General features: G+C 70.7%; 48 protein-coding genes and 2 pseudogenes (1 of these 50 running past the window's edge). 34 read left to right on the top strand and 16 right to left on the bottom strand.

Annotation, left to right across the window (positions count from 1 at the left end; all coding sequences use genetic code 11):
* Positions 1-175: 175 nt before the first annotated feature.
* Positions 176-1,018, bottom strand: a complete 843-nt coding sequence (locus EAT51_RS05860; RefSeq protein ID WP_130561396.1) for a class I SAM-dependent methyltransferase — start codon at positions 1,016-1,018, stop codon at positions 176-178.
* A gap of 55 nt (positions 1,019-1,073) precedes the next feature.
* Positions 1,074-1,850, bottom strand: a complete 777-nt coding sequence (locus EAT51_RS05865; RefSeq protein WP_130561397.1) for an NAD(P)H-dependent oxidoreductase — start codon at positions 1,848-1,850, stop codon at positions 1,074-1,076.
* A gap of 85 nt (positions 1,851-1,935) precedes the next feature.
* Between EAT51_RS05865 and EAT51_RS05870 the strand changes: the two genes are divergently transcribed.
* From EAT51_RS05870 to EAT51_RS05880, 3 genes are all read left to right on the top strand, one after another.
* The gene (locus EAT51_RS05870; protein WP_130514974.1) at positions 1,936-2,838 is read left to right on the top strand and encodes a LysR family transcriptional regulator; all 903 of its coding nucleotides are present in this window, start codon (positions 1,936-1,938) and stop codon (positions 2,836-2,838) included.
* A 384-nt stretch (positions 2,839-3,222) separates the two neighbouring features.
* Positions 3,223-5,436: a M1 family metallopeptidase gene (locus tag EAT51_RS05875; RefSeq protein WP_130561398.1), complete on the top strand. Its 2,214-nt coding sequence runs from the start codon at positions 3,223-3,225 to the stop codon at positions 5,434-5,436.
* 8 nt (positions 5,437-5,444) lie between these two features.
* On the top strand, positions 5,445-6,359 hold the full coding sequence (locus EAT51_RS05880) for a hypothetical protein (RefSeq protein WP_130514979.1): 915 nt from the start codon (positions 5,445-5,447) through the stop codon (positions 6,357-6,359).
* Between the two features lie 86 nt (positions 6,360-6,445).
* Here EAT51_RS05880 and EAT51_RS05885 read toward each other — a convergent pair whose 3' ends face one another.
* Positions 6,446-6,613, bottom strand: coding sequence for an oxidoreductase-like domain-containing protein (locus tag EAT51_RS05885; protein ID WP_130514981.1), 168 nt, complete (start codon positions 6,611-6,613; stop codon positions 6,446-6,448).
* A 232-nt stretch (positions 6,614-6,845) separates the two neighbouring features.
* Between EAT51_RS05885 and EAT51_RS05890 the strand changes: the two genes are divergently transcribed.
* Positions 6,846-8,321, top strand: coding sequence for a SulP family inorganic anion transporter (locus EAT51_RS05890; RefSeq protein WP_130514983.1), 1,476 nt, complete (start codon positions 6,846-6,848; stop codon positions 8,319-8,321).
* A gap of 40 nt (positions 8,322-8,361) precedes the next feature.
* On the opposite strand, the gene EAT51_RS05895 is transcribed toward EAT51_RS05890, so the two are convergent.
* On the bottom strand, positions 8,362-8,892 hold the full coding sequence (locus tag EAT51_RS05895) for a M48 family metallopeptidase (protein ID WP_130514985.1): 531 nt from the start codon (positions 8,890-8,892) through the stop codon (positions 8,362-8,364).
* A 40-nt stretch (positions 8,893-8,932) separates the two neighbouring features.
* Between EAT51_RS05895 and treA the strand changes: the two are divergent.
* Together treA and EAT51_RS05905 are read left to right on the top strand one after the other, a co-directional pair.
* Positions 8,933-10,604 (top strand): annotated as a pseudogene (treA, locus tag EAT51_RS05900) (alpha,alpha-trehalase TreA).
* A 125-nt stretch (positions 10,605-10,729) separates the two neighbouring features.
* Positions 10,730-11,092, top strand: coding sequence for a response regulator (locus tag EAT51_RS05905; protein WP_205956125.1), 363 nt, complete (start codon positions 10,730-10,732; stop codon positions 11,090-11,092).
* Here EAT51_RS05905 and EAT51_RS05910 read toward each other — a convergent pair.
* Positions 11,089-13,944 (bottom strand): hybrid sensor histidine kinase/response regulator, encoded by a 2,856-nt coding sequence (locus EAT51_RS05910; RefSeq protein ID WP_228257830.1) that lies wholly within the window; start codon positions 13,942-13,944, stop codon positions 11,089-11,091. The genes EAT51_RS05905 and EAT51_RS05910 overlap by 4 nt on opposite strands.
* A 241-nt stretch (positions 13,945-14,185) precedes the next feature.
* On the opposite strand from EAT51_RS05910, the gene EAT51_RS05915 reads away from it, so the two are divergent.
* The 3 genes from EAT51_RS05915 (at position 14,186) to EAT51_RS05925 (ending at position 17,408) form a co-directional block, all read left to right on the top strand.
* A complete protein-coding gene (locus EAT51_RS05915) occupies positions 14,186-15,061 on the top strand; it encodes a DMT family transporter (RefSeq protein WP_130514989.1) in 876 nt (291 codons plus the stop codon).
* Between the two features lie 75 nt (positions 15,062-15,136).
* Positions 15,137-16,039 carry a DNA ligase gene (locus EAT51_RS05920; RefSeq protein WP_228257831.1) on the top strand — a complete coding sequence of 301 codons (903 nt, stop codon included), beginning with the start codon at positions 15,137-15,139 and terminating at the stop codon, positions 16,037-16,039.
* 148 nt (positions 16,040-16,187) lie between these two features.
* Positions 16,188-17,408 carry an aldose epimerase family protein gene (locus EAT51_RS05925; RefSeq protein ID WP_130523842.1) on the top strand — a complete coding sequence of 407 codons (1,221 nt, stop codon included), beginning with the start codon at positions 16,188-16,190 and terminating at the stop codon, positions 17,406-17,408.
* 45 nt (positions 17,409-17,453) lie between these two features.
* Here the strand turns inward: EAT51_RS05925 and EAT51_RS05930 are convergent, their stop codons facing one another.
* On the bottom strand, positions 17,454-17,909 hold the full coding sequence (locus tag EAT51_RS05930; RefSeq protein ID WP_130514993.1) for a MarR family winged helix-turn-helix transcriptional regulator: 456 nt from the start codon (positions 17,907-17,909) through the stop codon (positions 17,454-17,456).
* 50 nt (positions 17,910-17,959) lie between these two features.
* Between EAT51_RS05930 and EAT51_RS05935 the strand changes: the two genes are divergently transcribed.
* Complete coding sequence (locus EAT51_RS05935) at positions 17,960-19,108, top strand: FAD-dependent oxidoreductase (protein ID WP_130561399.1); 1,149 nt, start codon at positions 17,960-17,962, stop codon at positions 19,106-19,108.
* 81 nt (positions 19,109-19,189) lie between these two features.
* Entirely contained in the window at positions 19,190-20,206 is a 1,017-nt protein-coding gene (locus tag EAT51_RS05940; RefSeq protein WP_130561400.1) for an MBL fold metallo-hydrolase, read from the top strand.
* Between the two features lie 30 nt (positions 20,207-20,236).
* Here the strand turns inward: EAT51_RS05940 and EAT51_RS05945 are convergent, their stop codons facing one another.
* Positions 20,237-21,019, bottom strand: coding sequence for an alpha/beta fold hydrolase (locus tag EAT51_RS05945; RefSeq protein WP_130561401.1), 783 nt, complete (start codon positions 21,017-21,019; stop codon positions 20,237-20,239).
* Positions 21,020-21,205: 186 nt separating this feature from the next.
* Here EAT51_RS05945 and EAT51_RS05950 point away from each other — a divergent pair, with 186 nt between their 5' ends.
* From EAT51_RS05950 to glpK, 4 genes are all read left to right on the top strand, one after another.
* A complete protein-coding gene (locus tag EAT51_RS05950) occupies positions 21,206-21,979 on the top strand; it encodes a DeoR/GlpR family DNA-binding transcription regulator (RefSeq protein ID WP_130561402.1) in 774 nt (257 codons plus the stop codon).
* A 334-nt stretch (positions 21,980-22,313) separates the two neighbouring features.
* On the top strand, positions 22,314-23,819 hold the full coding sequence (glpD, locus tag EAT51_RS05955) for a glycerol-3-phosphate dehydrogenase (protein WP_130561403.1): 1,506 nt from the start codon (positions 22,314-22,316) through the stop codon (positions 23,817-23,819).
* Positions 23,820-23,929: 110 nt separating this feature from the next.
* Positions 23,930-24,730 (top strand): MIP/aquaporin family protein, encoded by an 801-nt coding sequence (locus tag EAT51_RS05960; RefSeq protein WP_130561404.1) that lies wholly within the window; start codon positions 23,930-23,932, stop codon positions 24,728-24,730.
* Positions 24,731-24,812: 82 nt separating this feature from the next.
* The gene (glpK, locus tag EAT51_RS05965; RefSeq protein WP_130561405.1) at positions 24,813-26,312 is read left to right on the top strand and encodes a glycerol kinase GlpK; all 1,500 of its coding nucleotides are present in this window, start codon (positions 24,813-24,815) and stop codon (positions 26,310-26,312) included.
* A gap of 43 nt (positions 26,313-26,355) precedes the next feature.
* On the opposite strand, the gene EAT51_RS05970 is transcribed toward glpK, so the two are convergent.
* Positions 26,356-29,442 (bottom strand): discoidin domain-containing protein, encoded by a 3,087-nt coding sequence (locus tag EAT51_RS05970; RefSeq protein WP_228257838.1) that lies wholly within the window; start codon positions 29,440-29,442, stop codon positions 26,356-26,358.
* A gap of 266 nt (positions 29,443-29,708) precedes the next feature.
* Here EAT51_RS05970 and EAT51_RS05975 point away from each other — a divergent pair, with 266 nt between their 5' ends.
* Both EAT51_RS05975 and EAT51_RS05980 read left to right on the top strand, forming a co-directional pair.
* Entirely contained in the window at positions 29,709-30,716 is a 1,008-nt protein-coding gene (locus EAT51_RS05975; protein WP_228257832.1) for a hypothetical protein, read from the top strand.
* A 72-nt stretch (positions 30,717-30,788) separates the two neighbouring features.
* Complete coding sequence (locus EAT51_RS05980) at positions 30,789-31,547, top strand: AAA family ATPase (protein ID WP_130561406.1); 759 nt, start codon at positions 30,789-30,791, stop codon at positions 31,545-31,547.
* Positions 31,548-31,553: 6 nt separating this feature from the next.
* Here the strand turns inward: EAT51_RS05980 and EAT51_RS05985 are convergent, their stop codons facing one another.
* The 3 genes from EAT51_RS05985 to EAT51_RS05995 form a co-directional block, all read right to left on the bottom strand.
* Complete coding sequence (locus tag EAT51_RS05985) at positions 31,554-33,176, bottom strand: EAL domain-containing protein (RefSeq protein ID WP_205965160.1); 1,623 nt, start codon at positions 33,174-33,176, stop codon at positions 31,554-31,556.
* Positions 33,177-33,426: 250 nt separating this feature from the next.
* The gene (locus tag EAT51_RS05990) at positions 33,427-34,128 is read right to left on the bottom strand and encodes a glycosyltransferase (protein ID WP_130561408.1); all 702 of its coding nucleotides are present in this window, start codon (positions 34,126-34,128) and stop codon (positions 33,427-33,429) included.
* 173 nt (positions 34,129-34,301) lie between these two features.
* A complete protein-coding gene (locus EAT51_RS05995; RefSeq protein WP_130515013.1) occupies positions 34,302-34,880 on the bottom strand; it encodes a hypothetical protein in 579 nt (192 codons plus the stop codon).
* Positions 34,881-35,091: 211 nt separating this feature from the next.
* On the opposite strand from EAT51_RS05995, the gene EAT51_RS06000 reads away from it, so the two are divergent.
* The 4 genes from EAT51_RS06000 to EAT51_RS06015 all read left to right on the top strand — a co-directional run bounded on the left by EAT51_RS06000 (position 35,092) and on the right by EAT51_RS06015 (position 40,075).
* On the top strand, positions 35,092-35,430 hold the full coding sequence (locus EAT51_RS06000; protein WP_130530405.1) for a hypothetical protein: 339 nt from the start codon (positions 35,092-35,094) through the stop codon (positions 35,428-35,430).
* 199 nt (positions 35,431-35,629) lie between these two features.
* Positions 35,630-35,923 (top strand): hypothetical protein, encoded by a 294-nt coding sequence (locus tag EAT51_RS06005; RefSeq protein WP_130515017.1) that lies wholly within the window; start codon positions 35,630-35,632, stop codon positions 35,921-35,923.
* A 99-nt stretch (positions 35,924-36,022) separates the two neighbouring features.
* On the top strand, positions 36,023-36,946 hold the full coding sequence (locus EAT51_RS06010; RefSeq protein WP_130523831.1) for an oxygenase MpaB family protein: 924 nt from the start codon (positions 36,023-36,025) through the stop codon (positions 36,944-36,946).
* A 138-nt stretch (positions 36,947-37,084) separates the two neighbouring features.
* Positions 37,085-40,075, top strand: a complete 2,991-nt coding sequence (locus EAT51_RS06015; protein WP_130561409.1) for a bifunctional diguanylate cyclase/phosphodiesterase — start codon at positions 37,085-37,087, stop codon at positions 40,073-40,075.
* 21 nt (positions 40,076-40,096) lie between these two features.
* Here the strand turns inward: EAT51_RS06015 and EAT51_RS06020 are convergent, their stop codons facing one another.
* Positions 40,097-40,495, bottom strand: coding sequence for an XVIPCD domain-containing protein (locus tag EAT51_RS06020; RefSeq protein WP_130530413.1), 399 nt, complete (start codon positions 40,493-40,495; stop codon positions 40,097-40,099).
* A 142-nt stretch (positions 40,496-40,637) separates the two neighbouring features.
* On the opposite strand from EAT51_RS06020, the gene EAT51_RS06025 reads away from it, so the two are divergent.
* Positions 40,638-41,882 carry a putative DNA modification/repair radical SAM protein gene (locus EAT51_RS06025; RefSeq protein WP_130515025.1) on the top strand — a complete coding sequence of 415 codons (1,245 nt, stop codon included), beginning with the start codon at positions 40,638-40,640 and terminating at the stop codon, positions 41,880-41,882.
* A 503-nt stretch (positions 41,883-42,385) separates the two neighbouring features.
* A complete protein-coding gene (locus tag EAT51_RS06030; RefSeq protein ID WP_130515027.1) occupies positions 42,386-43,807 on the top strand; it encodes a UdgX family uracil-DNA binding protein in 1,422 nt (473 codons plus the stop codon).
* A 14-nt stretch (positions 43,808-43,821) separates the two neighbouring features.
* Here EAT51_RS06030 and EAT51_RS06035 read toward each other — a convergent pair whose 3' ends face one another.
* Positions 43,822-44,133 carry a hypothetical protein gene (locus tag EAT51_RS06035; protein ID WP_130515029.1) on the bottom strand — a complete coding sequence of 104 codons (312 nt, stop codon included), beginning with the start codon at positions 44,131-44,133 and terminating at the stop codon, positions 43,822-43,824.
* A gap of 67 nt (positions 44,134-44,200) precedes the next feature.
* Positions 44,201-44,605, bottom strand: coding sequence for a YciI family protein (locus EAT51_RS06040; RefSeq protein ID WP_130515031.1), 405 nt, complete (start codon positions 44,603-44,605; stop codon positions 44,201-44,203).
* Between the two features lie 185 nt (positions 44,606-44,790).
* On the opposite strand from EAT51_RS06040, the gene EAT51_RS06045 reads away from it, so the two are divergent.
* The 4 genes and pseudogenes from EAT51_RS06045 to EAT51_RS06060 all read left to right on the top strand — a co-directional run bounded on the left by EAT51_RS06045 (position 44,791) and on the right by EAT51_RS06060 (position 47,481).
* Positions 44,791-45,210, top strand: a complete 420-nt coding sequence (locus EAT51_RS06045; protein WP_130515033.1) for a YciI family protein — start codon at positions 44,791-44,793, stop codon at positions 45,208-45,210.
* A 24-nt stretch (positions 45,211-45,234) separates the two neighbouring features.
* Positions 45,235-45,663 (top strand): VOC family protein, encoded by a 429-nt coding sequence (locus EAT51_RS06050; RefSeq protein WP_130515035.1) that lies wholly within the window; start codon positions 45,235-45,237, stop codon positions 45,661-45,663.
* 48 nt (positions 45,664-45,711) lie between these two features.
* Positions 45,712-46,068 (top strand): DUF1428 domain-containing protein, encoded by a 357-nt coding sequence (locus EAT51_RS06055; RefSeq protein ID WP_130515037.1) that lies wholly within the window; start codon positions 45,712-45,714, stop codon positions 46,066-46,068.
* 151 nt (positions 46,069-46,219) lie between these two features.
* Positions 46,220-47,481: pseudogene (locus EAT51_RS06060) on the top strand (RNA polymerase sigma factor).
* A 107-nt stretch (positions 47,482-47,588) separates the two neighbouring features.
* Here EAT51_RS06060 and EAT51_RS06065 read toward each other — a convergent pair.
* Complete coding sequence (locus EAT51_RS06065) at positions 47,589-48,068, bottom strand: Lrp/AsnC family transcriptional regulator (RefSeq protein WP_130515039.1); 480 nt, start codon at positions 48,066-48,068, stop codon at positions 47,589-47,591.
* A 116-nt stretch (positions 48,069-48,184) separates the two neighbouring features.
* Here EAT51_RS06065 and EAT51_RS06070 point away from each other — a divergent pair, with 116 nt between their 5' ends.
* The 6 genes from EAT51_RS06070 (at position 48,185) to EAT51_RS20850 (ending at position 54,797) form a co-directional block, all read left to right on the top strand.
* The gene (locus EAT51_RS06070; protein WP_130515041.1) at positions 48,185-49,114 is read left to right on the top strand and encodes a DMT family transporter; all 930 of its coding nucleotides are present in this window, start codon (positions 48,185-48,187) and stop codon (positions 49,112-49,114) included.
* A gap of 234 nt (positions 49,115-49,348) precedes the next feature.
* Positions 49,349-50,278 carry an ABC transporter ATP-binding protein gene (locus EAT51_RS06075; protein ID WP_130515043.1) on the top strand — a complete coding sequence of 310 codons (930 nt, stop codon included), beginning with the start codon at positions 49,349-49,351 and terminating at the stop codon, positions 50,276-50,278.
* 8 nt (positions 50,279-50,286) lie between these two features.
* Entirely contained in the window at positions 50,287-51,048 is a 762-nt protein-coding gene (locus EAT51_RS06080) for an ABC transporter permease (RefSeq protein ID WP_130516158.1), read from the top strand.
* 57 nt (positions 51,049-51,105) lie between these two features.
* Complete coding sequence (locus tag EAT51_RS06085; RefSeq protein WP_130515045.1) at positions 51,106-52,749, top strand: Na+/H+ antiporter; 1,644 nt, start codon at positions 51,106-51,108, stop codon at positions 52,747-52,749.
* A gap of 89 nt (positions 52,750-52,838) precedes the next feature.
* Positions 52,839-53,993 (top strand): hypothetical protein, encoded by a 1,155-nt coding sequence (locus tag EAT51_RS20845; protein ID WP_323052884.1) that lies wholly within the window; start codon positions 52,839-52,841, stop codon positions 53,991-53,993.
* Between the two features lie 33 nt (positions 53,994-54,026).
* Positions 54,027-54,797: an alpha/beta hydrolase family protein gene (locus EAT51_RS20850; protein WP_425479875.1), complete on the top strand. Its 771-nt coding sequence runs from the start codon at positions 54,027-54,029 to the stop codon at positions 54,795-54,797.
* A 40-nt stretch (positions 54,798-54,837) separates the two neighbouring features.
* On the opposite strand, the gene EAT51_RS06095 is transcribed toward EAT51_RS20850, so the two are convergent.
* Positions 54,838-55,083, bottom strand: a complete 246-nt coding sequence (locus tag EAT51_RS06095) for a DUF3297 family protein (RefSeq protein ID WP_130515047.1) — start codon at positions 55,081-55,083, stop codon at positions 54,838-54,840.
* Between the two features lie 106 nt (positions 55,084-55,189).
* Here EAT51_RS06095 and EAT51_RS06100 point away from each other — a divergent pair, with 106 nt between their 5' ends.
* Positions 55,190-55,631, top strand: the 5' portion of a protein-coding gene (locus tag EAT51_RS06100; RefSeq protein ID WP_130515049.1) for a DUF6630 family protein. Its footprint extends 89 nt past the window's final position; 442 of the gene's 531 nt are visible here — the first part of the coding sequence; its start codon is at positions 55,190-55,192; its stop codon lies off the right edge, out of view.

A 55,631-nucleotide genomic window follows, 5' to 3' on the forward strand; every position in this document is an offset into this window, starting at 1 on the left:
GACGAGCATGAACAGGCGGGTGCCTGGGCGGTCCTGCCGCCAGCCCCGCGGCGCGGTCCGCTGCCTGTGGGCTGCTTTGCCGGCAAGGGAGCTTGTGCAGCGAGACGGAGGACCGAAGGCGCGCTGGATCCAGGCCAGCCCTGCCACGCCGTCGGCGCGACCGAAGGTGTGCCGCCTAGCGCCGCACCGCCAACACACCGTCCAGCGCCAGCTGCGCCTGGAAGCCGGCCTTCTCCAGGCGCCGGGCCACTTCCCGCGGCACGTCGCGGCCGCTGGTCAGCTTGTTGGGGCTGCCGGTGTAGTGGAACAGCCGGCCGCCGCGCCTGAGCACGCGCGCCAGCTGATCGTAGAAGGTCTGCGCGTACAGCTCGCCGGCGATGCCGAAGCGGGGCGGGTCGTGCAGCGCCGCGTCGAAGGCCGCATCGGGCAGCGCGGCGATCTCGCGCGAGACATCGCCCTGCTGCAACTGCAGGCGGCCGCCGGCCTCGGCCGAGTCCGGGTCGGGCGACCACGGGTTGAGCGTGCGCAGCCACAGCACGCTGTCGTTCTTCTCGAACGAGACGATGCGCGCCACGCCGTCGGCCAGGCAGCACGCGGCGAAGTAGCCCAGCCCGCCGCAGGTATCCAGTACCGTCTTGCCGCGCGGGGCGACCAGGGCCACCTTGCGACGCGCATCGTCCAGCGGCGACGCCTTGGCCGTCGGCAGCATCTTGATGCCATCGATCTCGAAGGTCGGCACGTCCCACGGCGTGGGCACCAGCTTGATCAGCGCGCCGGCGAAGCGCGACACGGGCACGAACTCCTCGCCGTCGAAGTGGTACAGCGTGCGATCGCGCGTCTTGCCCGGATACGGATAGCGCACGCCGCGCCACTCCCAGTCGGACGCGCCGAGGCGCGCGCTGCCGGTGGAGCGGCCCAGGTCGAGCGAGCCCTGCCATTCGGACAGGCCGGCATCGCGCGCGGCGATCAAGGCCGTGGCGGTGGTCTGGGTGAGCAGCGGTGCGGTGGAGTGGGGCACGTCACGGCGCGACAGCGGGAGCGGGCCGGCATCGTACCCGACAGGCGGCGAGGGCTCAGGCCGGATCGGCGTCCAGGTGCACGGTCAATCCGCTGCGTCCGGGCGCGAGGTGATCGGCCAGCACGTGGCGGTCCGGGTAGTCGCCGCCGTTCTGCGGGCGAAAGGGAAGGGGGGCGTCATCGAACAGGCGCTCGACTCTGGTTTGCCAGGCCGCCGTCGCTTCGGCCACGCGGGTCGCGTCGAGCCGGCCGGTGTCGTAGACCGCGAAGCTGGGAAGCACCTGCATGCCCGGGAAGAACAGCGTCCCATGCGTGATCGGGAACAGCAGTTCCTCGAGCGGCCCGTTAATGCCGCGCGGCCCGTAGTCCGCTTCCGGCCCGCCGACGCAGACGCCCAGCAGCGCGCGCTTGCCCGCCAGTCCCCCTTCGCCATAGCGATACGCGTTGCCGGCGCCGCGATAGCCGTAGGCGAGGCCGAAGGCCCAGACCCGTTCGATCCAGCCCTTCATGATGGCCGGCATGCCGAACCACCACAGCGGGAAGACCAGGATCAGCGCATCGGCCGCCATCAGCTTGCGCTGCTCGGCCTCGACATCCGGCGACTGGCGCCCGTTGGCGAAGGCGTGGCCCGATTCCTGGACGAAGGACAGGCGCGCCGCGTCCAGGCGATCCGGAAAGTCGTCGGCATCGAACACCGCCTTCCAGCGCATGGCGTAGAGATCCGACTGCTGCACGGTGTGGCCCTGGGCCAGGAGCGTTGCCGTTGCGGTGTCGGCCAGGTGCCGGGTCAGCGAGGTCGGTTCGGGGTGGGCGTGGACGATCAGCAAGTTCATGGCGGTGGGTACGGCAAGCGAGAAGCTCACCGTAGGCCTGGCCCCGCTATAGTGGAAATGAATCCTGCCAATGCCAGCTATAGTCATGCACGATCTGCGGCGCCTGGACCTCAACCTGCTGGTCACGCTGGATGCGCTGCTGGCCGAGCACAACGTCACCCGCGCCGCGCAACGCCTGCATCTGTCGCAGCCTTCGGTCAGCGTGCAGCTGGCGCGGCTGCGCGAACTGCTCGGCGATCCACTGCTGCTGCCTGGTCCGCGCGGCATGCGCCCGACCGCGCGCGCCGACGCCCTACGTGAGCCGCTGAGGGCAGCATTGGAAGCCCTGGGCCAGGCGGTGGCGCCGCCGGCGCCGTTCGACCCGGCCACCGCGACGCGCACCTGGCAGCTGGCCGCGAGCGACTACGCCGCCTCGACCATCGTGCTGCCGACACTGGCCGGCCTGCGCACCGCCGCGCCCGGCACGCGACTGGCGGTGCGTGGGCTGGTGCCGCAGCAGATCGTGCAGCAGGCCGAGGCGGGGCAGATCGATCTGGCGTTTCACACCGTCGAAGGCGCGCCGGAAGGGATGCGTCAGCGCATCCTGTTCGACGAGCGCTATGTGCTGGTCGGCCGCGCCGGCCATCCGGGGCTGAAGCGGCGGCCGACACTGGCGCAGTTCTGCAGGCTGGATCAGGTGATCGTCTCGCCCGACGGCGGCGGCTTCCACGGGCCGACCGACGCGGCGCTGGCGGCACTGGGCCTGAAACGCCACGTGGCCTTGTCGGTGCCGCATTTCCTGTTCGTGCTGTCCGCGCTGGTGCGCACCGACCTGGTGGCGATGCTGCCCGAGCGGCTGGTGCGCGGACATCCTGCCCTGCGCGTGGTGCCCGCGCCGCTGGCCGTGCCCGGCTACCAGATGGCGATGCTGTGGCACGAACGCGTGCACCGCGACCCGGCTCATCAATGGCTGCGCGCACAGGTCGTGGCGGCGGTCGTAAAGCCTTAGCGCGTGCCGTGTGCCGTTGAGCGAAGACGCCCAGCGAAGCCTCACCGTTCTCCCAATAGCCGGCACCCACTGCCCCTCCCCTTTCGCGAAGCGAAGGGGGAGGCAGGGAGGGGGTGCTTTTGCTTTTGTTTTGCCTTTGGTTTTGCCTTTGGCTTTGGCTTTGGCTTTGCTTGCGCTCTTGCCTCCCCGCGAAGAGCACCCCTCCCCCTCAGTCGCTAGCCGCGACTTCGAGCTCCCCTTGGCCTCCGGCCAAAGGGAGGGGGCTAAGAGCTGCCAGTCGCACTCCCCGCGCTCGCGCGCCTCCGCCGGGTTGCCAGGATCGGGCCAAGCCTTACCATCGTGTCATTAAATCGGCCCGTCTCGAGGCCGGCTGGGGACGTGGGGATGCACAAGCGCGGATGGGCCAGCGGGTTCGGGCTGGCGCTGGCAGGGTGTGCGGCCTGGGCGCTGGCCCAGGCCATGCCGATGCCCACGGCCGTCGCGCCGCAGCCGGTCGCGGTCGCCGCCGATGGCATTGCCCTGGCCGGCGCCGACGCCGGCGCGGTCAGCACCCCCAGTGCGCCCGACGCCTGGGGCGGGCCGCGCACCGGCCGCGAACCGACTCTGTCCGACCGCGTGGTCGACTACCGCATCAAGGTGCGGCTGGACGCGATCACCCACACCCTCGACGGCCAGGAGCGGCTGACCTGGCGCAACCGCAGCGCGGTGCCGGTGCGCGCGGTCTATCTGCATCTGTATCTCAACGCCTTCCGCAACACCGGCAGCACCTTCTTCCACGAGAAGAACGACCTGGGCCTGAGCTTTCGCAGCGACGTGCCGGTGCGCAAGGACGGCTGGGGCTGGATCGACATGACCAGCGTGCGCCAGGACGGGGCGGCGGTGCGGCAGACCTTCGTCCAGCCCGATGGCGGGCCGGCCACCGACATGACCGTGGTCCGCCTGGACCTGCCCCAGGCGGTGGCGCCGGGACAGAGCACGACGTTGGACATCGACTTCGCCGCGCAGCTGCCACGGGTGATCGCACGCACCGGCTGGTTCGGCAGCTTCCATCTGGTGGGGCAGTGGTTCCCCAAGATCGCGGTGCTGGAGCTGCCCGGCGAACGGGGCGCCACCGCGCCGCGCTGGAACGCGCACGAGTTCCATCTGGACAGCGAGTTCTATGCCGACTTCGGCAGCTACGACGTCACCCTGGACGTGCCCTCGGACTATCGCGTCGGCGCCACCGGCGTGCTGCAGGGCGCGCCGGAGACCTTTCACCAGCGCACGCGCTACCGCTACGTGCAGGACGATGTGCACGACTTCGCCTGGACCGCCGACAAGCGCTTCGCCACGCCGCTGCGCGGCACCTGGACCGGGCCGGGCAGTCCGAAGGTCGCGGTGCAGGTGCTGTATGCGCCCGAGTACGTGGCCAGCGCCGGGCCGGCGCTCAAGGCCACGCAGGACGCGCTGACGTATTTCTCGCGCACGCTGGGGCCTTATCCGTATCGCTCGGTGACGGTGGTGATCCCGCCGTACAACGCCGACGAGGCCGGGGGCATGGAGTACCCGACCTTCTTCACCGCCGAAGGCTACGCCAAGGTGCCGCCGGGCTCGTCCACCGCCGCCTCGCTGGACTTCGTCAGCATCCATGAGTTCGGCCACGGGTATTTCTACGGGATCCTGGCCTCCAACGAGTTCGAGGAGCCCATGCTGGACGAGGGCCTGAACGAGTTCTGGGACCAGCGCATGCTGCGCGATGGCCATCGCCGCTACGACCTGCTGCCGCCGTGGTTGAACCGGCTGGGTGTGCATCTGCCGGTGACAGATCCGTTCGAGTTCGAGCGCCTGGGCGCGCAGGTGGACGACCCCAGCGATCCCACCGGCGCCAGTTCCTGGAACCGGCTGGACACCAGCGGCTATGTCTCGGTGTATTCGCGCACCGCCACGCTGATGCGCGACCTGGAGGCGGAACTGGGCCGGCCGGCGCTGGAGCGGGCGTTCAAGGACTACTACGCCACCTGGAAGTTCCGCCATCCCTCCATCGCCGACCTGCGTGAGTCGCTGGCCGTCTCCACCGGCAGGCGCGCCCTGATCGAGCGTGCGTTCGCCCAGCAGGTCTACGCGGTGAACAAGCTCGACGACAGTCTGGCCGATTTCACCAGCGAGCCGGTCGCGCCGCTGGCCGGGCGCGTGGTCGAGGGCGGCAAGGCGGTCACGCGTGGCGAAGAGGAGACCAACGCGCTGGCCGATGCGCGCACGGCCGCCTGGCACAAGGCGCATCCGGATGCGGCGTCCGAGGCCGGCCCGTTCGCCTGGCGCACCACGGTGAGCGTGCGCCGGCGCGGGGCGGCGGTACCGCAGACGCTGGTGGTGACCTTCGCCGATGGCAGCACGCGCCGCTTCGACTGGGACGATGCGCTGCCGTGGAAGCGCTGGAGCTTCGTCGACCCGCGGCGCGCGGTCTCGGCGCAGCTGGATCCGCAGCAGCGCCACTTCCTGGATGCGGGCAAGCTCGACGACGGCCGGCGCATCGACGGCGACCACGCCGCGGCGCGGCGCTGGAGCGCCGATGTCCTGGCCTTGCTGCAGGCGCTGCAGGCCGCGCTGGTGAACCTGTGAGGCGCGCGATGACCGATTTCCATGGCCTCTCGGTGCTTGCGCGCGGCGCGGTTCGCGCACTGCACTGGCGCGCGCTGCTGCTGTGGTGGGCCAGCCTGTCGCTGGTCGCCCTGGTCGCGGCGCTGCCGCTGTATGCGCTGCTGGATGCGCAGCTCAGCCATGCCATCGACGCGCCGCGCTATGCCCACGCGCTGAGCCTGCTGGTGCTGGGCGAGGTGGTCGGTGGCGCGGCCAAGGACAGCGGGACGGTCTGGGGCGTGCTGGCCGCACTGTGGGGCACGGCGCTGCTGTGGCCGTGGCTGACCGGGGTCATGGTGGCGGCGGTACGGCTGGGCCGCGGCGTGCGGCTGTTCGCGCTGGCCGCCGAGGGCATGCGCGAGTACGGACGCCAGCTGCGCCTGATGCTGTGGTCGCTGCTGCCGCTGGCGCCGTTCGTGGCCGCCGGCGTGTGGCTGGTGCACGTGGCGCGCGAGCGCCGGTTCGACGCCGTGCTCGAGTCCACCGTCCACTGGACCGAGCGCGGCGCGCTGCTGGCCGCGGTGCTGCTGTGCCTGATGCCGTACCTGCTGACCGAGCTGACCCGCGCGCGCATCGCCGCGCGCGACGACAGCCGCTCGGTGGTGGTGCACTGGTGGCGCGCGCTGAAGCTGTACCTGCGCCGGCCGCTGGCGACCTGGGCGTTGAGCCTGGCGATCCTGGTGCTGGGCGCGCTGCTGATCGCCGCGCTGGGCTGGCTGCGCATCGCCGCCTCCGGTGCCGGCTGGGGCGACTGGTGGCTGGCGCTGGGCGTGACCCAGCTCATCACCCTGGCCGGCGGCTGGCTGCGCCTGGCGCGCCTGCAGGTGCTGGCGCAGCTGGTCGACGACGACGCGACGCGGCGTGCCATCGAGGCCGAGGCCTGGCGTTACGACGAGGCGGCCTGATCGGCATGCCACGCGCGCGCGGCGACGCTGCGGTCGTCGCGCAGCTGATCGCGCGTCGGTAAGGCCAGCGTCGCGCCTGGTCTCGCTTAGCTATCGGCCTCGGGATGGCGCGCGCGCCAGGCGGCGAGCAGTTCGCGGTAGCGCGTCATCTCCTCGGCGTGCAGGTCGTACACGCAAGGGTCGCAGCCGCTGTCGCAGCAGTCGCTGGGCAGCGGCGGTTCGGGCGGAACGGGGCGGGGATCGTCTTCAGGCATGTGCCGATTATCCCGCACCCGCTGTGCCGGGGCGGCGATCAGGCACCTGCGCCCCCGGCGCGGCCACGATGCAGCGGGGCAGCTCGCAAGGCGCGCGCGATCCGGCGCTCCGCGTGCGGTCTGCGGGACGCGCGATCGTGCGCCGGCTATGCGCGCTTGGCACAATGGGGCGCCCCGTCCCCTGTCCGACCGCGCTGAATCCGCGCGCGGCGCGACCGCTTCCAGGTTCTTCATGTCGCTGCTCTCCTCTGAACTGGCGCAATGGCGCCGCAGGCCCCTGCGCGAGCTGCTCGCCGGCGCGGTCGCCACCTTCGCGCTGATCCCCGAAGTGATCGCGTTCTCCTTCGTCGCCGGGGTCGATCCGCAGGTGGGGCTGTACGCCTCGTTCGTGATCTCCATCGTGATCGCCTTCGCCGGCGGGCGCCCGGCGATGATCTCGGCGGCGGCCGGCTCGGTGGCGCTGGTCGCCGCGCCGCTGGTGGCCGCTCACGGCCTGCCCTACCTGCTGGCGGCCGGCGTGCTGGCCGGGCTGATCCAGGTCGTTTTCGGCCTGCTGCGCCTGGGCGTGATGCTGCGCTTCGTCAGCTCCTCGGTGCGCACGGGCTTCGTCAACGCATTGGCGATCCTGATCTTCAGCGCGCAGCTGCCTCAGCTGGCCGGCGCCGGCGTGGCCACCTGGGCGATGCTGGCGCTGGGCCTGGCGATCATCTACGGCCTGCCGCGGCTGCCGCTGCCGGGACTGCAGGCGATTCCCTCGCCGTTGATCTGCATCGTGGCGCTGACCGTGCTGGCCGCGGGGCTGGGGCTGCCGCTGAAGACCGTGGCCGACCTGGGCCAGCTGCCCACCCGCCTGCCGTCCTGGCATGGCATCGGCGTGCCGCTGGATCTGCACACGCTGCGCATCATCGCCGGCCCGGCGCTGGCCATCGCCATGGTCGGTCTGCTCGAGTCCATGCTGACCGCGCGCGTCGTCGACGAGCTTACCGACACGCCCAGCAGCAAGAGCCGCGAATGCGCGGGGCTGGGCCTGGCCAACATCGGCGCCAGCCTGTTCGGCGGCATCGCCGGCTGCGGCATGATCGGCCAGACCGTGGGCAACGTGCGCTACGGCGGGCGTGGCCGGCTCTCCACGCTGTTCGCCGGCGTGTTCCTGCTGGTGCTGATGGTGCTGCTGAAGGACTGGGTCTCGCGGGTGCCGGTGGTGGCGCTGGTGGCGATCATGGTGATGGTCTCGGCCTCGACCTTCGACTGGGGCTCGCTGCGCACGCTGTCCACCCATCCCCGGCTGTCCAGCGGGGTGATGGTGGCGGTGGTGGTGGCCACCCTGGCCTCGCACGATCTGTCCATAGGCGTGGGCGTGGGCGTGCTGTTGAGCGCGCTGTTCTTCGCGTGGAAGACCTCCAGCGCGCTGCAGGTGCGCCATGCCGAGCAGCGCGGCCGCGACGGCGCGCCGGAACATCGCTACATCGTGCAGGGGCCGGTGTTCTTCGCTTCGGCCGATGCGTTCGTCGAGGCCTTCGATCCGCGTCAGGCGGAAGGGCAGGCAGTGGTGATCGACGTGCAGGGTGCGCGCTTCTGGGACGTCACCGCGCTGGCCGCGCTGGACAAGGTGCGTGCGCGCTTCGAGCACCACGGCTGCAGCGTCCAGGTCCGTGGACTGCGGGACCGCCCACTGCTGGCCGACGGCATCGAGGACGTGGCGGGGTAGGGTGCGGCCCAGGCCCGGACCGGATCGCCAGGGAGACGGATCAGGCCTGGCCCAGCTCCAGCTGCGTCAGGTACAGGCGCAGGTCGAACTCCAGCTGGTGGTAGTCGGCGCTCATGTGGGTGCACAGCTGGTAGAAGGCCTTGTTGTGGTCGGCTTCCTTCAGATGCGCCAGTTCGTGGGCGACGATCATCTCCAGGAACGGCGCCGGCGCGTCGCGGAACACGGTGGCGATGCGGATCTCGCGGCTGGCCTTCAGCCGGCCGCCCTGCACGCGCGAGACCTGGGTGTGCGTGCCCAGTGCATGCTTGACCACCTGCAGCTTGGGGTCGTAGACGACCTTGTGCAGCGGCGTGCTCTGGCGCAGGTAGCGCTCCTTCATCGCCTGGGTGTAGTCGTAGAGCTGGCGGTCGGTGCGCACGGCGTGGGCGGTGTCATAGCGGCGGGCCAGCACCTCGCCCAGCTTGCCGGCGTCGATCAGGGCGCGGACCTGTTGCTGGAGGGGCTCGGGATAGCCGGCGAGGTACTTGAGCGGCGTCATGGCGCACACGATACCGCCGCGGCGCGCGGCCATGCGGCAGCGCGGCGTGACCGCCACGCGGGGCTGCGGTCCGATTGGCTATCTTTCGTCGTCTTCATCCTCAAACCCAGGAGCCGCGCATGGCGCCGCGCCACCGTGTCACCGCCTGCCTGCTGACCGTCGCCATCGCCTTTGGGCTCGCCGCCTGTGCCACGCCCTCGGCGCCGGTGGCGCAGGCCCCCGCCGCGGCCAGGACGGCCGCGCCGGCCACGCCGGACCAGCTGTATCCGCAACTGTTCGAGGCGGTGCAGATGGGCCGGGTGTTCGAGGACCAGAAGCACTTCGTGGACATGACCGTGCGCGGGGAGCCGGCGCGGGTCGAGGCCGAGTACCTGGCCGCGCGCGGTCAGCCGGGTTTCGATCTGAAGGCCTTCGTCGCGGCGCACTTCGACGAGGATCCGCCGCTGCAGGTGCCGAAGCTGGCCCAGGACACCGATCTGCGCGGCCATATCGACGCGCTGTGGCCGGTGCTCACGCGCAGCTTCCGCCAGGTGCCGCCGTACAGCAGCGCGCTGGCGCTGCCAGAGCCGACGGTGGTGCCGGGCGGGCGCTTCCGCGAGGTGTACTACTGGGATTCGTACTTCACCATGCTGGGGCTGTTCGAGAGCGGCCGCGGCGCGCTGGCGCGGCAGATGCTGGACAACTTCGCCTATCAGGTCGACACCTACGGGCATATTCCCAACGGGACGCGCAGCTACTACCTCAGCCGCTCGCAGCCGCCGTTCTTCGCCTTCATGGTCAGCGAGGCGGCCGCGCAGCAGGGCGATGAGGTCCGGCGCCGCTACCTGCCGCAGCTGCAGGCCGAGTACGCCTACTGGATGCGCGACAGCGAGGCGCTCAAGCCCGGCCAGGCCTCGGCGCGCGTGGTGCGCCTGGCCGACGGCAGCCTGCTCAACCGCTACTGGGACGACCGCGACATCCCGCGCCAGGAGGCCTGGGCGCACGATGTGGCCACCGCCGCGCAGGTGCGCGATACGCGGCCGGCCGGCGAGGTCTATCGCGACCTGCGCGCGGCGGCCGAATCGGGCTGGGACTTCTCCAGCCGCTGGTTCGACGATCCGCAGCAGCTGGGCAGCATCCACACCACGCGGATCGTGCCGGTGGATCTCAACAGCCTGATGTACCACCTGGAGGCCACGCTGGCCGCGGCCTGTGCCCAGCAGCCCGGCGCATGCCGCATCGACTACGCCACACGCGCCGCGCAGCGCCAGGCCGCCATCGAGCGGCATCTGTGGAATCCGGCCGGCTACTACGCCGACTACGACCTGCGCACGCGCGCCCCGCGCGACCGGGTGACCGCGGCGATGCTGTTCCCGCTGTTCGCCGGACTGGCCTCGCCCGAGCACGCCCAGCGCACCGCGGCCACCGTGCAGGCGCAGCTGGTCGGCCCGGGCGGGCTGGCGACCACGCCGGTGCGCAGCGGTCAGCAGTGGGACGCGCCCAACGGCTGGGCGCCGTTGCAGTGGGTGGCGGTCGATGGCCTGCGCCGCTACGGCCAGGACGCGCTGGCCGAGCGCATCGGGCGCGCGTTCCTGGCGCGGGTGTCCGGCGTGTTCGACGCCGAGCACAAGCTCACCGAGAAGTACGACGTGCTGGTCACCGGCCAGCGCGCCGGCGGCGGCGAGTATCCCAACCAGGACGGCTTCGGCTGGACCAACGGGGTGACCCTGCGCCTGCTGGACCTGTACCCGCCGTCGGCGCGCTGACAGCCCCGCCACGCGTCTGCGCTTATGATCGGGCCCCTTCATGCGGGGCCGGCGCGGGAGCGGAGCCGGTCCTGCGACGCCACATGTGCCTCGGACCCATGACCCAGCTGCAGGAACGACGGGTGCTGCTCGTCGACGACAACGAACTCATCCGCGAGATGGCCGCCGACGTGCTGGCCGACGAAGGCCTGCTCATCGTGCAGGCCGGCGATGCCGAGCAGGCGCTGGACCAGCTGCGCACGCAGCCGGCCTTCGACCTGCTGCTGACCGATGTGCGCCTGCCGGGCATGAGCGGGCGCGAACTGGCCGACGCGGCGCGCGCGCTGGCGCCGGCGCTGCCGGTGATCTTCATGACCGGCTACGCCGAGGAAGCGCTGGAGCGCCCGGATTTCCTCGGGCCCTGCATGCAGCTGCTGCGCAAGCCGTTCTCGCTAGTCGACCTGCTGGCGATGGTGCGCGGCAGCCTGCCGCAGGCCGAGGCGAGCTAACTCGACGGGGCCAGGATCGCCTGCACGCGGCGCGCCAGCTCGGCCGCCTGGAAGGGCTTGGTCATCACCTCCATGCCGGCCTCCAGCTGGCCGGCGCCGACCGCGGCGTTGGCCGCGTAGCCGGTCACGAACAGCACGCGCAAGCCGGGCCGCAGCTGGCGGCCGGCGTCGGCGACCTGGCGGCCGTTGAGGCCGCCAGGCAGGCCGACGTCGGTCAGCAGCAGGTCGATGGGCGCGGCGCCGCGCAGGTATTCGAGCGCGGCGTGGCCGTCGGCCACCGCGGTGACGCGACAGCCGGCCTCGCCCAGCACCTCGGCGATCAGCGCGCGCACCGGCGCCTCGTCCTCGACCAGCAGCACCTCGCCGCGGGTGTGCGGGTCCAGCGCGGCCGGTTCGACGCCGTCCGCCGCGATGGCGTCCTCGGCACCGTCCAGGCGCGGCAGCAGCAGCTGCATCGTGGTGCCGTGGCCCAGCCGCGAGGCCATGCGCACCTGGCCGCCGGACTGGCGCATGAAGCCGTAGATCATCGACAGCCCTAGCCCGGTGCCCTGGCCGATGGGCTTGGTGGTGAAGAAGGGCTCGAACACGCGCTCCATCACCTCGGCGCTCATGCCGGTGCCGGTGTCCTGCACGCCCAGGCGCACGTACGGGCCTGGCGCGAGTTCCAGCGACGCGGCGGCCTCGGCGTCCAGCTCGACGTTGTGGGTCTCGATGATCAGCTGGCCGCCTTCGGGCATCGCATCGCGCGCGTTGATGCAAAGGTTGAGCAGCGCGTTCTCCAGCTGCGGCGCATCCACCAGCACGCGCCACAGCGGGCTGGCCAGCTGGAAATGCGTCTGGATCGAGGGCCCCAGCGTGCGCCGCAGGATGTCGCCCATCCCATCGACCAACTGGTTGACGTCCACCGCCGTGGGCGCCAGCGTCTGCCGGCGCGAGAACGCCAGCAGGCGCTGGGTCAGGGAGGCGGCGCGCGAGGCGCCGGAGCGGGCCATCTCCAGGTAGCGCTCCAGCCGGTCGTAGCGACCGGCCTCGATGCGCTGCTGCAGCAGGTCCAGCCCCATGGTGACGGCGGTGAGCAGGTTGTTGAAGTCGTGCGCCAGCCCGCCGGTGAGCTGGCCGACGGCCTCCATCTTCTGGCTCTGGCGCAGCTTCTCCTCGGCCAGCAGCAGCTCGTCGGTGCGCTCGCGCACGCGCTCCTCCAGCGAGGCGGTCAGCTCGCGCAGGCGGTTCTCCGCATCGCGGCGCGCGGTGATGTCGGTGGCCGCGCCGAACCAGCCGTGCAGCTTGCCCTCGGCATCGAACAGCGGCACCGCGCGCGACAGCGACCAGCCCAGGCTGCCGTCGTTGCGGCGCACCGGATGTTCCAGTGTCAGCGGCTGTCGGCTGGTCACCGCCTCGTGGACCGCGGCGACGACCCGGTGCTGATCCGAATCGGGGATGTGCCGCGCCATCCAGCGCTCGATCGGCGCGAAGCTGTCGCGGGCCGCGCCGGTGCCGGTCAGCTGGCGCATCTGCGTCCAGTGCGCGTCGATCATGAACAAGGCGTCCGACGAGGCGCTGACCAGCGCCGTCAGGCGCGCCTCGCTGTCGCGCAGCGCGTCGATGGCCATGCGTTCGGCGGTGCGGTCGCCGAGCACCTTGACGAAGCCGATCGCCGTGCCGTCCGCGTTGCGCAGCACGGTGGTGGCGCTGCTGGCCCAGAAACGCTCGCCGGAGCGGCGCACCTGCCAGCGCTCGCGCACCACGCGCCCGGTCTCCAGCGCGTCCAGCAGCTCGCGCTCGGCCACGCCGTTGGCGATGTCCTGCTCGGTGAACAGCCGCTCGGTCGTATGTCCGCGCATCTGCCGCTCGCTCCAGCCCAGGATCAGCTGCGCGCCAGCGTTCCAGTGGGTGATGCGCCCCTGCAGGTCGGTGGCCAGGATGGCGTAGTCGGTGGCGCTGTCGATGACCTGGCGACTGTGCGCGTCCAGCGCGCGCATCGCGGCCTCGCCCTCGATGCGCGCGGTCACGTCCACGCCCTGCACGAACACGCCGGTGATCTGCCCACGCTCGTCGCGGATCGGCTGGAAGACGATGTCCACGAAGCGCGGATGCACCGGCCCGCCCGGCTCGGCCCGCACCGCGTAGGCGGCGCTGTTGGCCGCATAGACCTCGCCGGTGCGGTAGACCCCGTCCAGCAGGTCCAGATAGCCCTGTTCGACCGCGTCGGGCAGGGCCTCGGCCACGGTCTTGCCGACCACGTCGCGGTGGTCGATCAGGCGCAGGTAGCCGGGGTTGACCACCTCGATGCGATGCTCGGGCCCGCTGAGGAAGGCCATGAACATCGGCGCCTGCTCGAACAGCTGCGCCAGGCGCTCGTGCTCGCGCGCCAGGCGCCGCTCTGCCTGGATCTTCTCGGTGACCTCGTTGGTCAGGCAGAAGGCGCCGCCGACGCGGCCATCGTCCAGGTAGATCGGGGTGAAGGAGAACGTCCACCAGGTGTCCTCCGGCACGCCGTAGCGGTGCATCTGGATGTACATCTCCACATGGCGCTCAGACTGCCCGCGGTAGGCGCTCTCGATCGGGCCGCGCACTGAGTCCCACACATCGCCCCACAGCACGCGCATCGAGGCGCCCAGCGCGCCGGGCGCGCGCGGCCCCAGGATCGGGGCGTAGACGTCGTTGTAGAGGAAGGTCACCTCCTCGCCCCAGACCATGAACATGCACTCGGGCGCATTGACCATCAGGTTGACCGCCGCACGCAGCGGCGCCGGCCAGGTCTCCACCGGGCCCAGCGGGGTGGCGGCCCAGTCGTGCGCGCGGATCTTGGCGGCCATGGCGCTGCCGCCGGCGGGGAACCAGGGCTGGCTCATGCCGCGTTCCCGTGTGCCAATCGCGGGCGCTGTCGGCATGAAGCGGGGGCGGGCCGGCAGCGGGGCGGGAGGAGCGGACGAAGCATGCAGGTGAAGACCAGCGGCGGGCGTGCGCCATTTCAGCACGGCCGGGCTCGGCCTGGCATGAAGTTTCGCAACGCCGATGCGCGGCGCTTGCCCGCGCTGCCCGTAGACTGTGGTGCCGGCGCGACGCGCCCGACGAGCTTGCGGAACCGACACGATGTTCAAGGGTGTGCTGCTGGGTTTCGCCTGCTATGCGGCCTATGCGATCAGCGATGCGTTCGTGAAGCTGCTCGACGGCAGCCTGCCGTCCTACGAGGTGGTGTTCTTCGGTGCCCTGCTCATGCTGGTGGCCGTGCCCTTCCTGAAGAAGCCGCAGGACCGCTGGCGCGAGGTGGTGGTGGCGCGCAAGCCGACGATCTGGCTGCTGCGCGCGTTCTGCGGCGCGGCCGGCAACCTGACCTCGGTGATCGCCTTCACCCATCTGCCGATGGCCGAGGCCTTCGCCCTGATCTTCCTGATGCCGATCTTCGTCACCGTGCTGTCGGTGCTGCTGCTGCGCGAGGAGGTGCACTGGCGCCGCTGGACGGCGGTGGCGGTGGGCTTCATCGGCGTGCTGGTGGTGCTGCGGCCCGGCTTCCGCCAGCTCAGCCAGGGCCACGTGGCGGCGATCCTGTGCGGGCTGACCGGCGCGGTGTCGGTGATCAGCCTGCGCATGGCCGGGCCGGAGGAGAAGCGCGTCACCCTGTACGGCGCCGGCGTGATCGGCCCCCTGGTGGCCGGCGGCATCCTGATGCTGCCGCACTTCGTCTGGCCCAGCGCCGCGCAGTGGGGCCTGATCGCCGGCTACGGACTGCTGGCCGGGCTGGCGGCGATCCTGATGATGTATTCCACGCGGCTGGCGCCGGTCAGCGCGGTCGCGCCGACCCAGTACAGCCAGATGCTGTGGGCGATCGGTTTCGGCGCCTGGCTGTTCCACAGCCGCGTCGATGCGATCACCTGGGTCGGCATCGCCCTAATCCTGGCCTCGGGCCTGGTCACCTTCATCCGCTGGAATCAGATCGCCAGCTGGCGACGGCGGATGCGGATCGTGTAGGAGCATCGTCCGACGCGGCGTCGGGATGTTTGCCGACGGACGCAGCGGCCGCGCAGGGCCACGCTGGAGCCCGGAATGGACTTCGTGGAGCAGACGATGCGCGTCGTGGCGGGAATGGTGCTGGCGGCCTGTCTGGCCGGGCCGGGCATGGTGGACGCAGCGGCGCTGCAGGCGCCGCCGATGCTGGCCACCGCGTATCGCGGGCAGGGCGAGGTCGCCGCGTATCTGGTCAGCGAGAAGCTCGATGGCGTGCGCGGGCGCTGGGACGGCCGGGCGCTGTGGACGCGCGGCGGCGAGCCGATCGCGGTGCCGGCCTGGTTCACCCAGGGCTGGCCGCCGGTGCCGATGGAGGGCGAGCTGTGGATCGGGCGCGGCCAGTTCGACGTGGCCAGTGCGCTGGTGCGCGCGGGCGATCCGCACGACCCACGCTGGCGCGCGCTGCGCTTCATGGTGTTCGACCTGCCCGCCGCGGGCGGCGCGTTCGCCGCGCGCGTGGCGCGGATGCAAGCGCTGCTGGGCACCGGGGCGCATCCGCAGCTGCGGATGCTCGAGCAGCGCCGCTTCGAGAGCCGGGCCGCGCTGGATGCCGAGCTGGACCGCGTGGTGCAGGCCGGCGGCGAAGGCCTGATGCTGCAGCACCGCGCGGCGCGCTACCTGCCCGGGCGCAGCGACACGCTGCTCAAGTACAAGCGCCTGGACGATGCCGAGGCGCGCGTGATCGGGCATGTGCCGGGGCAGGGCCGGCACGCCGGCCGGCTGGGTGCCTTGCTGGTGGAGACGCCGGACGGGCGCCGCTTCCGCATCGGCAGCGGCTTGCGCGACGCCGAGCGCGATGCGCCTCCGCCGCTGGGCACGTGGGTGACGTATCAGTACAACGGCCTGACCGGGCGCGGCCTGCCACGCTTCGCCCGCTTTCTGCGGGTGCGGGAGGAAAGCAGGGACCAGGGGCCAGGGATCAGAGGCAAGGGAAAGTGGTAGCCGGCGATGCGGCACTCAGCGCGCGCGCCAATGCACTGCTTCATCCCCTGTCCTCTGATCCCTGGCCTCTGGCACCACTGCCCGCGTCGCCTGCGCCCGCATGCGGCTTGAGGCACACTGGCGCCCTCACCTGGGAGGGAGACATCGAATGCGTATCGCACTTCTGGCCGCCGTGACGGCGATGGGACTGGGCGCCTGCTCGCAACCGCCGGAAGATCCGGCCACGCGCGCCCAGCCCGATGCTTCCGGCGCCGCCGCGCCTGCGGCCTCGTCCGCGCCGGCCGCGGCCCCCGCGCATGTGGTCGCCAGCGACTTCGGCACGCTGCCCGATGGGCGCAAGGTGCAGAAGTTCGTGCTGGACAATGGTCACGGCATGACCGCCTCGATCATCACCTACGGCGGCATCCTGCAGGCGCTGACCGTGCCCGACCGCAACGGCAAGGCCGACGACGTGGTGCTGGGTTACGACACGCTGGACGGCTACCTCAAGGACGCCGCCACCGTGCAGACCAACTTCGGCGCGCTGATCGGGCGGTACGCCAACCGCCTGGCCAAGGGACGCTTTACCCTGGACGGCAAGACCTACCAGATCCCGACCAACAACAACGGCAACACCTTGCACGGCGGTCCGGAAGGCTTCGCCACCAAGCTGTGGGAGGCCAGCCCCGCCAGCGACGGGACCCCGTCGGTGACCCTGCGCTACCGCTCGCCCGATGGCGAGATGGGCTTCCCCGGCACGCTCGACGTCAGCGTGGTCTACACCCTGCAGGACGATGGCCTGAAGCTGGACTACCGCGCCACCACCGACAAGCCGACCGTGCTCAATCTCACCAGCCACGGCTACTTCAACCTGGCCGGCGCCGGGGCCGCCTCGGTGCTGGATCACCGCGTGCAGATCAACGCCGCGCGCTATACCCAGACCGATGCGCAGCTGATCCCCACCGGCAAGCTGCTGCCCGTGGCCGGCACGCCGCTGGATTTCCGCACGCCGCATGCCCTGGGCGAGCGCATCCACGAAGACAACGCCGACCTGCGCCATGCCGAGCCCAAGCAGGGCGGCTACGACTTCAACTGGGTGCTCGATGCGCCGGGCCTGGAGACGCCGGCGGTCATCGTCGAGGAGCCCACCACCGGGCGCACGCTGACCGTGTTCACCACCGAGCCCGGCATGCAGCTATACACCTCCAATGCCATCGACCGCATCGAAGGCGGCAAGGGCGGCAAGCCCTATCTGCACTGGGGCGCGCTGGCGCTGGAAGCCCAGCACTTCCCCGACAGCCCCAACCACGCCGACTTCCCGAGCACGCGCCTGGACCCGGGCCAGACCTACACGCAGACCACGATCTATCGCTTCGGCGTAGCCAAGTAGGCCTCCGCCTTGCCGCGCCGGCCCACACGCGGGCCGGCGCGGTGCCTACTCCAACGCGTCCAGGTTGCGGTTGATCCGCAGCATCAGCGTGGCGAACTGGGCCAGGTCCTGCGCGTCGAAGCCGGCCAGAGCCTGTTCGCCAGTGGCGTCCATTACCGCCTTGGCCTTGGGCAGGCGCCTGCGCGCCAGCGGTGTCAGCGAGATCAGCTTGCTGCGGCCATCGGCCGGATCGGGCGTGCGCTGGATCAGCCCGTCGCGCTCCATCCGGTTGAGCAACTGGGCCATGCTCGGTTGCTCGACCCGCGCGCGCCGCGCCAGTTCGCCCTGCGACAGCGCATCGCCGTGCTTGAGCGCCACCAGCACCGGCAGCTGGCCCATGGCGAAGCCATGCTCGCGCAGCTGCGCGTCGACCAGCCGCGAGAACGTGCGATAGGCGATGCCGAGCAGCTTGAGCGGATCGTGGCGGGCGGCGTGCTCGAGTTCGCTGGTTTGACTTTCCATAGGTGGCTATGTTTTAAATATAGGCACCTATCATATCCGAAGCAGCAGGCATGGCCAACCTTCCGCGTATCGCCATCGTCGGGGGCGGCCCGGCCGGCCTGACGCTGGCCCGCCTGCTGCAGCTGCAGGGGCTCGCGCCGGAGGTGTTCGAGCGCGAGGCGCATCCGCTGGAGCGCCCCCAGGGCGGCTCGCTCGACCTGCATCAGGGCTCGGGCCTGCTGGCGATCGAACGCGCCGGGTTGCAGGACGCCTTCGCGCGCATCGCCCGCTACGAAGACCAGGGCGAGCGCCTGCTCAACCACCGCGGCGAGGTGCTGTTCGAGGACCGGGAGGGCTTCGACCGCAGTCGACCCGAGGTCGACCGCACCGCGCTGCGCGCGATGCTGCTCGATGCGCTCGCCCCCGGCACCGTGCGCTGGGGCGCGCCGCTGCAGGCCCTGCACGCGCTGGACGAAGGCCGCTGGCAGCTGGAACTGGCCAGCGGTCTGGCCGGCCCGTTCGACCTGGTGGTCGGCGCGGACGGCGCCTGGTCCAGGGTGCGCCCGCTGCTGTCGTCCTACCGTCCGCAGTACAGCGGCCTGACCTTCGTCGAGTTCGGCATCGACCAGGTCGATCGCGACCATCCGGCGCTGTCCGCGCTGGTCGGGCCGGGCAAGCTCGACATCGAAGGCGAGGGCAGGATGCTCATCGCCCAGCGTAACGGGCATGCGCATGTGCGCGGCTACGCCATCTTCCGCGTGCCGGCGGACTGGGCGCAGCAGCGCTTCGACTTCAGCGATCCGCAGGCCGTGCGGGCCGGGCTGCTCGAGGAGTTCGCCGGGTTCGCGCCGGAGATCCTGGACCTGTTCCGCGCGGCCAACGACCACTTCGTCGCGCGGCCGATCCACGCGCTGCCGGTGGGGCACTGCTGGAACCACCGTCCCGGCCTGACCCTGATCGGCGACGCGGCGCATCTGATGTCGCCCTTCGCCGGCGAAGGCGTCAACGCGGCCATGCTCGATGCCGCCGAACTGGCCGAGCCGCTGGCGCAAGGTGCGCTGCATGACGCGGTGTGTCGCTACGAGGCGTGCATGTTCGAGCGCGTGGCCGAAGTGGCACAGGAATCGGCCGAGGCCGCGGCCACCCAGCTCTCGCATGTCGGGCTGGAACTGACCGCGGCGATGTACCGTCAGCATCAACAGGCCCATCGGGCGGGCTGATGGCGGGCGCGCGCCGCGTCGCACGCAGGATCGGCAGTGCCTGGGCTTGTCAGGCGAGGTGGTTGTCCCCATGGTGCTGCCATGGCCGACTCCAACGAACCCGGATCCCGCGCTGCGTCGCTGCAGTCCAGCGCAGGGCGCTTCCGCAACGCGATCGCGATCCCACGCACCGGGCTGCTGGAATCGCTGCGGCTGTTCCGCAGCGTGCTGTTCGACAAGCCGCGCACCAGCGTGCCGGACCGCCCGATTCCAGTCCGCCCGCTGACCCGTGCCGAACTGCTGGCCGCGCCGGATTTCAGCCTGTACCGGCTCGGCCATTCGACCGTGCTGCTCAAGCTGCGCGGCCAGTTCTGGATCACCGATCCGGTCTTCGCCCAGCGCGCCTCGCCGCTGCCGTGGATGGGGCCCAAGCGCTTCCATGCGCCGCCGATCGCGCTGAAGGATCTGCCGCCGCTGAAGGGCGTGATCCTCTCGCACAACCACTACGACCATCTGGACAAGGCGGCCGTGCGCGCGCTGGCCGCCTCGGCCGAGCACTTCGTCGCGCCGCTGGGCGTGGGCGACACGCTGGTGCGCTGGGGCGTGCCGGCGGCCAAGGTGCAACAGCTGGACTGGTGGCAGTCCACCGTCATCGACGGGCTGCGCCTGGTCGCCACGCCCGCCCAGCATTTCTCCGGGCGCGGGCTGCGCGACGGCAACGCCACGCTGTGGTGCTCGTGGGTGCTGATCGACGACGGGCTGCGCGTGTTCTTCAGCGGCGACAGCGGTTACTTCGATGGCTTCAGACAGATCGGTGAGCGCTTCGGGCCGTTCGACCTGACCCTGGTGGAGACCGGCGCCTACGATCGCCAGTGGCCGCACGTGCACATGCGGCCCGAGGAATCCCTGCAGGCGCATCTGGACCTGCAGGGGCGCTGGATGCTGCCGATCCACAACGGCACCTTCGACCTGGCGCTGCATCCGTGGTTCGAGCCGTTCGAGCGCATCAGCGCCTTGGCCGCCGAGCGCGGCGTCGCGCTGTCCACGCCGGTGATCGGCGAGCGCGTCGACCTGCGGCAGCCGACCGCGGGTTCGGCGTGGTGGCGCCTGCCCAAGTAGGCGCATCAAGCCCGCGGGTGCCTGGCGCGCCTACCGCTGGGCGAGAAAGTCGCGCAGCAAGGCGTTGAACGCGTCCGGATGCTCCAGCGGCGGAAAGTGCCCGCACGCAGGCACGACCGCCAGCCGCGCGTGCGCCATGCGATCCACGATCAGCTGACCGGCCGCCGGCGGCGCACTGGCATCGTCCGCGCCGGCGACGACCAGGGTCGGGTGGGGCAGGGAGGCAATCGCCTCCTCCAGCGACAGGCCGGCGACCATGTCCCAGAGCTGGGCGTGAAAGGCCGGGTCGTTGCGCAACAGAAGTTTGCCCAGCCGGTCGGCGATTTCAGGGCGCGCCGCGAGAAACTCCGCCGGGAACCAGCGCGCAAGGTGCAGCGGCGCGATGCCTTCCATGCCGATCGCGCGCACGGTCTCCGCGCGCTGCCGCAGCAGCTGCCTGACCGCATCGGAGAAGGTGCAGGAGGTGGCGACGAGCGTGAGCGAGCGCACCTGCGTCGGCGAGGTCACCGCCAGGGTCTGCGCGATCATGCCGCCGACGGAGATGCCGACGACATCGACCGGGCCGGTGCGCAGTGCGCCAAGCAGCGCGACCAGCGCCTCGGCGAAGCCGGCGAAGCTCGGCGCGTCCTGCCCATGCGGCGAGCGTCCGTGGCCGGGCAGGTCGATCGCGATCACATCGCGGTCGTGTGCGAAGGCGTGGATCTGCTGTTCCCATACCGAAAGATCCAGCCCGAGCGCATGCAGGAACAGCAGCGGCACGCCGCCGCGCGGGCCGGTCCGGATCATGTTGAGGCCTGGTGTGGCGTCGCTCATCGGGGATCCTCTCCGCAGGCGCTCAGCCTAGTGGAGTCGCCCGCGCCGGGCAGCGCGATCGCGCGGACGCAGTGTGTTGTTCTTGCGTCGCAGGCGCGTGCGGGATGCAGGCCTTGCGCGCTGCGGTGTTGCATTGCGCGCCGCATCGACGATCATGCGGGCACCTCGCAGGCACAGGCGGTACGCATGGAACATCCGGTCCTCAACCGGCGCCAGGAGCAACTGGTGGCGCTGGTGCGCCAGCTCGGCTATGCCGAGGTGGACGGGCTGGCCACGCAGTTCGACGTGACCCAGCAGACCATCCGCCGCGACCTGATGCTGCTGTGCGAGGCCGGCCTGCTGCGCCGCTACCACGGCGGGGTGAGCCTGCCCTCCAGCGTGGAGAACACCGCCTACGCCACGCGCAAGTCCCTGCAGGCCGAGCAGAAGCGTCGCATCGCCCGGGAGGTGGCCACGCATGTCCCCGACCATTCCTCGCTGTTCATCAACCTGGGCACCACCAACGAGGACGTGGCCGCGGCGCTGATGCACAAGCAGGGGCTGCGGGTGATCACCAACAACCTCAACGTGGCGGTGCTGATGAGCACCAATCCCAGCTTCGAGGTGATCGTGGCCGGCGGCATGGTGCGCGCGCGCGACCAGGGGGTGACCGGCCAGCCGACCATCGATCTGGTGCGCCAGTTCACCGTGGACTTCGGGATCATCGGCATCTCCGGCATCGAGCTGGACGGCACGCTGCTGGACTTCGACTTCCAGGAGGTGCGCGTGGCCCAGGCCATCGTCGAGCATTCGCGGCAGGTGCTGCTGGCCGCCGACGCCAGCAAGATCGGCCGCAACGCGCTGTGCCGGCTGGGGCCCATCGCCCTGGTGGACGACTGGTTCACCGACCGCGCGCCGCCGGACGTGCTGGCCGAGGTGCTGGCCGAGGGCAAGACCCGGGTCCACGTCGTCGGCGACTGACGGCGGGTTCGGGGCGTCTGGCGCTGGCCCCAGGCCGGGTGCAAGCCAGGCCGGCGCCGCCGTCGGCAGGAGGCGGCTCACCGGACATGCATTGCCACTGGAGGCTGCCCCCGAACAGGCGGCCTGGGGCGCGCCGTTGGCGGTGTCGAAACGAACTCCAGATCGGCAGCGCCTTCGACCATCGTCTAACCCCGCGAGCTCGAACGGGCATGCCGCGCTCACGAAATTTTCGTAAATGTTCGTTTAAGATCGTTGTTGTCCGTGTTTGTCCAGACGCGAACGGCGCCATGCGGCCGCCGCCGCGCGGGCGGCGGCCCGGTCGAGGAGCGGTGAGATGGTCGAACGCGTCGATGTGCTGGTGGTGGGCGGCGGGATCAACGGAGTGGGCATCGCCCGCGACGCGATCGGCCGCGGGCTGAGCGTGTGCCTGTGCGAGGCCGACGATCTGGCCGCGCATACCTCCAGCGCCAGCACCAAGCTGATCCATGGCGGCCTGCGCTATCTGGAGCAGTACGAGTTCCGCCTGGTCGGCAAGGCGCTGGCCGAGCGCGAGGTGCTGCTGCGCCTGGCCCCGCACATCGCCTGGCCGCTGCGCTTCCTGCTTCCGCACCAGCCGCACCTGCGGCCGGCCTGGATGATCCGCATCGGCATGTTCCTCTACGACCGCCTGGGCGGGAAGCGAACGCTGGAAGGCTCGCGCCGGGTCGACCTGTGCCGCTCGCCGGTGGGCGTACCGCTGAAGGAGGAGTTCACCACCGGCTTCGCCTACTCCGATGGCTGGGTGCAGGACGCCAGGCTGGTGGTGCTCAATGCGATGGACGCGGCCGAGCGCGGCGCCTCCGTCCACACCCGCACCCGCTGCGTCAGCGCACGCCGCGATGGCGCGCATTGGCTGGCCGAACTGGAGACCGCGCAGGGCCAGCGCATCACGGTCGAGGCCCGGGCCCTGGTCAACGTCGCCGGTCCCTGGGCGGTGCAGTTCCTGGACCAGGTCGCGCATCTGCAGCACGACTATGCGCTGCGTCTGGTCAAGGGCAGCCACATCGTGGTGCCGCGCATGTTCGCGCACGACCATGCCTACATCTTCCAGCAACCCGACCGCCGTATCGTCTTCGCCATTCCCTACGAGCGCGACTTCACCCTGATCGGCACCACCGACATGGAGTACAAGGCCGATCCAGGGCATCCGCGTATCGACGCGGACGAGGTCGACTACCTGTGCGCGGCGGCCAACCGCTACTTCCGCAAGGCCATCGCCCCCGGCGATGTGGTGTGGACCTACAGCGGCGTGCGCCCGCTGCTGGAGGACGAGGAGGACAACGCCTCCGAGGTCACCCGCGACTACCGGCTGGAAGTCGATGCGGACGGGCCGCCGCTGCTGAGCGTATTCGGCGGCAAGCTCACCACCTATCGCAAGCTGGCCGAGCAGGCCGTGGACAAGCTCGAGTCGCAGTTGGGCCGCAAGCCGCAGCCCTGGACCGCGGACGGGGCGCCGCTGCCGGGCGGGGACATGCTGCCCTTCGATCAGGCCCTGGCGCTGCTGCGCACGGCGCGGCCCTGGCTGCCCAAGGAGCTGGCCTGGCGACTGGTGCGCAACTATGGTTCGCGCACCGAGCGCATCCTGGGCGAGGCGACGACGCTGGCCGACCTGGGCGAGCACTTCGGCGCCGATCTCTATCGGGCCGAGGTCGACTACCTGCGGCACCACGAATGGGTCGTCGATGCCGAAGACCTGCTCTGGCGCCGCAGCAAGCTGGGCCTGCGCCTGACGCCGGCCCAGCAGCGCCGCCTGGCCGAGGTGCTGCGCGCACCCGCCGCGACGATGGCCACGCGCGCCTGATCCATCCGACATCCTTGGCCGCGTCGCGCGGCCGCACGTCATCACTGGGAGGTTGCTGACATGTCCACCAAGCCCCGCACCATCGTCGCTGGTCCGACAGGAGGTCGGCGATGAGTCGGCAGTTTCTCGGCGAGCTGATCTCAGAGGCGGTGGCGATGACGATCATCATCGCCTTCGGCGATTCGGTCGCGGCGATGTACACCCTCTACGATCCCAATCCCTATGCCGGCGGCTACTGGGGCGTCTGCATCGCCTGGGGGCTGGGCGTCACCATCGCCATCTATGCCACCGGTTCGGTCTCGGGCACCCACGCCAATCCGGCGGTGACGCTGGCGCTGGCGCTGTTCCGCGGGTTCTCGTGGAAGAAGGTGCTGCCTTACTGGGGCGCGCAGGTGATCGGCGGCATGGTCGGCGCGGCCATCGTCTATGCGCTGTACGCGCCGGTGATCGATCACTACAACGAGGTCAAGCAGCTCACGCGCGAAGCCGGCGGCGCGGCCGGGGTGTTCTTCACCGCGCCGGGGCTCGCGGTCACACCGCTGCATGCGCTGACCGACCAGGCCATCCTCACCGCGTTCCTGATCTTCGGCATCTTCGCCATCACCGAGCAGTACAACGAGATGGCGCCGGGCGCCAACTCCGGCGCGCTGATCATCGGCCTGTTGGTGGCGACCATCGGCGCGTCGATGGGCTATCTGGAGGCGTGGGCGATCAACCCGGCCCGCGATTTCGGCCCGCGCGTGTTCGCGTTCTTCGCCGGCTGGGGGCCCTCGGCCTTCCCCGCGCCGCACAACTACTGGTGGGTGCCCATCGTCGGCCCGCTGATCGGTGGCGTGGTCGGCGCCGCCGCCTATCAGTGGCTGATCTATCCGTTCCTGCCGGCGCGCCAGCGCGCCGCGCGGAAGCCGTAAGGTCTGAAGGACCGGCCACGCGTCACCGTTTTCCGCCGCGCGCGCCTCGCGCCGGCTCTTCCAACCCGCAGGGAGTCACCCGATGGACAAGCAATACGTGCTGGCGATCGACCAGGGCACCACCAGTTCGCGCGCCATGCTGTTCGACCGCAGCGGCGCGGTCAAAGGCATCGCCCAGCGCGAGTTCACCCAGATCTTCCCGCAGCCGGGCTGGGTCGAGCACAACCCGCGCGAGATCCTGTCCACCGTGCTGACCACGATGACCGACGTGCTGACCCAGGCCAACGTCGACGCATCGCAGGTGGCGGCCATCGGCATCACCAACCAGCGCGAAACCACCGTGGTGTGGGACAAGCACACCGGCCAGGCCGTGTACAACGCCATCGTCTGGCAGTCGCGCCAGTCGCAGAGCGTGTGCAAGGAGCTGCGCGAGGCGGGCCACGATGCGCTGTTCCGCGCCAGATCCGGCCTGCTGATCGACCCGTACTTCGCCGGCACCAAGCTCAAGTGGATCCTGGACAACGTCGAGGGCGTGCGCGAGAAGGCGCAGGCCGGCGACCTGCTGTTCGGCACCATCGACAGCTGGTTGATCTGGAACCTCTCCGAGGACCACGCCCACGTCACCGACCAGACCAACGCCGGGCGCACGCTGATGTACGACATCCACGCGCTGCGCTGGGACGAGGAACTGCTGGACATCCTCGGCGTGCCCCGCTCGATGCTGCCCAGGGTGTGTTCGTCCAGCGAGGTCTATACCCATACCGCCGGCCGGCATTTCTTCGGGCACAAGGTGCCGATCGCCGGCATCGCCGGCGACCAGCAGGCGGCGCTGTTCCGCCAGGCCTGCTACACGCCGGGCATGGCCAAGAACACCTACGGCACCGGTTGCTTCGTGCTGATGAACACCGGCGAGAAGGCGGTCCAGTCCAGCAACGGCCTGCTCACCACCATCGCCTGGGGCATCGACGGCAAGGTGGAATACGCGCTGGAGGGCAGCATCTTCGTCGCCGGTTCGGCGGTGCAGTGGCTGCGCGACGGCCTGCGCATGTTCGGCAAGGCCCGCGACACGCAGGCCTATGCCGAGCGCGTGCCGGACACCGACGGGGTCTACATGGTGCCGGCCTTCGTCGGCCTGGCCGCGCCCTACTGGGACAGCGAGGTCCGCGGCGCGTTCTTCGGCCTGACCCGCGGCACCAGCAAGGAGCACTTCATCCGCGCCACGCTGGAGTCGATGGCCTATCAGACCCGCGACGTGCTCGAGGCCATGCAGGCCGATGCCAAGCTGGAGCTGAAGGAACTGCGCGCCGACGGTGGCGCGATCAGCAACGACTTCCTGGCCCAGTTCCAGGCCGACATCCTCGACACGGCGGTGGTCCGTCCCAAGGTGTCCGAAACCACCGCACTCGGCGCGGCCTACCTGGCCGGACTGGCGACCGGCTTCTGGTCCAGCCGCGAGGAGATCGCCAACCAGTGGGCCATCGACGCGCGCTTCGAGCCGACCATGGCGGCGGCCGATCGCGAGCGCCGCTACGGCGGCTGGAAGAAGGCCGTGCAGGCGACGATGGCCTTCCGCCCGGACTGAGCCTCGGGCAGGAGCGCCGGCGGAGGGGACGCCGGCGCCGGCCTCACCACTGCGCCACCAGCGTGGAGAACGGCCGCGTCAGCGCGACGCCCTGCGCATCGAACTCGCGCACGGCCCGACCATCGACGGTGACGCTGCGCGGCCGCTGGCGGTTGGGCCAGTAGACCTTGAGCGCGCTGTCGGCCCTGAGCCCCTTGCCCAGCGTGATCGTCAGCCGCTGGCCCTCCTGCCGGGCCTGCATGGCCAGCGTGCCGTAGGCGGTGGGCAGGCCGTCGACCTTCAGGCCGGGGCCGGCGACCCAGGACGGCGGCGTGCCGGGCAGCAGCGACAGCGCGCGGTCGCCTTCGAACATCAGCATGCCGAACACGCTGCGCGCGTACTCGGCGCCGATCCAGGTGTGCGGCATGTCGCCCAGATAGATGGCGTGGCGCTTGTCCGAGTACACGACCTCGGCCAGCTCCTGCCACGCCGTCGGCCGGCGGTCGCGCACCACGTGCTCGAGCATGAACTGCGCATCGGCCGGCCGGTCCAGGTGGACGAAGGTCAGCACATTGCGCATCTCGTAAGGGGTGTAGGCGTAGAGCGCATCGGGCGCGTCGCGCTGGCGCACCTGCGCCAGGTAGGCATCGAAGGTGCGTTCCAGCGCGTCGGCCGGCAGCACGTCCTGCGCGCCGGTGGGATCGAGCGCGATCGACACGCTGGTCGGGTCGGAGCCGCCCTGGTCGGCATCGGCGGGAATCGTGTCGATGCCCTTCCAGCGCATGGTGGCGCGGATCGAGGCGGCCAGTGCATCGCGCAGCAGCGTGTACTGCGCGCGCGCCCACTGCGCCGTGGCGGTGTCGCCCCATTGTTCGGCCAGCCAGGCGCCGTCGTGCCAGCCGCGCAGCGCCCAGTAGTCGTCCCAGTAGCTGTGCGTGGGCACCGAATAGCCCTCGTGGCTGATCGACGGCGCGAGGATGCCGGCGAAGCGCTCCGGCGCCGGACGATCGGCCTGATAGCCCGGCACCAGCGTGCGCTCGCGCAGCGCCTGCAGGAACTGCAGCGCGCGCTTCACCTGCGGCTGGTACGCGCGCACGGTCTGCGCGCCGCCGTCCAGGCGCGCGACCTCGGCCACCAGCCACAGGTACTGGCCCTGGGCGTCGTACTCCAGGTCCGAGCCGAAGCCGGTGTTGACGCTGCCGTCGTCGTTGAGGATCGGCGAGACCAGGCCGTTGTCGTGCACCGCGTGGGTGCTGTACCAGTGCAGGTAGTCGCGCGCGGTGTCGGCCATGCCCATGCGCAGCAGCACCGCGGCGGTGGCCGAGCCATCGCGGATGAAGGAGCGGTTGTAGTTGCGCGGGCCCGGCTGCATCGCCGGGCCGCTCTGGTTGAGCAGCATGTACGCGGCCTGCGCGCGCAGCATGTCCACCAGCGAGGGATCGGGCAGGGACAGGCCGATCCGGCCCAGCCGCTGCTGCCACTGCGCGGCCTGCGCATCGGCCAGGGCGTCGAAGCGGGCGCCGGCATCGCCGTCGCCCAGCAGGGCCTGCACGTCCAGCGCCGGTGCGGCCGGCCAGTGCGCGGCCTCGACCGCCTTGGCGTCGATCACCTCGTCGCCCAGCGCGAAGGCCAGCACGATGTCGCGCTGCGCGCCCGGCGCCAGGTGCACGCGCCAGCCGAGCAGGCCGGCGGCCAGCCCCTGCGGGTCGCTGGCCTGCTGCGCCTGCGGCGCGATGCCGGCCGCGGCGAAGCGGGTGATCTCGTCTTCGCCATGGGCGCCGAACGCGGCCACACCGTGCAGGTCGGGCGCGCTCGCGCTCTGGAACAGCAGCCGTCCGTTGACGCGCACGCCGGCGCTGGCCCGGCCGGTCTCGACGGCGATGTCGCGGATCGGCGACAGGCCGCCGTTCTGCCAGGGCGGGCTGACCTGCAGCGGCCGGGTCAGCAGCGAGAGCGTGCCGTCCACCGCGGTGGTGCCGGTATTGCGCAGGCGATGGCGCACCAGCACCACCGGCGCGCCATCGTGCTCCAGGGCGATGGCCTGGCTGGTGAGCTCCAGGCCTGGCTGCGCGGTCCACTGCGCCTGCGGCATCGGCATCCAGCCCTCGCGCAGGGCGTGGCGGACCGGCGTGTCCACCGTGGCCGCGGCCGCCCTGCCGCCGGCATCGCGCCAGACCGGCTGCACCAGCGGCGCGCCCTTGAACGCCTCCAGGTTGCCGTACTCGTCGAACACCGCCTTCTGCCGCCCGGCCGGCACGCCCACCACCGTCCAGTACACCTGCTTCATCTGCAGCGAGGAGGGGAACAGCGCCGCCTCCGGCCCGGTGGCGGCCAGCTGGTAGCGCTTCATCGGCGTCATCACCGCCTGGGGGCCGAGCACGCGCACGCGGGACACGCTGGGCGCGGTGCCGGCGCGGGCGAGCAGGCGCAGCGCGCTGACGGTGCGCGGCGCATCGCCGGCCAGGTAGGAGGACGCGCCGAAGGCGTGCGGCTCCTGCGCCAGCGGCGTCCAGCGGCCCGAGGCATCGCGGCCTTCCAGCGCCACGCTGGCCGGGGTCGTGCCCCAGTCGACCTGCAGACCGGCCACCTCCTGCGGCTGCGGGAAGCGCACTTCCAGCCCGTAGCCACCCTGCTGACGGCCCAGCGCGCGGGCCGGGCTGCGGCTCCACAGGGCCGCCGGGTCGCCCGTGCCGGCCAGGCCGGCGATGCGCGGCGCCTGCGCCACGGTGAGCGGCTGGAATTCGAAGATGCCCACGCCCCAGTCCGCCGTGCGCGCCGGCGCGGCCAAGCGCAGGTAGCGCGTGCGCACCGCCGGGAACAGCACGTACTCGGTGCGGCCCGGGCTGTCGGTGGTGGCGTAGATGGTGCGCCAGGCCTGGCCATCGTCCGAGGCCTGCAGCTGATAGGCGTTGGCGTGGCTGACGTCCCACTGGATGCGCACCCCGCCGAGGTCGGCGGCCGCGCCCAGGTCCAGCTGTAGCCAGTGGCCGGGCGAGAACGGCCCGCCCCAGCGCGTGGCCGGGTCGCCGTCGAAGGCATGCGCCGAGGCCAGGGCAGGGGCCTCGGTGGCCGAGCTGCTGGCCTTCCACTGGCTGCGCGGCGGCAGTCCGTCGGCGGCCATCGCCGGCAGGGCGATGCACAGCCAGCCCATCAGCACGCCCCGGCGCAGCGCCGTGCCCGTCCGCCCGCGCATCCCCATGGTCGCACTCGCTGTAACCGTTCTCATGCGGCGATGCTGGCAGGGCCCGACGGACCTGGCGAGCGGCACTGCAACATCACAGCGCCATGGCCTTGCTGAATGCCGGGCGCACGCCGTGAAGGTGCGTAACGCAATGCCATCAATTCGGTGCGGACGCTTGCGCACAATGCCGCGCTTGATTTGCGCAATGGCGGGGACACTTGGCGGCAGTAGCACACATGGAATGGGACGAGTCGCGCCTGCGCGTCCCCGCGGCGCTCCTGAGCCTGGCGATCATGGTCATGATCGCCCTGGTCCTGCTGCAGGCGCCGATGGCACGACTGGCCCCGGCGCGCAGCCAGGAGCAGCGGCTGCGGCTGGAGTTCATCGCCCGGCCGCAGGCGGCCGCGCCCGCACGCCCGGCCGCACCGGTCGCCGCACCGCCACGTGCCGCGGCGCCGGCCGCGCCCTCACGCCCACCGCCGTCGGTCGCCGCCCACCAGCGCCCGCCGGCCACCATTCCGCCGCCGCTGGCTACGCCCCGGGTCACCGCGCCTACCGATCAGGGCCAGGTCGCCCGTGCGGTGTACGACCGCGACGGGCGGGCCAAGCTCCCGCCCGGCCTCGCCGCCGAGCCGGGCCCGCCGCAGGGCAGCCCGCCGGGCCTGGCCAACGCCCGCGACGCGGCCAAGACCAAGGCGCTGATGGAGCGTCCCAATCCGGTGCAGTACAACGAAACGCGGTTCGAGAAGGACTGGGTGTCCAAGGGCACGCTGGGCGACATCGCCGCGCAGAAGGTCAACCGCGCCATCGCCGACATGTTCAAGAGCGGGCGCAGCTCGCCCACCGCCCGGCCGCCGCCGGACACGCACTTCAATCCCGCGCTGGCGCAGAACCGCGACGACCTCGGCAGCGAGGCCACTGGGGATGCCTACAAGGCCGCGCCGATCGCGTTCGAGAAGGCGCCGCAGCCCACCGGTGAGGCGACCAAGGCCATCCGCGCCCAGCTCGACGCCCTGCAGGGCCGCGCGCTGATGTGTCACGACCCGCGCAAGGACAAGTGGCTGGCCGACGTGCGCAGCAACCTGCAGGCGCTGGAACGCAGCGAGAACGCGCTGGCCCACGGCGCCGACCCGGCCCGCGCCCAGTACCAGCTGCCGCAGGCCATCGACGCGGCCTACGACCTGTCGCGCCGCGCGCTGTGGTACGCCGACAAGCAGCTGTCGGGGTGTGGCAAGGCCGGCTGATCGCGGCGCGTGCGTTCGCGCAGGCGATCGGGTCTTGCTTGCAGGCGGAGTCTCCGCCTCGAAGGATCGCCCATGCCCTCCTGGGATGCCACGCACTATCTGCTGGATGTCGCGCTCAAGCGCGAGAAGGATCCGCCGATGGACCGCTATCCCTTCAGCCTGCCCGGCATCCGCGGCCTGGCCGAGGAACGCCTGGTCTTCCACCCCGCGGTGACCTTCCTCGTCGGCGAGAACGGCAGCGGCAAGTCCACGCTGCTGGAGGCGATCGCGGTGGCGTGGGGCTTCAACGCCGAGGGCGGCACCAGGAACTTCAACTTCAGCACGGTCGCCTCGCATTCGGCGCTGCACGACTACCTGCGCCTGGGGCGCAGCGGGAGGCGGGCCAGGGACGGCTTCTTCCTGCGCGCCGAGAGCTTCTACAACGTCGCCAGCAACATCGACACGCTGGGTGATGACGTCGTCAGGGCATACGGCGGGGAGTCGCTGCATGCCCAGTCCCATGGCGAGTCCTTCATGTCGCTGGTCGAGCATCGCTTCAGGGGCAACGGGCTCTATGTACTGGACGAGCCGGAGGCCGCGCTCTCGCCCACCCGGCAGATGGCCCTGCTGGCCCGCATCCATGCGCTGGTCCGGCGCAACGCGCAGTTCATCATCGCCACGCATTCGCCGATCCTGATGGCCTATCCGGATGCGCAGATCGTGCAGATCGGTCCGCAGGGCCTGCAGCGCGTCAGTTATCGCGAGACCGAGCATTACCTGGTCACGCGCGCGTTCCTGGAAAACCCCGAACGCCAGCTGCACTACCTGCTCGGCGACGCCGAGGAGTCCTGAAGCCGCTCAGTGCCCCGCCTCGTTCTCCCGCGCCGCGGCGGCCGCGCGCGCCGCCTGCTGGGTCAGGTACAGCTCGATGAAGGTCATCGCCGGCACCGCCTTGCCGAACAGCCAGCCCTGGCCATAGCCCACGCCCTGCGCGCGCAGGAAGTCGGCCTGCGCGGTCGTCTCGATGCCCTCGGCCACACAGGCCAGGCCCAGCTCGCGGGCCATGTCGATGATGTGCCCGGTCACCGCCGAGGTGGCCGCGCCGGTGCCGATGGCATCGATGAAGGTCTTGTCGATCTTCAGCGCGTCCAGCGGCAGCCCTTGCAGGTATTGCAGGCTGGAGTAGCCGGTACCGAAGTCGTCGATCGCCACGCGGTGGCCCGCCAGGCGCGCCTGCTCGATGGTGCGGCGGGCCGCGGCGATGTCCACGAAGCCGCGCTCGGTGGCTTCCAGCCAGAGCTGGCGCGGGGCGATGCCGCTGCCTTCCAGCGCCCGCGCCAGCACCGCCAGCAGCCGGCCGCTGCGCATGTCCGCGGCGCTGAGGTTGAGGCTCACATGCAGACAGGGGTGGGTGGCCAGCAGCGGCCCCAGATCGCACACGATCGCGGCCAGCACCTGGTCGGTGATCGCGTCGATCAGCCCGGTCTGCTCGGCCAGCGGGATGAACTGGTCGGGACGTATCAGCGTGCCGTCGGGCTGGCGCCAGCGCACCAGCGCCTCGGCACCGACGATGGCCGCGTCCGCCAGCCGCACGATCGGCTGGTAGTGCGCGACGAACTCCTGCCGCTGCACCGCGCGGGTCAGCGCGCCGGTGGGCGAGAGCCTGCGCTTGAAGCCCAGGATCACCATCGCCACGGCCACCGCGGCGATGAGCAGGCCGATCGGCAGCAGCATGCCCTGCTGGCGCGGCAGCCCGGCGGCGGCGCGTGCCGTGGGCGCGCTGACCACCACCATCCAGCCATCGCGCCGCTTCACCGAGAACAGATGCGCCGCGTCGCTTCCGTTGTCCCGGCGCTGGCGCATGGCGCGCGACAGCGCCTCATCGCTGAGGTTGCGCTCGCTCAGCACCACGCCCTGGGCATTGCGCACCAGCAAGCCGATATCCGGTTCCAGCACCAGATCGGAGAAGCGCGCCGGGTCGATCAGGACGTTGTAGTTGTGCTGATGCAGGACCAGCATCTGCCGCCCGCCGCTGATCTGCGGCAGCACGCGCGCGTACAGGCGCAGCCCGTCCGGGCCGACCGCATCGGCGGGCAGGTCGTCGGGCACGCGCACCTTGGTCGGCCCCCACGACGTGCAGCGCAGCAGACCGCCCTGGAAGAAGCCGACTTCCTTGACCGCGGCCGAGTCCATCGCCGCCCGCCGCATCTGCGCGATATGCGCATCCGAACATGGCACCAGGCGGCTGCGCTGCATGGTGTGCAGCACCTGTGTCGCCTCGTCCATCGTGCTCTGCGCGCGCTCCAGCGCCAGCGCGGCGAACTGGTCCAGACGCTGCTGTTCGTTGCGCACGGCCAGATGCCAGGACATCGCCAGGGTGGCGATGATCGGCACGGCGATGCCCAACAGCGCCAGTCCCGTCGCCGCGACGATGATCCTCGCCCGCCCCATCGCCCCGTGCGCTCCATGTACCGTGTTCATTCCCCGGAGCGAACTCTAACCGCTCGGTTCGCTCGTACGCCGGACCTCGCGCACGCTTCCGATCAGCCGTGGCCAATTCGTGCAGATTCGCGAACGGCCGCGATGGCGGCACGTGCCATTGCGCAGAGGGAGCCGACGCGGCGAACGCCTTGCGCCGCGCTGTCGGACGCCGGCGCGCGATCCCTAAAGCCGGCGTCTGCACGCTTCATGTCGGCCGCTGCCACGCACCGACACGTGGCGGCCACGCGCGCTATCCGCGCCGTCGCGGGCCGTACCAGAACGCCAGCCGGTCGCGGCTGTGCAGGAGCCCGCGGCCATGGCGCGCCAGGGCCAGCGCCAGGCGCAGGTGTTCCCACGCGCTGAAGGTCTGCAGCTTGCGCGCCGAGGTCCACACCGTCTGGCGCAGCAGCACGAAGCGTCCCTGCCGGGCCAGCGCGCGGCTCATGGCCACGTCCTCACCGGCGAACAAACGCGCATCGAAGCCGCCGCTGGCCTCGAAGGCCGCGCGCGTGCAGAACAGGAAGCAGCCCGGCGCGATCCGCGCCCAGCGCAGCAGCGTGCCGAAGACCGCTTCGCCCAGACGCGCATGCCAGGCCACGGGGCGCTGCAGGCGCACCCGTGCGCCCCCGCCGACGGCGCCGCCATCGAGCGCCGCCAGCGCCGCGCGCAGCGCCTCGGCGTCGACGTGCGTGTCGGCATCGATGAAGCACAGGCGATCGCCGCGAGCGGCGGCCGCGCCGGCATTGCGTGCCGCGGCGATATGGCGCGCCTGGATCGACAGCACGCGCACGCCAGCCGCCAGCGCCAGCGCGGCGGTCGCATCGGTGGAACCATCGTCGACCACCACGATCTCCGCCGCCACGCCGCACGCGGCGATCGCACGCTGCAGACAGGCCAGCGTGCCCGGCAGCAGTGCGGCTTCGTCGTGGGCGGGCAGGATGCAGGACAGCATGGCCCATGCTGTCACGCGCGGATGTCAGAAGGAGGTGACCGCATCGGGTGCGGCAGGGCGCCGTCGCGGTATGGCCGTTGGCCTCCGCTTGGCGTGTCCGTGCCATGCGCCATCGCGCGCAACGGACCGCCCAAACGAAGGTGCCCGGCTTGTCGCCGGGCACCTGGATGCTTTCAGTCGTTGCCGAGCGCGACCAGCTCCCGCGCCAGGTCGGCGTGGCGGTGCTGTCGACCCATCTCGCGCATGATGCGGATGTCCTCGTGGCGCAGCGGTCGGCGCGCGATCACGCGCTGCTTGTAGGCCAGCACCTCGGGATAGGTGCGCGCCAGTTCCAGCGCCTCCTGCACCTGCTCGACCGAATCGCTTTCGTTGCTCACCGGCTCGCGGCTGGAGAACGCGTTGACCCAGCGCGACAGACCCGCCTTCTGGTCGAAGACCTGCGCGATCAGCCAGAGCACGAACAGCATCGCGACCCAGATCAGCAGCACCAGGATGATCTTGGGAAAGCTGGGGTTGTAGCTGTGTTCCCATAGGTTGTCGGCGATGATCGCAAGCGCGGTCAGCGACGCGCCCAGCCACACGATCACCGAACCGGCCAGCCATTGGCCCTTGGCGATGTCCAGCAGATGAATCTCGTGTTCGATGCCGCGGTCGGTCTTGCTCAGCCAGTGCGCGGCCTGTTCCTCCAGCGGCTTGCGGTGCAGCTCGTTGTCCGCCAGCAGCAGGTTCAGGCCCTTGAAGAGTTGGCTCATGGTTCGATCCTCGCCTTGAACAGGTGGCCGGCCCGGCGCCGCCACCTTTGTGCGCAGCATAGGCCGGTGCGCCGCGAAGTTTCCGTGAGACGAAGGTAGAAGATGAACCGGGGAGCCAGCGCCGTGAATGTTGCGTTGCGACATTCTTCACGCATGCCTAAGCCGGGCCATCCGAAAGTCGAACCCGCCTCCACCCCCACGGATGCCCCCCATGGCCAGCGAACCGGGCCGCCGCGACGACGCGGCGTGCATCATCGTCAACATCGATCGAGAGCGCGACTTCTGGAAACGCCATTACAGCGAGCTGCCGTGCCGGCAGGCCGGACTGGGCTTCGAGGCGTGCTGGCCGCTGCTGATCCGGGCCTATCACGTCTACCTGCACCATCCCAACGCGGGGCGGGAAGTCGGCGCCGTCCTGTTCGCCAACTCGCCCGAGGCGATCGACCATGGCCTGGAGCCCAGCCTGGCGGGGCGGATCTTCGCCCGGGTGATGGATCGCATCCAGCGGGCGACCACGCGCCTGCAATATCCGATGCCCGCGCACGCCTGAGCCCGGCGTTGAGAAACCTGCGTTACGCCTCACGAGCGTCAAAACGCGATTTTATGAATCATCTCAATTCTGAACTGTGACGCCTGCAATGGTGTTCTCGCGGTTTAACGAGAATTTCATCGTCACTTCGACCTAACACTTACAAGTGGGCTGCAACCCTGTTGTTCGAGGCCATTCTTCCGAGCCAAGGACACGCCGCATGCACCCCCAGCAAGCAGAACACGGACGCGCCGTCCTGATCGATATCGACCGGGAACGCGATTACTGGCGCCAGCACTACGTCAACATGCCGCGTGCCTCGCAGCACCGCTCCTTCGAGCTGTACTGGCCGGCGCTGTCCAGCGCCTACGACGTCTATCTCAATCACCCGCATACCGACCAGGACACCGGTTCGGCGCTCTATGCCAACTCCCAGGCGGTGCGTTCGCGCGGCCTGAGCCTGGAAGAGGCGCGGGCGATCTACGCCGAGGTCTGGCAGCGCATCACGCGCTGAAGCCGGCCTGATGGTGGACCTGGAGGAAGGCGCCCGTGGGGCGCCTTCTTCGTTTGCGCCTCCACGAAGGCCGTGCGCGGCCGCCGGTAGGATGGGCGCATGTCGCTGCTCCGCACGCTCATCGCCCCCGCCGCCGCGCCGGTGCGACGCTGGGTGCTCGGCGCCTTCCCGCGCGGCCAGTCGGGGATCGACTATGACCTGCCGCACGGCGATCCGGGGCTGTTCGGGCCGGACAGCGTGACCTGGCGCATCCATGGCGATTTCCCCGGCATGCTGGCCGGCGGGCTGGCCGCGCTGATGCTGCAGGCGCTGCACCCGCGCGCGCTGGCCGGGGTCTACGAGCATTCCAACTTCCGCCAGGACCTGGTCGGCCGCCTGCGCCGCACCACGGCCTTCGTGGCCGGCACCAGCTATGCCTCGACCGCCGAGGCGCAGCGGCTGATCGCCCGGGTGCGGGGGATCCATGCGCACGTGCGCGGCACGCTGGCCGACGGCACGCCCTATGCCGCCGACGATCCCGACCTGCTGACCTGGGTCCACGTCACCGAGGCGCACGGCTTCCTGCAGGGCTATCGGCGTTACTGCCGGCCGGTGCCGCCGGAGATGGCGGATCGCTACTTCGACGAGGGCCGGCGCGTGGCGCAGGCGCTGGGCGCCCGCGAGGTGCCGGCCTCGCAGGCGCAGGTGGAGGCCTACTTCGCGGCGATGCGGCCGCAGTTGCGCTTCGATGCGCGCTCGCGCGAGGTGATGGACGTGCTGGCACAGGTCCGCCTGCCGGTGCCGGTGGCCGGGCTGTCGCGGGCGGTGTTCCTCGGCGCGGGCGCGGCGCTGCTGCCGGACTGGGCACGGACGCTGCTCGAATTCGACACTGCCCGGCACGCACAGTCGGCGGCGGCTGCCGCCAGCCTGCGCGGCATGGCACCGCTGTTCCGCATCGCCCTGCCGGACGGCGCCTGCGCCCATGCCTGCGCGCGCATGGACGTGCCCGTGGCGGACATGCGGCGCTGGCCTGCGGGGGCCTGAGCCGGTCCTGTGGCGCGGGCTGTCGGCGGGCGGAGCCGCAGCGTATGCTTCGGGCGAGTCGCCGCGCGGGTTCGGGGGGCGCGGCTGGCCCCATGACCGTCCCGGGGTGGCAGGACCTCCGTCCAACAGCGGGTGCACATGGATCGTTCGGTTCCAGGCCCATCGCCGGTCAAGTCGGTCGTGCAGACCCGCACGGTGCTCGGGTTTGGCCTGCTGCTGGGCGCGGCGCTGGGGATCGGGCTGGGCTGGTGGGTGATCAGCGATCGCCAGAACCGCCTGCAGGCCGCCGAGCGCCAGAGCCAGGCCCTGGTCGTTGGCGTCGAACGCGCGATCGGCCTGGAGCTGCGCAACCTCGAGCGCGCCATGCGCGGCATCGCCGCCGACGCCACCGCGCTGCTGGCCTCCGCGCCGGACCGGGCGCCCGGGCTGATCGGGCAACTCATTGAAGGTGTGGCCTCGCGGCATCACGAGCTGGAAAGCGTCGTCATGGTCGATGCGCAGGGCCGCGCGCTGACGCCCGGCCGCGGCGATCCCAGCTTCCCGCAGTGGAAGGCCGGTGCGACCGCAGGCCCCTCGGACCGCCTGCAGCTGGGGCCGCTGCAGTGGCTGGAAGACGGCCGCCCGGTGCTGCCGCTGGCCCTGCCGATGACCGTCCAGGGCGAGGGCGGACCGCGCTGGTTGCTGGCGCGGCTGGATACCCGCGCACTGCAGGCTCTGATCGACGGCCTGGACTCCGGCCGCGACGGCGCACTCGGCGTGGTCGGCCCCAACGACCAGCTGCTGGTGCGCAGCCTGGGCGGCAAGCCCTCGCGCGAGGGCATCGGCACGCGCATCGCCGTGCCGCAGCCTGGCGAGCTGGCGCCGCAGGTCGCCGTCACCCAGCGCGTCAGCGAGGTGGACGGCCTGCGCCGGGTGGTGGCCGCGCGTGCGCTGCCCGGCTATCCCCTGCAGATCTGGGCGGGGCTCTCGACCCAGCAGGTGCTGCTGCCCTGGCATCGCTTCGTCGCCATCGCCTCGCTGCTCTACGTCCTGTACTGGGCGATGCTGGCGGTGCTGCTGCGCGTGGTGCGGCGCGCCGACCGCGACCAGCGCCACATGCTCGAACAGCTGCAGCGCAATTCCGAGCACCTGCACCTGGCCCAGCACACCGGCAAGGTGGGCGCCTGGGCGATGGAGCAGGGCGGGCGGCAGGTGGTCTGGGGCGCCGACGTCAGCCAGATGTTCGGCCTGGGCCAGGCCGAGCCGCCTTCGCTGTGGGCCTTCATCCGGCACGTGCACGTGCGCGACCGGCGCATGCTGGCGCGCCGCTTCGTCAGCGCCTGGCGCAGCCGCGGCGCCTTTTCCTGCGAGTTCCGCCTGGTCAGCCGGGACGGCGCGGAGCGCTGGGCCGTGGCGCGCGGCGGCGTGGTCGCCGGCGCGGGCGGTCACCTGCGCATGACCGGCACGCTGGTGGACATCAGCGAACGCATGGAGGCGCAGTCGCGCCTGAGCGATGCCGAGCGCCAGTTCCGCCTGATCTTCGACCGCAACCCGCTGCCGTTCTGGGTGCACGACGCGCGCACCCGGCGCTTCCTCGAGGTCAACCGGGCGGCGACGCTGCAGTACGGCTTCGGCCGCGAGGAGTTCCTGACCATGCACCTGTCGGACATCTGCCCGGCCGGGCTGCCCGGCGGCAGTGGCGTGGTGCAGGGGGTGGCCGCGGGATTCGAGGACGCGCACGTGTCCCAGCACCGGCGCAAGGACGGCTCGACCCTGCAGGCGCGCGTGTACGTCAGCGACATCCGCTTCGGCGGCCACGAGGCCAAGCTGGTGCTGTCCGAGGACATCTCCGAGCGCCTGGAGTACGAGAAGGAGCTGGCCTACCGCGCGCGCCACGACCAGACCACCGGCCTGATCAACGTGCAGACGCTCAGCGACCGCCTGGACCAGGGCCAGCATCCCGGTTATCAGGTGCTGTACCTGCAGCTGCGCGGGCTGCAGCCGATCCGCGACGCGCTGGGCCGGCAGACCGCCGACGACGTGCTGCGCACGCTGGCCGCGCGCCTGCAGCTGTGGGCCCAGCAGTTCGGCCTGGCCGCGCACCAGCCCGACGAGGACTTCGTGCTGGCGGTGCTGCATGCCGAGCGCCTGCAGGCCGCGATCGAGGCGGCGATCGAGGCCGTGCGCGAGCCGGTCGGCGACGGCGACGGCTCGATGCAGCGCCTGGAGGCGCGCTTCGGCCTGGCCGGCGACGAGGGCGGCGGCCTGCGCGCGGAGAACATCATCGACAACGCCGCGCTGGCCGCGCACGCGCTGGATTCCTCGGCGTTCGAGATCTCCCGCTACGACGGCGCGCTGGCGCGGCGCTACAGCGAACGCCTGCGCATGGCCGCGCGCCTGCGCACGGCGCTGGAGCACGGCGAGTTCGACCTGCATTTCCAGCCGATCGTGCGCACCGTCGACGGCAGCGTGGCCGCGCTGGAGGCGCTGGTGCGCTGGCCGCAGCGCGACGGTACCCAGATCGCGCCGGCCGACTTCATCCCGCTGTGCGAGGACATCGGCCTGATCGTGCCGCTGGGCAACTGGATCCTGCGCCGCGCCGCCCAGGCCCAGGCCTGGCTGCAGCGCCAGGGCTGCGACGACCTGCCGGTGGCGGTCAACGTGTCCACCCTGCAGGTGCTGCAGGCCGATCTGCCGTCCGAACTGGAACAGGCCTGCGCGCTGGCCGGCATCTCGCCGCACGCGCTGCACATGGAGCTGACCGAGAGCGTGATGATGCACCGCCCCGAGCAGGGCATGGCGGCGATGCAGCGCCTGCGCGATGCGGGCGTGTGCATCTCGCTGGACGACTTCGGCACCGGCTTCTCCTCGATGTCCTACCTGCGCCACCTGCCGCTGAGTTCGATCAAGCTCGACCGCACCTTCGTGCGCGACGTCGACCGCGATCCGCGCAACGCCAGCATCTGCAAGTCCCTGCTGATGCTCGGCCACAGCCTGGGGCTGGAGATGATCGCCGAAGGCGTGGAGCGGCCCGAGGAACTGGAATGGCTGCGGCGCCACGGCTGCGAGCAGGTGCAGGGTTTCCTGCTGGGCCGCGCACAGCCGCTGGAGCTGGCCCTGCAGCGCGTGCAGGGCGTCGCGCTGGGCTGAACGCCTGCGAAGGGCGCGCGATCAGCGCGACAGCTGCGGATCGGGGGGTGTCTGGACGGGCGTGGCCAGCTGATGCTGCTCGTGCAGCTGGCGCAGGCGCTCGCGCGATTGCGCGGCGGGGATCGCCACGGCCTGCTCGGTGCGCATGTGCGCCCGCAGCTGGGCCGGATCGCCCAGCGCGCCCTGGACGACGAAGACCAGCTCGCCCTGGCCGACCTGCGCATTGCGCTCGGACAGCACGACGTGATCGATACGGCTCAGTCCCTGCTCGCTGGCCAGCACCGCCAGGCTGGCGCTCAGGCGCTCGCTGTTGGCGTCGAAGGGCCGGCCCAGGTCGGCTTCCAGGCGCCGCACGCCGGCTTCTGCCTGCTGGGATAGGGCTTCCGGGCTGGCGGCGGGGGCGGGATGCGGCGTGTTCATGGCGGGCGCCTCGGGGGAAACGGACGGCGGGCATGCTAGGTCCTGTGCGCCGCATGCGTCGAGGCGGGCACGCTGGGCGTGTTCAGTTGCCACTGCGCTTGCGTCTCACGGATTGAGACCCGCCTGCGGCAGGCTGCCTGGTGTGAACGTCACCGAGAAACTCGCGATCCTGGCCGATGCGGCCAAATACGACGCCTCCTGCGCCTCCTCGGGCGCGGACAAGCGCCATTCGCTGGGCACCGGTGGCATCGGCAGCACCGAGGGCATGGGCATCTGCCACTCCTACACGCCCGACGGGCGCTGCGTGTCGCTGCTGAAGATTCTGCTGACCAACTTTTGCGTGTTCGACTGCGCCTACTGCGTCAATCGCGTCACCAGCAACGTGCGCCGGGCGCGCTTCACGCCGGACGAGGTGGTGCGGCTGACGCTGGATTTCTACAAGCGCAACTACATCGAGGGGCTGTTCCTCTCCAGCGGCATCATCCGCAACAGCGACTACACGATGGAGCAGCTGGTGGAGGTGGCGCGCAGCCTGCGCCAGGACCACAAGTTCGCCGGCTATATCCATCTGAAGACCATCCCCGATGCCGCGCCGGAGCTGCTGGCCGCGGCCGGGCGCTATGCGGACCGGCTCAGCATCAATGTCGAGCTGCCTACGGAAGGCGGCCTGGCGCAGCTGGCGCCGGAGAAGAAGCCCGGCGGCATCCGGGCCGCGATGGGCGAGCTGCGCTGGCGGATCGAGGAGAACAAGGAGCAGCGCCGCGAGGAAAAGAAACTGCGCGCCAAGCCGCCGCGCTTCGCCCCGGCCGGGCAGAGCACGCAGATGATCGTCGGCGCCGATGGCGCGGACGATCGCGCCATCCTGCAGACCAGCACCAACCTCTACGGCAACTACCGGCTGCGGCGCGTGTACTACTCGGCCTTCAGCCCGATCCCCGACGCGTCCAGCAAGCTGCCGCTGCAGCCGCCGCCGCTGCAGCGCGAGCATCGGCTTTACCAGGCCGACTGGCTGCTGCGCTTCTACAACTTCTCGGTGGACGAGATCGCGCCGACCGACGCCGCCAGCGGCATGCTCGACCTGGACATCGATCCCAAGCTGGCCTGGGCCCTGCGCCACCCCGAGCGCTTCCCGGTGGATGTGAACACCGCGCCGCGCGAACTGCTGCTGCGCGTGCCCGGCCTGGGCACGCGCAATGTCGAGCGGATCATCGCCTCGCGGCGCTTCCGCCGGCTGCGAGTGGAAGACCTGACCCGGCTGCGCCTGCCGATGAAGAAGCTGCTGCCCTTCGTGCAGGTGCTGGACCACCATCCGCGCGCGGCGCTGGACGACACGGCGAAGCTGCGCGGCATGCTGGCGCCGAAGCCGCGGCAGATGGGGCTGTTTTGAGGGCCTGCGCTGGAGTGCTGGGTCAGTGAGCGCGCTTTGCCCATCCACTTCGACTCGACGGGGCGCCGCGCCTCGGCTCGGTCCGCCATCTCCGGTGGACTCGCTACCGCACACCATCGTGACGTGCGCCCCGCAGCGCCCGACCCGGTCGAGACCGCACAGCGAATGGATCAGGACTTCTTCCAACACGAAGTCGAAGAGCTCGACGCGCGCGGCAGCGGGCCGGCGGGCCGTGGCCGCGCCTAGCGCGGCAGGACGCCGAGCGCCCGAGTCAGGGCAGGATGCCCTGATCGAGGGAAAAGCGGCCACGGCCCGCCGGATCGCTGCCCCTCCGAAGCCCGAACGCGCACGCCCCGCCACCCCGCGTGCGGGAGATGCACCCACGCTGATGCATCCGCGCGTGGATCCCTTCGCCCAGATCAGCGTGAGCGCAAGAGATTCCTCGCGCAAAGCACGTGCCTTGCCCCAAGGCAGCAGCAGTGCTGCTCAGCGGATAGGCTGAGATGTTCAGCGCACGCGTGGAGCCAGCATGGAGCCTCGAGGCCTGGCGCATAGCAGCCCGAGCGGCTTGGTGCGCGAACGTGACCCCGGACCAGGTGGATTGGGAAGGCGGCGCCCAGGGCGGCCTGCTGGCGACGCCCGAAGTGACCACCCTGCCGGCCCAGCGCGAAGCGCCGCGGGTCTCCTCCGACTTCCTGGCGCTGGCCGGCGCCGTGCTCTGCCATCGCGATCCGCATCGGCATGGGCTGCTGTACCGCCTGCTGTGGCGGATGGGACAGGGCGAGCGCGGCCTGCTCGCGCATGCGACCGACGCGGACGTGCATCGCGCCGGCGTGCTGGCCAAGGCGGTGCGGCGCGACAGCCACAAGATGAAGGCCTTCGTGCGCTTCCGCGAAGTGCCCGGAGAGGCCAACGCCTTCGTGGCCTGGTTCGAGCCCGAGCATCACATCGTCGACCGCGTCGCCCCGTTCTTCGCGCGGCGCTTCGCCGGCATGCGCTGGGCGATCCTCACCCCGTACCGCAGCGCGCACTGGGACGGCGATGCCCTGGCCTTCGGCCCCGGCGGCGTGCGCGCCGATGCCCCTGCCGACGATGCGCGCGAGGCGCTGTGGCGCACCTACTACGCCAACATCTTCAACCCCGCACGGCTCAACCCGACCATGATGCGTTCGGAGATGCCGCAGAAGTACTGGAAGCATCTGCCCGAGGCCGCGCTGCTGCCCGAACTGCTGCAGTCCGCCGGCGCGCGCGTGCGCGAGATGGCCGAGCGCATGCCCGAGGCGCCGCGCCGTCGCATTCCCGAGGCCGCACCCGAACCGGTCCTGCGTGCCGACGACTCGCTGGACGCGGTGCGCGCCGCCGCCGCCGCGTGCCGCCGCTGCGAACTGTGGCAGCCGGCCACGCGCACCGTGTTCGGCGAGGGCCCGCCCGATGCGCGCATCGTGCTGGTTGGCGAGCAGCCCGGCGACGAAGAGGACCTCAGCGGCCGGCCCTTCGTCGGCCCGGCCGGCAGGCTGCTCGATCGCGTCCTGGCCGAGCTGGGCATCGACCGCGGCGCGCTGTATCTGACCAATGCCGTCAAACATTTCCGGTTCGAACAGCGCGGCAAGCGCCGCCTGCACCGCAACCCGACCTCATCGCAGGTGGCCGCCTGCCGCCCCTGGCTGCAGCAGGAGCTCGCACGCCTGGATCCGCAGGCGATCGTCTGCCTGGGCGCGAACGCCGCACGCGCGGTGCTGGGCGGCGACTTCCAGCTGATGGCCCAGCGCGGCCAGTGGCGCGTCATGGCCGACGGCGCGCGTGCGCTGGCCACCGTGCATCCGTCCTGGGTGCTGCGTCAGCCCGACGCCGACGCGCGCGCGCAGGCACTGGACGTGTTGCGCGGCGATCTGGCCCAGCTTCGCCCGCTGCTGGAAGCCGCGTAAGCGCTGGCGCGGCGCTAGGCGGCCGGGGCGTCGCCGTGGATGTGCTGCCAGACCTCGGCGATGATCCGTTCGGCCTGGGCGCGGCCGAGCTGTTCGTGCGCGGGCAGCAGTGCGTAGCGCCGATGGATGTCCGGCCACAGCGCGTGCAGGCGCTCGTGCGGGTGCAGCAGATAGCTGTCGTAGGCGAACTTCAGCGTCGGCTCGGCCTGGGCGAAGCCGCCGCGCCCGGTCTGCTGGTAGTGCTCGCGCCACCAGCGCAGCTCGTGCTGGATATCCACCACGATGGCGCGCGCGCCCGGCTCGGTCGGTGGCGTGGAGACGGACATGCGGCCCTCCTTTGGCGTCGATGTCGGACGACATCGCACTTTAGGAGCGGCGGCGGTGAAGCAGCCGTCAAGCGCGGGCCAGCTCCAGCGCGCCGGGCGCGGCGCCCACCTGCTCGCGTACCCGGTTCATGTCGCGCACCGGGCGCAGCTCGATGCAGCCGTAGGCGGCCCAGGGGAACTTCCGCGCGATCGCCTCGGCCGCCGCCATGTCCGGCGCCTCGATCAGGTTGAAGCCGGCCAGCAGCTCCTTGGTCTCGGCGAAGGGCCCGTCGGTCACGCGCGTCTGGCCGCCGCGCACGCGCAGCGAACGCGCGGTCTGTGCGCCCTCCAGCTGCTGCGAGGCCAGCAGCACGCCCTGCCGCTGCAGCGCGTCGGCGTGTTCGAAGCAGCCGCGCATCAGGCGGTCGAACTCGGCCTGCGGCATGGCCTGCATCAGCGCGGGATCGACGTGGATCAGCATGAGGAACTGCATGTCAGGCTCCTGGGCGAGGGCGTGCGCGCATGATGCCGCAGGTGCGCCGGTCGCGTCCGCAGCGCTGGCCTGGCGGTAATCGCGAATTCTTTTCGCGCCGCGATGTCGATCCGGCACGCGCTGGTGCGTCGTTCCATCACAGCGTGGGCCTTGCGGCCTGCGTATCCACCAAGAGGAGCGATGCGATGAAAGTGATGGTGATCGTCAAGGCCGATGCGGATTCGGAGGGCGGGGTCATGCCCTCCACCGAGCTGCTCGCCGCCATGGGCCGCTACAACGAGGAGCTGGTCAACGCCGGGATCATGCTGGCCGGCGAGGGCCTGCATCCGTCCAGCCGCGGCGCGCGGGTGCGGTTCGACGGCAAGGCGCGCGAGGTGATCGACGGCCCGTTCGCGGCCAGTGGCGAGCTGATCGCCGGCTTCTGGCTGTGGCAGGTGCGCTCGCTGGACGAGGCCATCGAGTGGCTCAAGCGCGCGCCGTTCGACGGCGGGGCCGAGGTCGAGGTGCGTCCGCTGTTCGAGATGGAGGACTTCGGCCAGGCCATGACGCCGGAACTGCGCGAGCAGGAAGCCCGGCTGCGCGAACGCACCGCCGGACAGTCCTGATTCCCCCTCCCAAGGAGCAAGCCCATGAACGTAGCCCCGTACCTGTTCTTCAACGGCAACTGCCGCGATGCGATGCGCTTCTATGCCCAGACCCTGGGTGGCGCGGTGGTGGCGATGGCCACCGTCGGCGAGGCGCCGCCGGACGCCAGGATGCCCGGCATGCCCGACGAGGCGGTGATGCACGCGATGGTGATCGCCGGCGGCGTCACGCTGATGGCTTCCGACGCCTGCCCGCCGCAGGACTACACGCCGCCGCACGGCATGACCGTGAGCCTGCAGCTGGACGATGTGGCCCAGGCCGAACGCCTGTACGCGGCCCTGGCCGAGGGCGCGCAGATCCAGCTGCCGCTGGCGCCGACCTTCTGGTCGCCGGGCTTTGCCATGCTCACCGACCGCTTCGGCACGCCGTGGATGCTCAACGTGGTCGTCCCTGCACCGGGCTGTGAGGTCTGAGCCCGGTTCCAACCCGATACGTCCCAGTCCAATGCGAAGGAGACCGACATGGCCTATGTCGATGGTTTCGTGGTTCCCGTTCCCACCGCCAGGCTGGCCGCCTACCGCGCGATGGCGCGGATGGGCAGCAAGGTCTGGATGGACCATGGCGCGCTGCAGTACGTCGAATGCATTGCCGACGACGTCAAACCCGGCAAGCACACCTCGTTCCCGCAGGCGGTCAGGCTCAAGCCGGACGAGGTCGTGGTGTTCGCCTATATCGTGTTCAGATCGCGCGCGCATCGCGATCAGGTCAACAAGCGCGCGATGGACGATCCACGCCTCAAGCGGTGGGGGCCGGAGAATCTGCCCTTCGACGGCAAGCGCATGTTCTGGGGCGGGTTCAAGACGCTCGTGCAGCGCTAGGCGCGTGGCGGCGTCGCGGGCATGGTCGGGACGCGTAGGGGAGCGCCGCGGCGCGTCCCTGCACCGATGCGCGCCGCGTCGCGCCAGGTCGGCGCATGCACCGCGCCGGCGCGGTTGCGCACGCCGCTGGCCGGTGGTCTGATCGCCGACCATGGCCGCCGACCTCCACCGCACCATCGACACGCTGTGGCGCATGGAAGCCCCCAAGGTGCTGGCGGTGCTGACGCGCATGCTGCGCGATATCGACCAGGCCGAGGAACTGGCGCAGGACGCGCTGGTCGCCGCGCTCGAGCACTGGCCGCGCGAAGGCCTGCCGGACAACCCGGCGGCCTGGTGGATGGCCACCGCCAAGCGCCGCGCCATCGACCGTCTGCGCCAGCGGCAGCTGCACCGGCGCAAGCACGCCGACATCGCTTTGAACTGGAGGGCCAGGTCGTGGCGGGGCCTGACAGCACCGCGCAGCTGGACGACGCCATCGGCGACGACCTGCTGCGCCTGATGTTCATCGCCTGCCATCCGGTGCTGCCGGCCGACTCGCGCGTGGTGTTGACCCTGCGCCTGCTGGGCGGGCTGAGCACCGCCGAGATCGCACGCGCCTTCCTGCAGCCCGAGCCGACGGTGGCCCAGCGCATCGTGCGCGCCAAGCGCACGCTGGCCGCGCAGCAGGTGGCCTTCGAGGCGCCGGCGCGCGAAGACCTGCCCGAGCGTGTGGACGCGGTGCTGGACGTGCTCTACCTGATCTTCAACGAGGGCTATTCGGCCAGTGCGGGGGAGGACTGGATGCGGCCGGCGCTGTGCACCGAGGCGCTGCGCCTGGGGCGGATGCTGGCCGGGCTGATGCCGCGTGCGCCGGAGGTCTTCGGCCTACTGGCGCTGATGGAACTGCAGGCCTCGCGCACCGCCGCGCGCGCTCTGGCGGACGGCACGCCGGTGCTGCTGGAGGCGCAGGACCGCGCGCGCTGGGACCGGCTGCAGATCGCGCGCGGGCTGCAGGCGCTGGAGCGCGCCGTGCGGCTGGGCGGCGCCGACGCGCCATACACGCTGCAGGCGGCGATCGCGGCCTGCCATGCGCGCGCGCTGCGCAGCCAGGACACCGACTGGCCGCGCATCGCCGCGCTGTATGCGCGCTTGGCGCAGGTCTCGCCGTCGCCGGTGATCGAGCTCAATCGCGCCGTCGCCCTGGGCCGCGCCGCCGGTGCGCAGGCCGGCCTGGCGCTGGCCGACACACTCATCCACGAGGCCGCGCTGCGCGAGTACCCCGCGCTGCCGGCGGTGCGCGGCGATCTGCTCGAACGGCTCGGCCGCCTCGACGAGGCGCGCGCCTGCTTCGAGCAGGCCGCCGCACTGACCCGCAACGCGCGCGAGGCAGAGCAGATGCGCGCCCGCGCCGCGGCCTGTGCGTCTTCGGCCTGACCGTGCGGCCGTTGCGGCCTTGGTGGATCGATCGCGGCGCGGCGCAGGATCCGACAGCGGGTGCGTGCGGAGCGTCGGGATTCGCCGAAGCGGCTTCCTTCTTTCGCTCAGTCTGCTTCGACCAGCGGCGGCAGCCGCCGCGGCACGGGGGTGGATTTCACGATCGCGGTACTGGTTTCCGCGCGCTCGGTGACCTTGGCCAAGATGCCGTCCAGGTGCTGGATCGTGCGCAGGTAGAGCCGGCAGATGAAGCAGTCATCGCCCGTCACCTTGTCGCATTCGACGAACTCGGGAATGCGCTGCAGCAGCTCCTCCACCAGGTGCAGCTGACCCGGTAGCGGCTTGACCCGCACGATCGCCTGCAAGGTGTAGCCCAGCGCGCGCGGATCGAGTTCGACCGCGAACCCGGCGATCACGCCCTGGTGCTGCAGCCGGCGTACCCGCTCGGCGGTGGCCGGCGCCGACAGGCCGATCTGACGGGCCAGTTCGCTGTTCGGCATGCGCGCGTCCTGGGCCAGTGCCGCGAGGATCGCGCGGTCGATGGCGTCCAGCGTGGCGACGCTGGGGGTTGGAAGGTGCTTTGCCATAACGGCCTTTCTTCCGAAAGAAGAATCAAGTTCTGGCGTAATTTTTAGCATGTATTCGAGCTGACCGGGTTCCTAAAATTTCAGCCGTTCGCAACGCTTGATAGGGACTCCCGGCAATGGCCTCCAACGAAATTCGCCGTGGCGCGGCCGAGATGGTCGTGGCCATGCTCATGTCCGGCACGATCGGTTGGCTGGTCGTGTCCTCGCAGCAGTCGCCGATCAATGTGGTGTTCTTCCGCTGCCTGTTCGGCGCGGCCACCCTGATCATCGTCTGCGCCGCGCTGGGCCTGTTGCGGCGCAAGGCGTTCTCGCCGCGGATGCTGGCGCTGGTCCTGTTCGGCGGGCTGGCGATCGTGGGCAACTGGCTGCTGCTGTTCGCGGCCTACGGGCGCGCCTCGATCTCGATGGCCACCGCGGTCTACAACACGCAGCCGTTCATGCTGGTCGGCCTCGGCGCGATCGTGTTCCGCGAGCGCATCAGCGCCTCGACCCTGGCGTGGCTGGCGCTGGCGTTCGTCGGACTGGTGGGCGTGGTGCGCGTGCCGCCGGCCGTCCTCGCGGTGCCCGGCGAGTATCTGCACGGAATCGCGCTGGCGCTCGGTGCCGCGTTCCTCTACGCGGTGTCCTCGATCGTCACCAAGCACCTGAAAGGCACGCCGCCGCACCTGCTCGCGCTACTGCAGCTGGGCGTCGGCATCGTCTTGCTGGCACCGTTCGCGCAGTTCGATGCCTTGCCTTCCAGCCCGCGCCAGTGGCTCGATCTGGTCGTGCTCGGGGTGGTGAACACGGGTGTGATGTACGTGCTGCTGTACGGCGCCATCCAGAAGCTGCCCGTCGCGATGACCGGCGCGCTGTCGTTCGTCTATCCGGTGGTGGCGATCGCGGTCGACCGGATCGCGTTCGGCCAGTCGCTGGCCTGGACGCAGGTGCTCGGCGCGCTGCTGATCCTGCTGGCGGCGGCCGGGGTGAACTTCGGCTGGCGCCTGCTGCCGCGGCGGCGCAGTGCGCACCTGGCCCCAAGCGAGCCGGGCGCCAGCGAACGCTAGCCATCGCTCGCCACGACGATGAGGCAACGCCGGCGCGTTCAAGCGCGCACGCGTCGATCCGCCGCGGCGCGCCCTTGATGGCACCCGCGTCGAACGCAAGAGGCCCCTCGCCAACCTGATGCCCGGACACAGCGTCGCGCCGGCCTGCATTGCCCGATCACGAGGCTTGCCGCAGGCTACGCCGCCGCCCGCACGCGCGGCGCGTCGTTCCATCCATGCAACACAGGAGCCACCATGACCTCGGCCATCTCGGTTAAGGGGCTGACCAAGACCTATGACGGCGGCTTCCAGGCGCTCAAGGGCGTCGACCTGGAGATCCGCAAGGGCGAGATCTTCGCGCTGCTCGGCCCCAACGGCGCCGGCAAGACCACGCTGATCAGCATCCTGTGCGGCATCGTCCGTCCGGGCGAGGGCACGGTGCAGATCGAGGGCCACGACGTGGTGCGCGACTACCGCACCGTGCGCAAGCTGGTCGGACTGGTGCCGCAGGAACTGGCGACCGAGGCCTTCGAGACCGTCTGGGCCGCGGTGCGCTTCTCGCGCGGGCTGTTCGGCAAGCCGGCCGATCCGGCGCTGCTGGAGCGCGTGCTGCGCGATCTGTCGCTGTGGGACAAGCGCGATGCCAAGATCATGGCGCTGTCCGGCGGCATGAAGCGCCGCGTGCTGATCGCCAAGGCCCTGGCGCACGAGCCGCGCGTGCTGTTCCTCGACGAACCTACCGCCGGTGTGGACGTGGAGCTGCGCCACGACATGTGGGAGCTGGTGCGCGCCCTGCGCGATCGCGGCACCACCGTGGTGCTGACCACGCATTACATCGAGGAGGCCGAGGAGATGGCCGACCGCATCGGCGTGATCACCGGCGGCCGGCTGGTGTTGGTGGAGGACAAGGCCACGCTGATGCACAAGCTCGGCAAGAAGCAGCTGGCCCTGACCCTGCAGCAGCCGCTGGAGGCCGTGCCGGCCGCCCTGGCCGACCTGCCGCTGGAGCTGCAGGCCGGCGGCACCCAGCTGGTCTACACCTTCGACGTGCAGGCCGAGGAGACCGGCATCGCCGCGCTGCTCAAGCGCCTGGGCGAGCAGGGCATCGACTTCAAGGACCTGCATTCCTCGCAGTCCTCGCTGGAGGAGATCTTCGTCAACCTGGTGCGGGAGGCGCGCGCATGAATCTTGGCCTGAACTTGCACGCGGTGCTGGCGATCTACCGCTTCGAGATGGCGCGCACCTTCCGCACCATCACCCAGTCGATCGCCTCGCCGGTGCTGTCGACCTCGCTGTACTTCGTGGTGTTCGGCGCGGCGATCGGCTCGCGCATGGGGTCGGTGGAAGGCGTGAGCTACGGCGCCTTCATCATCCCCGGCCTGATCATGCTCTCGCTGCTCAACGAGAGCATTTCCAACGCCTCCTTCGGCATCTACATGCCCAAGTGGTCCGGGACGATCTACGAACTGCTCTCCGCGCCGGTCTCGTTCGTGGAGGTGGTGCTGGGCTACGTGGGCGCGGCGGCGAGCAAGTCGCTGATGCTGGGTCTGCTGATCCTGGTGACCGCGCGGCTGTTCGTGCCCTACGAGATCCAGCACCCGGTGTGGATGGTGGCCTTCCTGCTGCTGACGGCGCTGACCTTCTCGCTGTTCGGCTTCATCATCGGGCTGTGGGCCGACGACTTCCAGAAGCTGCAGGTGATCCCGCTGATGGTGGTCACCCCGCTGACCTTCCTGGGCGGGGCGTTCTATTCGGTGTCGATGCTGCCGCCGGTGTGGCAGAAGATCACCCTGTTCAACCCGGTCGTGTACCTGATCAGCGGCTTCCGCTGGAGCTTCTTCGGCCTGGCCGACGTGGACGTCGGCGTCAGCCTGGCGGCGATCTGCGGCTTTCTGGTGCTGTGCCTGGTGGCGGTGTGGGCGATGTTCCGCACCGGCTGGAAGATCAAGACCTGACGCATCGCCCCGTCCGGATCAGCAGACAGTGCATGTCGGTCTGGTAAGTTCACCGTCATGCACTCGATCGAAATCGTCCTGGCCATGCTGCTGGCCGTGGCCGCCAGTGGTTTCCTGGTCCGCGTCCTGCCGTTCTCGCTGCCGCTGCCGCTGGTGCAGATCGGGCTGGGCGCGGTCATTTCGATGTTCAACCACGGCGTGGAGCTGGACCCGGAGCTGTTCTTCCTGCTGTTCCTGCCGCCGCTGCTGTTCCTGGACGGCTGGCGCATCCCCAAGCAGGGGCTGTTCCGCGACCGCACGGTGATCCTGGAGCTGGCCCTGGGGCTGGTGGTGTTCACCGTGGTCGGGGCGGGCTTCCTGATCCACTGGATGATCCCGGCGATGCCGGTGGCGGTGGCCTTCGCCCTGGCGGCGATCCTCTCGCCCACCGACCCGGTGGCGCTGTCGGCGATCTCCTCGCGCGTGCCCATCCCCAAGCGCCTGATGCACATCCTGGAAGGCGAATCGCTGCTCAACGACGCCTCGGGCCTGGTGTGCTTCCAGTTCGCGGTGGCCGCCGCGCTGACCGGCGCCTTCTCGCTGGCCGACGCCTCGCTGACCTTCCTGTGGGTGGCGCTGGCCGGCCTGGGCTGCGGCATCGGCGTGACCTGGGCGATCAACGTGCTGCAGCGCTGGATCATGCGCCACTTCGGCGAGGAGGCCGGCTCGTCGATCCTGGTCAGCCTGCTGACCCCGTTCGCCGCCTACGTGGTGGCCGAGGCGGTCAGCGCCTCGGGCATCCTGGCGGCGGTCTCGGCCGGCATCACCATGAGCTATGTCGAGCTCTCCGGCCGCGCCGCGGCCAGCGTGCGCATCCAGCGCACGGCGGTGTGGGACATGGTGCAGTTCACCCTCAACGGCATCGTCTTCACCCTGCTCGGCGAGCAGCTGCCGGGCATCGTGCGCAACGCCATCCGCAGTATCGACGAGACCGGCCACCTGCAGCCGTGGTGGCTGGCCATCTACGTGGCCGCCATCAGCCTGGGCCTGATCCTGCTGCGCCTGATCTGGGTGTGGGTGTCGCTGGGCCTAAACCTCCTGCGCGACCGCGCGCGCGGCGTGGAGCGGACCAGCCCCAACTGGCGGATCATCGTGGCGACCTCGCTGGCCGGCGTGCGCGGCGCCATCACCCTGGCCGGCGTGCTGACCCTGCCGCTGGCGATGGGCGACGGTTCGCCGTTCCCGGCGCGCGACCTGGCGATCTTCCTGGCCGCCGCGGTGATCCTGGTCTCGCTGCTGATCGCCTCGGTGGCGCTGCCGCCCCTGCTGAAGAACCTGCAGCTGCCCGAGGAGCAGGAAGACCAGCAGGAAGAGGACCTGGCGCGCAAGGCCGCCGCCCGCGCGGCGCTGGTGGCGGTGGAGAGCGAGCGCCAGCGGCTGGTGGCCTCGGCCGAGGCGGTCGAGGACCAGGAGCTCTACGGCGCCTGCGCCGAGCGCGTCAGCCAGCTCTACCAGCGCCACGTCGACCGCCTGGGCGGCGAGGCCGACATCGCCCCGGCGCAGGCGCGCCGGATCGAACAGGTCGAACGACAGATGCGCCAGGCCGGCCTGCGCGCCGAGCGCGCCGAACTGTTCCGCCTGGCGCGCGAACGCAAGATCTCCGAAGAAGTCTCGCGCAAGCTCGTCCGCAACCTGGACCTGCTCGAAACCCGCCAGCGCTGAGCCGGCGCGGCGCGCTGCGGCGCATGTTGCCGGCCGCACCGCGTCCCTGCTAGCTTCGCCTCGCCCGCGACGGGCCCAGGGGAAAGGACATGAAGCACACAGGGATGCGGCTGGCGGCCGCGTTATTGACTTGGCTGTCGATGTGGCCCGCGCTGGCGCAGGTGGATGTGGACGCGTTCCTCAAGCGCGACCGCTACGAGCAGATCAAGATTTCGCCCAGTGGCGAGTTTTATGCGGTGACCATGCCGCTGGAGGATCGGACGGGTCTGGTGATCGTCCGCCGCAGCGATCGTAAGCCGACCGCAAAGGTGGTGGCCGGCGAGAACTCGCGCGTCGGCGGCTTCTGGTGGGTCAACGACACCCGTGTGGTCGTGGCCATGGACCGCCAGTTCGGCAGTCGCGCCCAGCCATATCCGACTGGCGAGCTGCACGCGATCAATGCAGATGGTAGCGGCGGAGCCCTGATTGCCAGTCCCTTTGCCATCGACGTCGCCACGGGGCGCGATCCGTTCCGGTCGGACGCGAAGAACGCGGTCTTCATGTTCGGCACGGTGCCTGGCGACGATCACAAGGTGCTCGTCGCGTCGTCTCCGCTTTCGCAGAGCGACCCGGTCACGCGTGTGGAGCTCCTGGATGTCTACAACCGGCACCGGGCCGTGATCGCCACCGCGCCTGTCCGCAATGCCAGCTTCACGACCGATGCGCAGGGGCAGGTGCGTTTCGCGCAGGGTGCGGGGGCTGACAACGTCAACAAGCTCTATTACCGGGACGGTCGCGGTCAGGAGTGGAGGCTCATCGACGATGAGGCTCAGAGCCGCCTCGTCGTGCGGGCGCTTGGCTTTGCGGAGGATGGACGCACTGCCTATCTGCAGACCGAGCATCCGCAGGGTCCGGACAGCATCGTGGCCTGGAATGTGGAGACCGGCGCGCGCACGGAACTGATGCGCGACCCGGTGGTCGACCCGGATAGCCTGATCTGGTCGCCCGACGGTCGCCGACCGATCGGCGCGCGCTTCACCCGCGAGCGGACCCTCAGCCGCTACTTCCGGGACGATGACCCGGCCGCACGCGTGCAGCGTTCACTGGAAAAGGCATTCCCGGGCGAGGCGGTGGCGGTGACCTCGGCGACCCGCGACGGCCGACGTGCGGTCGTGCGGACCTGGGGCGGCACCAACAGCGGTGATTTTTATCTGTACGACACCGAGACCAAGCAGGCCGAAGGCATCTACAGCCTGCGGACATAGTTCGATCCTGCAAAGCTGTCGGCGTCGCGCGAGATCAGTTTTGATGCCCGCGACGGCCTGACGCTGCATGGCTACCTGACCTTGCCGGTTTCAAGCGACGGTAAGGCGCTGCCGCTGATCGTCAACCCGCATGGCGGGCCATTCGGTCTCTACGACGGCCCGGATTTCGACGATGACAGCCAGTTGCTGGCGCAGGCGGGTTATGCGGTGCTGCGGATCAATTTCCGCGGCTCGGGGCACTACGGCCGGGCGTTCGAGCAGGCAGGCGCCCGCCAGTGGGGACGGGCGATGCAGGACGACCTCACCGACGCAACCCGTTGGGCGATCGACCAAGGCATCGCCGATCCTTCGAAGATCTGCATCTACGGGGCGAGCTACGGCGGCTATGCGGCTTTGATGGGCGTGGCGCGGGAGCCGACCCTGTATCGCTGCGCGGTAGGCTATGTCGGGGTCTACGACCTGCCGCGCATGATCAGCGACGACAGTGACGGTGCGGCATCCACACAGACCTGGCTCAAGGACTGGGTTGGCGACAAGGATGCCCTGGCGGAAGTCTCACCGGTGAACCTGGCCGACCGCATCAAGGTGCCGGTGTTCCTGGCGTCGGGCGGCAAGGACACGCGCGCGCCCCCGGTCCACACCGAGCGCATGGAAAAGGCGTTGAAGCGCGCCGGTGTTCCGGTCGAGACGCTGTACTACGACGATGAGGGCCACGGCTACTTCGCCGATGACCACCGGCGCGAGTATTACCGCCGGCTGCTGGCGTTCCTGGCCCCGCATCTGGGCGGGCAGCTCGCAAAGTGACGACGACGGCGGCGCGGCAGGGCGCCGCCGCCGGCCTGGATCAAGCCGCCTCGGTCTTGAAGTACGGCTCGACCTTGCCCTTGATCTTCAGCGTCATCGGCTGGCCGCGGCGATCCAGCGACTTGCCCACCTGCACGCGGATCCAGCCCTCGGACACGCTGTACTCCTCCACGTTGTCGCGCTCGACGCCGTTGAAGCGCACGCCGACGCCGCGGTCCAGCGCGGCCTGATCGTGGAAGCGGCTGGACGGATCGACGGCCAGGCGGTCGGGAGGGGTCTCGGACATGGTGGGACGGTCACTGCGGGCAACGAGGGCGCACAGGATAATGGCCGCCCCGGCCGCGCGCATCCCGTGCGAGGGCCGGCCCCTTTCCCGCACATCGAGTTCCGCCATGCCCGACAACACCGCCGACTACGAAGACGACGCCGATCGTCTGGACCTGGACGAGGCCGACACGCCCGAGGCGCTGGCCTGGAATCTGCTGGTGCTGATCAACCCGGGCGACGAGGACACCGCCCTGCGCCAGTTCGACCTGCTGCGCGAGCGCCTGGCCGCCGGCGACGACCAGCCCTTGCCCTGGCTGCTGCGCGACATCGTGGACTGGACCTCGGGCTTCTTCGTCGGCCCGGACGACATCGACGCCACGATGGAGGCGCTCGACGAGCTGGCCGCGCGCTACGGCCTGCCGATCGAGTGGGGCGGCGACCGCGACGACGAGGACTTCATGGAGGGGCTGGACGTGCCGCAGCTGCTGTCCATCGCCTACGACAGCCTGCGCCCGCACGGCTACACGCTGTGGTGCTGGAACGCCGATGCCGACGGCTACGGCGGCT

This window comes from Pseudoxanthomonas winnipegensis, from assembly GCF_004283755.1.
GTDB lineage: Bacteria > Pseudomonadota > Gammaproteobacteria > Xanthomonadales > Xanthomonadaceae > Pseudoxanthomonas_A > Pseudoxanthomonas_A winnipegensis.

Bases quoted from the DNA above. Each gene is read 5' to 3' on its own strand.
- EAT51_RS05865 (WP_130561397.1), bottom strand. From the start codon at position 1,850: ATGAACTTGCTGATCGTCCACGCCCACCCCGAACCGACCTCGCTGACC.
- EAT51_RS05870 (WP_130514974.1), top strand. From the start codon at position 1,936: ATGCACGATCTGCGGCGCCTGGACCTCAACCTGCTGGTCACGCTGGAT.
- EAT51_RS05875 (WP_130561398.1), top strand. From the start codon at position 3,223: ATGCACAAGCGCGGATGGGCCAGCGGGTTCGGGCTGGCGCTGGCAGGG.
- EAT51_RS05880 (WP_130514979.1), top strand. From the start codon at position 5,445: ATGACCGATTTCCATGGCCTCTCGGTGCTTGCGCGCGGCGCGGTTCGC.
- EAT51_RS05885 (WP_130514981.1), bottom strand. From the start codon at position 6,613: ATGCCTGAAGACGATCCCCGCCCCGTTCCGCCCGAACCGCCGCTGCCC.
- EAT51_RS05890 (WP_130514983.1), top strand. From the start codon at position 6,846: ATGTCGCTGCTCTCCTCTGAACTGGCGCAATGGCGCCGCAGGCCCCTG.
- EAT51_RS05895 (WP_130514985.1), bottom strand. From the start codon at position 8,892: ATGGCCGCGCGCCGCGGCGGTATCGTGTGCGCCATGACGCCGCTCAAG.
- EAT51_RS05910 (WP_228257830.1), bottom strand. From the start codon at position 13,944: ATGAGCCAGCCCTGGTTCCCCGCCGGCGGCAGCGCCATGGCCGCCAAG.
- EAT51_RS05915 (WP_130514989.1), top strand. From the start codon at position 14,186: ATGTTCAAGGGTGTGCTGCTGGGTTTCGCCTGCTATGCGGCCTATGCG.
- EAT51_RS05920 (WP_228257831.1), top strand. From the start codon at position 15,137: ATGGACTTCGTGGAGCAGACGATGCGCGTCGTGGCGGGAATGGTGCTG.
- EAT51_RS05925 (WP_130523842.1), top strand. From the start codon at position 16,188: ATGCGTATCGCACTTCTGGCCGCCGTGACGGCGATGGGACTGGGCGCC.
- EAT51_RS05930 (WP_130514993.1), bottom strand. From the start codon at position 17,909: ATGGAAAGTCAAACCAGCGAACTCGAGCACGCCGCCCGCCACGATCCG.
- EAT51_RS05935 (WP_130561399.1), top strand. From the start codon at position 17,960: ATGGCCAACCTTCCGCGTATCGCCATCGTCGGGGGCGGCCCGGCCGGC.
- EAT51_RS05940 (WP_130561400.1), top strand. From the start codon at position 19,190: ATGGCCGACTCCAACGAACCCGGATCCCGCGCTGCGTCGCTGCAGTCC.
- EAT51_RS05945 (WP_130561401.1), bottom strand. From the start codon at position 21,019: ATGAGCGACGCCACACCAGGCCTCAACATGATCCGGACCGGCCCGCGC.
- EAT51_RS05950 (WP_130561402.1), top strand. From the start codon at position 21,206: ATGGAACATCCGGTCCTCAACCGGCGCCAGGAGCAACTGGTGGCGCTG.
- glpD (WP_130561403.1), top strand. From the start codon at position 22,314: ATGGTCGAACGCGTCGATGTGCTGGTGGTGGGCGGCGGGATCAACGGA.
- EAT51_RS05960 (WP_130561404.1), top strand. From the start codon at position 23,930: ATGAGTCGGCAGTTTCTCGGCGAGCTGATCTCAGAGGCGGTGGCGATG.
- glpK (WP_130561405.1), top strand. From the start codon at position 24,813: ATGGACAAGCAATACGTGCTGGCGATCGACCAGGGCACCACCAGTTCG.
- EAT51_RS05970 (WP_228257838.1), bottom strand. From the start codon at position 29,442: ATGGGCTGGCTGTGCATCGCCCTGCCGGCGATGGCCGCCGACGGACTG.
- EAT51_RS05975 (WP_228257832.1), top strand. From the start codon at position 29,709: ATGGAATGGGACGAGTCGCGCCTGCGCGTCCCCGCGGCGCTCCTGAGC.
- EAT51_RS05980 (WP_130561406.1), top strand. From the start codon at position 30,789: ATGCCCTCCTGGGATGCCACGCACTATCTGCTGGATGTCGCGCTCAAG.
- EAT51_RS05985 (WP_205965160.1), bottom strand. From the start codon at position 33,176: ATGAACACGGTACATGGAGCGCACGGGGCGATGGGGCGGGCGAGGATC.
- EAT51_RS05990 (WP_130561408.1), bottom strand. From the start codon at position 34,128: ATGCTGTCCTGCATCCTGCCCGCCCACGACGAAGCCGCACTGCTGCCG.
- EAT51_RS05995 (WP_130515013.1), bottom strand. From the start codon at position 34,880: ATGAGCCAACTCTTCAAGGGCCTGAACCTGCTGCTGGCGGACAACGAG.
- EAT51_RS06000 (WP_130530405.1), top strand. From the start codon at position 35,092: ATGGCCAGCGAACCGGGCCGCCGCGACGACGCGGCGTGCATCATCGTC.
- EAT51_RS06005 (WP_130515017.1), top strand. From the start codon at position 35,630: ATGCACCCCCAGCAAGCAGAACACGGACGCGCCGTCCTGATCGATATC.
- EAT51_RS06010 (WP_130523831.1), top strand. From the start codon at position 36,023: ATGTCGCTGCTCCGCACGCTCATCGCCCCCGCCGCCGCGCCGGTGCGA.
- EAT51_RS06015 (WP_130561409.1), top strand. From the start codon at position 37,085: ATGGATCGTTCGGTTCCAGGCCCATCGCCGGTCAAGTCGGTCGTGCAG.
- EAT51_RS06020 (WP_130530413.1), bottom strand. From the start codon at position 40,495: ATGAACACGCCGCATCCCGCCCCCGCCGCCAGCCCGGAAGCCCTATCC.
- EAT51_RS06030 (WP_130515027.1), top strand. From the start codon at position 42,386: ATGTTCAGCGCACGCGTGGAGCCAGCATGGAGCCTCGAGGCCTGGCGC.
- EAT51_RS06035 (WP_130515029.1), bottom strand. From the start codon at position 44,133: ATGTCCGTCTCCACGCCACCGACCGAGCCGGGCGCGCGCGCCATCGTG.
- EAT51_RS06040 (WP_130515031.1), bottom strand. From the start codon at position 44,605: ATGCAGTTCCTCATGCTGATCCACGTCGATCCCGCGCTGATGCAGGCC.
- EAT51_RS06045 (WP_130515033.1), top strand. From the start codon at position 44,791: ATGAAAGTGATGGTGATCGTCAAGGCCGATGCGGATTCGGAGGGCGGG.
- EAT51_RS06050 (WP_130515035.1), top strand. From the start codon at position 45,235: ATGAACGTAGCCCCGTACCTGTTCTTCAACGGCAACTGCCGCGATGCG.
- EAT51_RS06055 (WP_130515037.1), top strand. From the start codon at position 45,712: ATGGCCTATGTCGATGGTTTCGTGGTTCCCGTTCCCACCGCCAGGCTG.
- EAT51_RS06065 (WP_130515039.1), bottom strand. From the start codon at position 48,068: ATGGCAAAGCACCTTCCAACCCCCAGCGTCGCCACGCTGGACGCCATC.
- EAT51_RS06070 (WP_130515041.1), top strand. From the start codon at position 48,185: ATGGCCTCCAACGAAATTCGCCGTGGCGCGGCCGAGATGGTCGTGGCC.
- EAT51_RS06075 (WP_130515043.1), top strand. From the start codon at position 49,349: ATGACCTCGGCCATCTCGGTTAAGGGGCTGACCAAGACCTATGACGGC.
- EAT51_RS06085 (WP_130515045.1), top strand. From the start codon at position 51,106: ATGCACTCGATCGAAATCGTCCTGGCCATGCTGCTGGCCGTGGCCGCC.
- EAT51_RS20845 (WP_323052884.1), top strand. From the start codon at position 52,839: ATGAAGCACACAGGGATGCGGCTGGCGGCCGCGTTATTGACTTGGCTG.
- EAT51_RS06095 (WP_130515047.1), bottom strand. From the start codon at position 55,083: ATGTCCGAGACCCCTCCCGACCGCCTGGCCGTCGATCCGTCCAGCCGC.